The sequence below is a fragment of the Dactylosporangium sp. NPDC006015 genome (assembly GCF_040614215.1).
In the GTDB taxonomy this organism is placed as follows: Bacteria; Actinomycetota; Actinomycetes; order Mycobacteriales; family Micromonosporaceae; genus Dactylosporangium; species Dactylosporangium maewongense.
The window spans coordinates 1-54,752 of record NZ_JBEXUD010000037.1 but is presented as its reverse complement, the minus strand read 5'-3'; the positions used below and the strand labels follow the sequence as shown (position 1 = coordinate 54,752).

General features: G+C 71.8%; 57 protein-coding genes and 2 pseudogenes (1 of these 59 running past the window's edge). 26 read left to right on the top strand and 33 right to left on the bottom strand.

The window, feature by feature from the left end:
* The 8 genes from ABZ321_RS42710 to ABZ321_RS42675 form a co-directional block, all read right to left on the bottom strand.
* Window positions 1-720 carry the 5' portion of a hypothetical protein gene (locus ABZ321_RS42710; protein WP_344512178.1) on the bottom strand. 471 nt of this gene lie to the left of the window's left edge, so 720 of the gene's 1,191 nt are visible here — the first part of the coding sequence; it begins with the start codon at window positions 718-720; its stop codon lies beyond the left edge, outside the window.
* Window positions 721-722: 2 nt separating this feature from the next.
* Entirely contained in the window at window positions 723-1,490 is a 768-nt protein-coding gene (locus ABZ321_RS42705; protein WP_344512176.1) for a SigE family RNA polymerase sigma factor, read from the bottom strand.
* An 80-nt stretch (window positions 1,491-1,570) separates the two neighbouring features.
* Window positions 1,571-2,413: a PH domain-containing protein gene (locus ABZ321_RS42700; protein WP_354901448.1), complete on the bottom strand. Its 843-nt coding sequence runs from the start codon at window positions 2,411-2,413 to the stop codon at window positions 1,571-1,573.
* A gap of 5 nt (window positions 2,414-2,418) precedes the next feature.
* Window positions 2,419-2,616, bottom strand: coding sequence for a hypothetical protein (locus ABZ321_RS42695; RefSeq protein WP_344512265.1), 198 nt, complete (start codon window positions 2,614-2,616; stop codon window positions 2,419-2,421).
* 98 nt (window positions 2,617-2,714) lie between these two features.
* Window positions 2,715-3,395 (bottom strand): DUF6758 family protein, encoded by a 681-nt coding sequence (locus ABZ321_RS42690; RefSeq protein WP_344512172.1) that lies wholly within the window; start codon window positions 3,393-3,395, stop codon window positions 2,715-2,717.
* A 19-nt stretch (window positions 3,396-3,414) separates the two neighbouring features.
* The gene (locus ABZ321_RS42685) at window positions 3,415-4,032 is read right to left on the bottom strand and encodes an RNA methyltransferase (protein WP_344512171.1); all 618 of its coding nucleotides are present in this window, start codon (window positions 4,030-4,032) and stop codon (window positions 3,415-3,417) included.
* Window positions 4,033-4,198: 166 nt separating this feature from the next.
* Complete coding sequence (locus tag ABZ321_RS42680; RefSeq protein WP_344512170.1) at window positions 4,199-5,149, bottom strand: MFS transporter permease; 951 nt, start codon at window positions 5,147-5,149, stop codon at window positions 4,199-4,201.
* On the bottom strand, window positions 5,146-5,553 hold the full coding sequence (locus tag ABZ321_RS42675; RefSeq protein WP_354901445.1) for a hypothetical protein: 408 nt from the start codon (window positions 5,551-5,553) through the stop codon (window positions 5,146-5,148). The genes ABZ321_RS42680 and ABZ321_RS42675 overlap by 4 nt, the downstream gene beginning before the upstream one ends.
* A gap of 319 nt (window positions 5,554-5,872) precedes the next feature.
* Between ABZ321_RS42675 and ABZ321_RS42670 the strand changes: the two genes are divergently transcribed.
* Window positions 5,873-6,367, top strand: coding sequence for a MaoC family dehydratase (locus ABZ321_RS42670; protein ID WP_344512166.1), 495 nt, complete (start codon window positions 5,873-5,875; stop codon window positions 6,365-6,367).
* A gap of 21 nt (window positions 6,368-6,388) precedes the next feature.
* Entirely contained in the window at window positions 6,389-7,147 is a 759-nt protein-coding gene (locus ABZ321_RS42665) for a DUF695 domain-containing protein (RefSeq protein ID WP_344512164.1), read from the top strand.
* A 140-nt stretch (window positions 7,148-7,287) separates the two neighbouring features.
* Here ABZ321_RS42665 and ABZ321_RS42660 read toward each other — a convergent pair whose 3' ends face one another.
* A complete protein-coding gene (locus ABZ321_RS42660; protein WP_344512162.1) occupies window positions 7,288-7,776 on the bottom strand; it encodes a hypothetical protein in 489 nt (162 codons plus the stop codon).
* A 113-nt stretch (window positions 7,777-7,889) separates the two neighbouring features.
* Window positions 7,890-8,297: a DCC1-like thiol-disulfide oxidoreductase family protein gene (locus ABZ321_RS42655; RefSeq protein ID WP_344512160.1), complete on the bottom strand. Its 408-nt coding sequence runs from the start codon at window positions 8,295-8,297 to the stop codon at window positions 7,890-7,892.
* 124 nt (window positions 8,298-8,421) lie between these two features.
* Between ABZ321_RS42655 and trxA the strand changes: the two are divergent.
* The 6 genes and pseudogenes from trxA to ABZ321_RS42625 form a co-directional block, all read left to right on the top strand.
* Window positions 8,422-8,775: pseudogene (gene trxA, locus ABZ321_RS42650) on the top strand (thioredoxin); the annotation flags it as partial.
* Between the two features lie 270 nt (window positions 8,776-9,045).
* The gene (locus tag ABZ321_RS42645; RefSeq protein WP_354901442.1) at window positions 9,046-11,526 is read left to right on the top strand and encodes an intein-containing Rv2578c family radical SAM protein; all 2,481 of its coding nucleotides are present in this window, start codon (window positions 9,046-9,048) and stop codon (window positions 11,524-11,526) included.
* 45 nt (window positions 11,527-11,571) lie between these two features.
* The gene (locus ABZ321_RS42640) at window positions 11,572-12,282 is read left to right on the top strand and encodes a hypothetical protein (protein ID WP_344512156.1); all 711 of its coding nucleotides are present in this window, start codon (window positions 11,572-11,574) and stop codon (window positions 12,280-12,282) included.
* Between the two features lie 31 nt (window positions 12,283-12,313).
* A complete protein-coding gene (locus tag ABZ321_RS42635; protein ID WP_354901440.1) occupies window positions 12,314-12,856 on the top strand; it encodes a potassium channel family protein in 543 nt (180 codons plus the stop codon).
* Window positions 12,857-12,866: 10 nt separating this feature from the next.
* Window positions 12,867-13,601 (top strand): hypothetical protein, encoded by a 735-nt coding sequence (locus ABZ321_RS42630; RefSeq protein WP_354901438.1) that lies wholly within the window; start codon window positions 12,867-12,869, stop codon window positions 13,599-13,601.
* Between the two features lie 115 nt (window positions 13,602-13,716).
* Entirely contained in the window at window positions 13,717-14,130 is a 414-nt protein-coding gene (locus ABZ321_RS42625; RefSeq protein ID WP_344512150.1) for a CoA-binding protein, read from the top strand.
* Here the strand turns inward: ABZ321_RS42625 and ABZ321_RS42620 are convergent.
* A complete protein-coding gene (locus ABZ321_RS42620) occupies window positions 14,108-15,313 on the bottom strand; it encodes an acyl-CoA dehydrogenase family protein (protein ID WP_354901436.1) in 1,206 nt (401 codons plus the stop codon). The two genes, ABZ321_RS42625 and ABZ321_RS42620, sit on opposite strands and share 23 nt — an antisense overlap.
* A gap of 120 nt (window positions 15,314-15,433) precedes the next feature.
* Here ABZ321_RS42620 and ABZ321_RS42615 point away from each other — a divergent pair, with 120 nt between their 5' ends.
* Window positions 15,434-15,637 carry a DUF4190 domain-containing protein gene (locus tag ABZ321_RS42615; protein ID WP_354901434.1) on the top strand — a complete coding sequence of 68 codons (204 nt, stop codon included), beginning with the start codon at window positions 15,434-15,436 and terminating at the stop codon, window positions 15,635-15,637.
* Window positions 15,638-15,665: 28 nt separating this feature from the next.
* Here ABZ321_RS42615 and ABZ321_RS42610 read toward each other — a convergent pair whose 3' ends face one another.
* On the bottom strand, window positions 15,666-16,577 hold the full coding sequence (locus ABZ321_RS42610) for an SDR family NAD(P)-dependent oxidoreductase (RefSeq protein WP_344512145.1): 912 nt from the start codon (window positions 16,575-16,577) through the stop codon (window positions 15,666-15,668).
* Between the two features lie 105 nt (window positions 16,578-16,682).
* Complete coding sequence (locus tag ABZ321_RS42605; RefSeq protein WP_344512143.1) at window positions 16,683-17,624, bottom strand: CoA ester lyase; 942 nt, start codon at window positions 17,622-17,624, stop codon at window positions 16,683-16,685.
* Between the two features lie 75 nt (window positions 17,625-17,699).
* Here ABZ321_RS42605 and ABZ321_RS42600 point away from each other — a divergent pair, with 75 nt between their 5' ends.
* On the top strand, window positions 17,700-18,518 hold the full coding sequence (locus tag ABZ321_RS42600) for an SDR family NAD(P)-dependent oxidoreductase (RefSeq protein ID WP_344512141.1): 819 nt from the start codon (window positions 17,700-17,702) through the stop codon (window positions 18,516-18,518).
* Between the two features lie 14 nt (window positions 18,519-18,532).
* Here the strand turns inward: ABZ321_RS42600 and ABZ321_RS42595 are convergent, their stop codons facing one another.
* The 3 genes from ABZ321_RS42595 to ABZ321_RS42585 are packed head-to-tail and all read right to left on the bottom strand — an operon-like array spanning window position 18,533 to window position 20,366.
* Complete coding sequence (locus tag ABZ321_RS42595) at window positions 18,533-19,021, bottom strand: hypothetical protein (protein WP_344512139.1); 489 nt, start codon at window positions 19,019-19,021, stop codon at window positions 18,533-18,535.
* A 20-nt stretch (window positions 19,022-19,041) separates the two neighbouring features.
* A complete protein-coding gene (amrA, locus tag ABZ321_RS42590; protein WP_354901431.1) occupies window positions 19,042-19,647 on the bottom strand; it encodes an AmmeMemoRadiSam system protein A in 606 nt (201 codons plus the stop codon).
* Complete coding sequence (locus ABZ321_RS42585) at window positions 19,644-20,366, bottom strand: HAD family hydrolase (protein WP_354901429.1); 723 nt, start codon at window positions 20,364-20,366, stop codon at window positions 19,644-19,646. The genes amrA and ABZ321_RS42585 overlap by 4 nt, the downstream gene beginning before the upstream one ends.
* Before the next feature lie 119 nt (window positions 20,367-20,485).
* On the opposite strand from ABZ321_RS42585, the pseudogene ABZ321_RS42580 reads away from it, so the two are divergent.
* Window positions 20,486-21,316 (top strand): annotated as a pseudogene (locus tag ABZ321_RS42580) (DMT family transporter); the annotation flags it as partial.
* Between the two features lie 119 nt (window positions 21,317-21,435).
* Here ABZ321_RS42580 and ABZ321_RS42575 read toward each other — a convergent pair.
* A complete protein-coding gene (locus tag ABZ321_RS42575; RefSeq protein ID WP_344512133.1) occupies window positions 21,436-22,293 on the bottom strand; it encodes a PhzF family phenazine biosynthesis protein in 858 nt (285 codons plus the stop codon).
* Window positions 22,294-22,375: 82 nt separating this feature from the next.
* Between ABZ321_RS42575 and ABZ321_RS42570 the strand changes: the two genes are divergently transcribed.
* Together ABZ321_RS42570 and ABZ321_RS42565 are read left to right on the top strand one after the other, a co-directional pair.
* Entirely contained in the window at window positions 22,376-23,671 is a 1,296-nt protein-coding gene (locus ABZ321_RS42570) for a CBS domain-containing protein (RefSeq protein WP_344512131.1), read from the top strand.
* Entirely contained in the window at window positions 23,664-24,251 is a 588-nt protein-coding gene (locus ABZ321_RS42565; protein WP_344512129.1) for a DUF1003 domain-containing protein, read from the top strand. The genes ABZ321_RS42570 and ABZ321_RS42565 overlap by 8 nt, the downstream gene beginning before the upstream one ends.
* A gap of 43 nt (window positions 24,252-24,294) precedes the next feature.
* On the opposite strand, the gene ABZ321_RS42560 is transcribed toward ABZ321_RS42565, so the two are convergent.
* The gene (locus ABZ321_RS42560) at window positions 24,295-24,885 is read right to left on the bottom strand and encodes a class I SAM-dependent methyltransferase (RefSeq protein ID WP_344512128.1); all 591 of its coding nucleotides are present in this window, start codon (window positions 24,883-24,885) and stop codon (window positions 24,295-24,297) included.
* 163 nt (window positions 24,886-25,048) lie between these two features.
* Between ABZ321_RS42560 and ABZ321_RS42555 the strand changes: the two genes are divergently transcribed.
* Both ABZ321_RS42555 and ABZ321_RS42550 read left to right on the top strand, forming a co-directional pair.
* Entirely contained in the window at window positions 25,049-26,350 is a 1,302-nt protein-coding gene (locus ABZ321_RS42555) for a trypsin-like peptidase domain-containing protein (protein WP_344512127.1), read from the top strand.
* Window positions 26,351-26,416: 66 nt separating this feature from the next.
* Window positions 26,417-26,869, top strand: a complete 453-nt coding sequence (locus tag ABZ321_RS42550) for a twin-arginine translocase TatA/TatE family subunit (RefSeq protein ID WP_354901426.1) — start codon at window positions 26,417-26,419, stop codon at window positions 26,867-26,869.
* A 114-nt stretch (window positions 26,870-26,983) separates the two neighbouring features.
* Here the strand turns inward: ABZ321_RS42550 and ABZ321_RS42545 are convergent, their stop codons facing one another.
* Window positions 26,984-28,126, bottom strand: a complete 1,143-nt coding sequence (locus tag ABZ321_RS42545) for a P-loop NTPase (protein WP_344512125.1) — start codon at window positions 28,124-28,126, stop codon at window positions 26,984-26,986.
* A 200-nt stretch (window positions 28,127-28,326) separates the two neighbouring features.
* Between ABZ321_RS42545 and ABZ321_RS42540 the strand changes: the two genes are divergently transcribed.
* Window positions 28,327-29,430: a hypothetical protein gene (locus ABZ321_RS42540; protein WP_344512124.1), complete on the top strand. Its 1,104-nt coding sequence runs from the start codon at window positions 28,327-28,329 to the stop codon at window positions 29,428-29,430.
* A 1,045-nt stretch (window positions 29,431-30,475) separates the two neighbouring features.
* Here the strand turns inward: ABZ321_RS42540 and ABZ321_RS42535 are convergent.
* The 4 genes from ABZ321_RS42535 to ABZ321_RS42520 form a co-directional block, all read right to left on the bottom strand.
* Window positions 30,476-30,655, bottom strand: a complete 180-nt coding sequence (locus ABZ321_RS42535; protein ID WP_344512123.1) for a hypothetical protein — start codon at window positions 30,653-30,655, stop codon at window positions 30,476-30,478.
* 116 nt (window positions 30,656-30,771) lie between these two features.
* Window positions 30,772-30,927 (bottom strand): hypothetical protein, encoded by a 156-nt coding sequence (locus ABZ321_RS42530; protein ID WP_354901424.1) that lies wholly within the window; start codon window positions 30,925-30,927, stop codon window positions 30,772-30,774.
* Window positions 30,928-31,156: 229 nt separating this feature from the next.
* Complete coding sequence (locus ABZ321_RS42525) at window positions 31,157-32,641, bottom strand: leucyl aminopeptidase family protein (RefSeq protein WP_354901422.1); 1,485 nt, start codon at window positions 32,639-32,641, stop codon at window positions 31,157-31,159.
* 106 nt (window positions 32,642-32,747) lie between these two features.
* Window positions 32,748-32,915: a DUF3117 domain-containing protein gene (locus ABZ321_RS42520; protein WP_081971220.1), complete on the bottom strand. Its 168-nt coding sequence runs from the start codon at window positions 32,913-32,915 to the stop codon at window positions 32,748-32,750.
* A gap of 233 nt (window positions 32,916-33,148) precedes the next feature.
* Here ABZ321_RS42520 and ABZ321_RS42515 point away from each other — a divergent pair, with 233 nt between their 5' ends.
* From ABZ321_RS42515 to ABZ321_RS42500, 4 genes are read left to right on the top strand one after another with little or no spacing between them, the layout of a single operon-like run.
* A complete protein-coding gene (locus ABZ321_RS42515) occupies window positions 33,149-33,934 on the top strand; it encodes a PaaX family transcriptional regulator C-terminal domain-containing protein (RefSeq protein WP_354901420.1) in 786 nt (261 codons plus the stop codon).
* Window positions 33,935-33,948: 14 nt separating this feature from the next.
* A complete protein-coding gene (locus tag ABZ321_RS42510; RefSeq protein ID WP_344512117.1) occupies window positions 33,949-34,734 on the top strand; it encodes an enoyl-CoA hydratase-related protein in 786 nt (261 codons plus the stop codon).
* Between the two features lie 46 nt (window positions 34,735-34,780).
* Window positions 34,781-36,037: a DUF1800 domain-containing protein gene (locus tag ABZ321_RS42505; protein ID WP_354901418.1), complete on the top strand. Its 1,257-nt coding sequence runs from the start codon at window positions 34,781-34,783 to the stop codon at window positions 36,035-36,037.
* Window positions 36,038-36,046: 9 nt separating this feature from the next.
* Window positions 36,047-37,273, top strand: coding sequence for a DUF1501 domain-containing protein (locus ABZ321_RS42500; protein ID WP_354901416.1), 1,227 nt, complete (start codon window positions 36,047-36,049; stop codon window positions 37,271-37,273).
* Here ABZ321_RS42500 and ABZ321_RS42495 read toward each other — a convergent pair.
* The 5 genes from ABZ321_RS42495 to ABZ321_RS42475 form a co-directional block, all read right to left on the bottom strand.
* Complete coding sequence (locus ABZ321_RS42495; protein WP_354901414.1) at window positions 37,270-37,776, bottom strand: hypothetical protein; 507 nt, start codon at window positions 37,774-37,776, stop codon at window positions 37,270-37,272. The two genes, ABZ321_RS42500 and ABZ321_RS42495, sit on opposite strands and share 4 nt — an antisense overlap.
* Window positions 37,777-37,863: 87 nt before the next feature.
* Window positions 37,864-38,427 carry a GrpB family protein gene (locus ABZ321_RS42490; protein ID WP_344512110.1) on the bottom strand — a complete coding sequence of 188 codons (564 nt, stop codon included), beginning with the start codon at window positions 38,425-38,427 and terminating at the stop codon, window positions 37,864-37,866.
* 43 nt (window positions 38,428-38,470) lie between these two features.
* Window positions 38,471-39,049: a DNA-3-methyladenine glycosylase I gene (locus tag ABZ321_RS42485; protein WP_354901412.1), complete on the bottom strand. Its 579-nt coding sequence runs from the start codon at window positions 39,047-39,049 to the stop codon at window positions 38,471-38,473.
* 21 nt (window positions 39,050-39,070) lie between these two features.
* Window positions 39,071-39,559 carry an SRPBCC family protein gene (locus ABZ321_RS42480; protein WP_354901410.1) on the bottom strand — a complete coding sequence of 163 codons (489 nt, stop codon included), beginning with the start codon at window positions 39,557-39,559 and terminating at the stop codon, window positions 39,071-39,073.
* Window positions 39,556-40,086, bottom strand: coding sequence for a DivIVA domain-containing protein (locus ABZ321_RS42475; RefSeq protein ID WP_344512104.1), 531 nt, complete (start codon window positions 40,084-40,086; stop codon window positions 39,556-39,558). The genes ABZ321_RS42480 and ABZ321_RS42475 overlap by 4 nt, the downstream gene beginning before the upstream one ends.
* 73 nt (window positions 40,087-40,159) lie before the next feature.
* On the opposite strand from ABZ321_RS42475, the gene folP reads away from it, so the two are divergent.
* Window positions 40,160-41,023 (top strand): dihydropteroate synthase, encoded by an 864-nt coding sequence (folP, locus tag ABZ321_RS42470; RefSeq protein WP_344512102.1) that lies wholly within the window; start codon window positions 40,160-40,162, stop codon window positions 41,021-41,023.
* Between the two features lie 40 nt (window positions 41,024-41,063).
* Here folP and ABZ321_RS42465 read toward each other — a convergent pair whose 3' ends face one another.
* A complete protein-coding gene (locus ABZ321_RS42465; protein ID WP_344512101.1) occupies window positions 41,064-41,450 on the bottom strand; it encodes an NADH-quinone oxidoreductase subunit A in 387 nt (128 codons plus the stop codon).
* A gap of 130 nt (window positions 41,451-41,580) precedes the next feature.
* Between ABZ321_RS42465 and ABZ321_RS42460 the strand changes: the two genes are divergently transcribed.
* The 3 genes from ABZ321_RS42460 (at window position 41,581) to ABZ321_RS42450 (ending at window position 46,024) form a co-directional block, all read left to right on the top strand.
* Window positions 41,581-42,960, top strand: a complete 1,380-nt coding sequence (locus ABZ321_RS42460; RefSeq protein WP_354901408.1) for a hypothetical protein — start codon at window positions 41,581-41,583, stop codon at window positions 42,958-42,960.
* Window positions 42,961-43,155: 195 nt separating this feature from the next.
* Window positions 43,156-45,003, top strand: coding sequence for a 2-oxoacid:acceptor oxidoreductase subunit alpha (locus ABZ321_RS42455; protein WP_354901406.1), 1,848 nt, complete (start codon window positions 43,156-43,158; stop codon window positions 45,001-45,003).
* Window positions 44,996-46,024: a 2-oxoacid:ferredoxin oxidoreductase subunit beta gene (locus ABZ321_RS42450; protein ID WP_344512097.1), complete on the top strand. Its 1,029-nt coding sequence runs from the start codon at window positions 44,996-44,998 to the stop codon at window positions 46,022-46,024. The genes ABZ321_RS42455 and ABZ321_RS42450 overlap by 8 nt, the downstream gene beginning before the upstream one ends.
* A gap of 159 nt (window positions 46,025-46,183) precedes the next feature.
* On the opposite strand, the gene ABZ321_RS42445 is transcribed toward ABZ321_RS42450, so the two are convergent.
* Both ABZ321_RS42445 and ABZ321_RS42440 read right to left on the bottom strand, forming a co-directional pair.
* Window positions 46,184-48,880 carry an adenylate/guanylate cyclase domain-containing protein gene (locus ABZ321_RS42445; protein WP_354901404.1) on the bottom strand — a complete coding sequence of 899 codons (2,697 nt, stop codon included), beginning with the start codon at window positions 48,878-48,880 and terminating at the stop codon, window positions 46,184-46,186.
* Between the two features lie 269 nt (window positions 48,881-49,149).
* A complete protein-coding gene (locus tag ABZ321_RS42440) occupies window positions 49,150-49,362 on the bottom strand; it encodes a zinc ribbon domain-containing protein (RefSeq protein ID WP_344512094.1) in 213 nt (70 codons plus the stop codon).
* Window positions 49,363-49,609: 247 nt separating this feature from the next.
* On the opposite strand from ABZ321_RS42440, the gene ABZ321_RS42435 reads away from it, so the two are divergent.
* A complete protein-coding gene (locus ABZ321_RS42435; RefSeq protein ID WP_354901402.1) occupies window positions 49,610-50,566 on the top strand; it encodes a lytic murein transglycosylase in 957 nt (318 codons plus the stop codon).
* A 78-nt stretch (window positions 50,567-50,644) separates the two neighbouring features.
* A complete protein-coding gene (locus tag ABZ321_RS42430) occupies window positions 50,645-51,640 on the top strand; it encodes a GNAT family N-acetyltransferase (RefSeq protein ID WP_354901506.1) in 996 nt (331 codons plus the stop codon).
* Window positions 51,641-51,776: 136 nt separating this feature from the next.
* On the opposite strand, the gene ABZ321_RS42425 is transcribed toward ABZ321_RS42430, so the two are convergent.
* Window positions 51,777-53,882, bottom strand: coding sequence for a ThuA domain-containing protein (locus tag ABZ321_RS42425; RefSeq protein ID WP_344512090.1), 2,106 nt, complete (start codon window positions 53,880-53,882; stop codon window positions 51,777-51,779).
* 60 nt (window positions 53,883-53,942) lie between these two features.
* Window positions 53,943-54,752 (bottom strand): carbohydrate-binding protein (locus ABZ321_RS42420; RefSeq protein WP_354901400.1); only part of this gene is annotated, 810 nt, incomplete at its 5' end.

Sequence of the window (54,752 nt, the reverse complement as noted above, 5' to 3'; positions counted from 1 at the left end):
GCGGCCCGAGAACCAGACGTCGTAGCCGGCGCCCTCCTCACGGCCGAGGAGCAGGTCGGAGCCGACGAACCCGACCGCGACCGCGGTCTCCGGCACGTCCGCCGTCACCTGCTCGGTCAGCTGCTGCTTCTTGGTCTTGTCGTCGGTGGTGGTACGCGTGGCGACGGTGACCTTGCCCTCCTGCGCCCACGCGACCTTGTCGCCGCCCTTCGCGACGGCGATGTTCGACGCCTTCTTCACCAGGACCTGCTGCTTGTCGTGGTCGTCCTGGAGCACCAACTGCTTGTCGCCGTCGGCCTCGGTGTTGACGACCAGGTAGCCGTCCTTCGCCTTGTACGCGGCGGCGACGGTGCCGTTGTCGGGCAGCTTGAGCCGCACCGTGGTGGACGGCTGCGCGTCCCCGTCGATCGCGGGGACCTCCTTGCCCACGGCCGGCGGCGCGGTCTGCGTGGTGAGGGTGGCCTGCGGCTGCGAGCTCTGCGGGTCGTGGTCGCCCTGCGCGACCGGCGCCGAGGGCGAGCCCTGGCCGACGATGTGGAACGTGGCGATGGCGGCGACCGCCATGACGACGAACGCGGCGAACCCGGACGCGGCGACGCGCCGGCGCCGGCGGACCCGCCCGGCGTTGCGGATGGCGACGTCGGCGATGCCGTTCAGCGGCGTCGGCGGCGCGGTGCCCGCCTTCGCCTTGAACGCCTCGCGGAGCGCATCTTCGATCATGGTCACGTCACCAGTCCCACTTCCACCGGCCCGGAGGTCTCCACCAGGACGGCCTCGCGTCCGGACATGTCGCACTCGTCTTCGGGTGCGGGCTGCTCCTTCGGCACGTCTTTCTCTGCCTGTGCGGTTTTCGCCACGTTCGCCGTCAGGGCGGACATCTTGGCGTTCGCCGTGGATCTTGCCGTCGCGGACACCGCCGCGTTCGCCGTGGCGGGCGTCGCCGGCCTGAGCCGCACCGTCGGCGGTCTCGCCGGCCTTGCGGCGGGCTCGATGCCCTCCGCGCTGAGCCGCTGGCGCAGCGTGGCGAGCGCCCGGGACGCCTGGCTCTTCACCGTGCCGACCGACACGCCGAGCAGACGGGCCGTCTCGGCCTCCGACTGGTCCTCGTAGAAGCGCAGGACCAGCACGGCGCGCTGCCGGTTCGGCAGCTCCCGGACGTGCCGCCACAGGGCGTCACGCTCGAGGCTCTCCTCGACCCGGTCCGCGGCGACGGACTCCGGCAGGATCTCGGTGGGGCGTTCGCCGTGCCACCGGCGCCGCCACCAGCTCGTGGAGGTGTTGACCAGGACCCGGCGGGCGTAGGGCTCGACGGCCTCGATGTGGCCGAGTCGCTTCCACGCCAGGTAGGTCTTGGTCAATGCGATCTGCAGCAGGTCCTCGGCGGTCGCCCAGTCCCCGGCGAGCAGGTACGCGGTGCGCAGCAGCGCACTGGACCTGGTCTCGACGAAATCACGGAAGTCTTCCTCACGGAACCCCGCCTCGTCCGGCACCGCCGCTCCCTCCCCCGCTCCGCCCACCAGGCAAGACGCGATGGAGGGGCGGCACGGTTGCAACCCCGGAGAAAAAGTTTCTAGGTTCCGTCGTCCTCGACGCCGGCGGCACGGCCCAGGCGGGCCTCGACGGCCTCCGGCTCGTACATCTCCTCGACGATGCGCAGGTAGAGCTCATTCGGGTTGGGCAGGTTGCGGATGTTTCGCAGCGCCTGGTCCTGACCGGCGGACTCCAGCTCGAAGTGCCCGTAGCCGAACATGCGGCCGGTCAGCGACTGCACGTATTTCATGTCGGTGACCCGCAGCAACGGCATCATGGCGACATTGCGGGTGAAGATCCCGGAGACCACCATCACCCGCTTGTTGGTGAGGATGAATCGGTCATACCACCAGTCGGCGACCCGCCAAGCGCAGTAGAGGATCACGACGGCCCAGATGACCAGGACGACGGTGCGCAGCTGCGTCTGGTTGTGCTTGGTCAGCCAGCCCGCGATGTAGCCCATCGCGATAGTGGCGGCCACGGCGATCCCGCCCTCTTTGGCGAGCTGGATCCAGTGCCGTTTCCACTCGCCGCGGAACTTCTCGGTCGGGAAGAGATAGCGGGCCGCGTGCCGGCTGGCCTCCTCGTCGAGGGGCGCCATGCGGCTGCCGGGCGGCACGGAAGGGCCGGCGTCGCCACCGCCGCCGCGCAGGCCGGAGAACTCGTCCTCGGTGAAGGTCGGCGGGTCTTCCTCGACGTAATAGTCGCCGCGGTCGTAACCGCCGAGGGTGGCCGACTGGGCGCCGTCGCTGTAGGGGTCGTGGTCGGCATAGTCGGCGGGGCCGGGATTCGCGGGACGGGCCCGCGGGATCGGCTCGGTGTCGCGATCTTCCCAGCGACGTGCACCCGGTTCTTCGGCGGAAGGCTCAGGCCCGGTGGACATCGCAGTCAGGCAACCAAACTGGAGAAGAAGTCCCCGAAACCGGTGGCGATGTCCATGATGCCGCCGCCGATGGACTTGAAGACCTCGGCCGCGGACTGCGGCCGATATGCCACAAAGAAGATGAGGAAAGCAATGCTTCCCCAGGTGAGGACCTTTTTGACCATTGCCGTCAATCCCCTCCCCACGGCGTCGTGCACGTGCACCGCGGCGAACTCAGCGTATCAGTTGCGCGGCACACGGTGAATGTATGGCGCGCCGACATCGACCCCATCGACTAAGGGTCGATCCTAGTCGTGAACTTCTACGCCTTGCCGTGAAGATACGGCGACGGCGCGCCGTAGACGAGATGGGTTGGCACATCGTCGGCGAGATCGTGCAGGTCGAGCTCCTCCTCCAGGAGGTAGCCCGCGGCGGCCGGCCACGTGACGACGTAGAGCCACACGCCCATCGCCTCACCGACGTAGGCGCAACGGTCCTCGGGTGACTTCGCCATCCACAGCGGCGTCGGCCAGCCGGCGGCGCGGACCTTGGCGTGCGCGGTGGTGGTGGCGATGTCGCCGTCGAAGAAGGTGCCGGGGTCGGTGCCGGGGATGCCGGCGAAGCGGGTGCCCAGGCCGATGCCGGGCTCCTCCGCGATGATCACGCAGTCGGCGGGCCCGTGCTCGACCGGGCCGGGGCCGCTGCACGCGACGGCGGTGGCGCGCACGCCGGAGCGCTCGTCGCCGACCCAGCCGACGCCGGTCACGGTCCAGCCGGTCGGCAGCGGCCACGGGCACCACATCGGGGTGGGCCGCCGCTCACCGGCGCGCTGCGCCGCGGCGATCAGCCTGGCCTTCGCCGCCTCGACGATCTCCGGTCCGATGTGCTGCGCGACGTGCAGCGGCAGCACTTCGCCGTCCTCATCGCACCTCCACTCGGAGTGCATGAGGTCCGGTGACCGCACCGGGCCGCCACAACGGGGACAGCTGACTGCGACGCCCATGTACCCACGGTAATGGGTCCTATGGGCTGTTGTCGCCGTACGCCCGGATCCAGGTGTGCATCGCGATCCCGCTGGCGACTCCGGCGTTGATCGACCGGGTCGAGCCGTACTGCGCGATGGAGTACACGGCGGCACATGCCTTCCGGGCGGGTTCCGAGAGGCCAGGGCCCTCCTGGCCGAACAGCAGCACGCACCGGCGGGGCAGCTCGGCCCGCTCCAGCGGCAGCGCGCCCGGCAGGTTGTCGATCCCGATCACCGGCAGGTCCTGCGCGACCGCCCAGTCGAGGAACTCCTCGACCGTCGGATGGTGCCGGACATGTTGATAGCGGTCAGTGACCATCGCGCCGCGCTTGTTCCACCGGCGGCGGCCCACGATGTGCACCTCGGCGGCGAGGAACGCGTTGGCGTTGCGCACGACCGTGCCGATGTTGAGGTCGTGCTGCCAGTTCTCGATGGCGACGTGGAATGTGTGCCGGCGGCGGTCGAGGTCGGCGACGATCGCGTCGAGCCGCCAGTACCGGTAACGGTCCACGACATTGCGCCGGTCACCGGCCGCGAGCAGCTCAGGGTCGTAGTGGGGACCGGCCGGCCAGTCGCCGTCCCACGGCCCCACGCCGATGTCGTCGTCGTTGTGCATCTACCGTGAATCCCCGGGCCGACACTCATTCACCCTGTGGCGCTCACCCGATACGCTACGTTCCTTGCAATCGCAGACCCGGAGGGGATTGCCGAAAATGGTCAAGAAGGTCCTCACCTGGGGAGGCATTGCCTTCCTCATCTTCTTCGTCGCGTATCGGCCGCAGTCAGCGGCCGAGGTGGTCAAGTCCATCGGCGGCGCCCTGATGGACATCGCCGGCGGCTTCGGTGACTTCTTCGCGAGCCTGTTCGGCTGAGCCGTCCGGCTTCGGCCGCCGCAGCAGCCGGCGGGTCCAGCGCACCGGCGTGACCTTCTCCAGGGGCAGGAAGCACGCCATCGCCACCTGGTGCGGGACGAACGAGATCGTGATCAGGCAGAAGGTCACGAGGTGGAAGGCGTAGAAGCCGGCGACGACCGCGGCGCGCACCTTCGGCTTCACCACGAACACCAGTGGGCTGAGCAGCTCGAAGCCCACGATGCCGATCTGGCTGACCGTGGTGAAGCCGGGGATGCCGAGCAGCCAGTGCGCGAGCACGGTGCCGCGGCGGATGAACGCCCTGGTCAGGGTGGCGCCGGTCAACCATTCCAGCCCGCCGAAGCGCAGCTTGGCGAGCGAGGACAGGAAGTACGTGCACACGACGCCGATCTGGGTGAGCCGCAGCGCCCAGCCGCCGGCCTCGGTGAGCTCCTTGTCGCCGTGCCTGGCGCGGCCCGCGGCCGGCAGCACGGCGAGCGCGACCAGCAGGCCGAACCTGTCGTGGTCGATCTTGCCGTAGCTCATCGCGACGATCATGTACTCGAGGTACAGGACGAACACGCTCCAGCCGAGGAGCCGGTGCGCGCGGCCGGTCGCGGCGGCGAGGCTCAACGGGATCAGCGCCCAGTAGATCGTGCCGACCACCAACGGGGTGGGCGTGGGCAGCGGCAGCACCTCGCCGACGACGAGCGGCTGGTACAGGTTGCCGGGCAGGTCGCCGTGGCTCTTGATCCAGGCGCTGAAGAAGACCACGTCGAGGGCGACGAAGACGTAGACCAGGGTGCGGAAGGCGGCGATGCGCCCCTTCGGCACCGGCTCGAAGAGCCAGTCGCGCAGCTTGGTCACGGCCTTGTGGCTCATGATTTCCACCTGGCGAGCACGACCTCGGTGATCACGCCGGTCGGCTGCGCGTTGCGCAGGTGGTGCTGGACCTCGACGATGTCGACCTCCACGAGGGGCGGCTTGCCCGGGTTGCGGGCGGCGTAGGCGTCCTGGACCGAGCGCAGCAGGCTGGGGTCCGCCTTGAACCGGTCGATCTGCGCCTCGATCTCGGCCCGGCGCACCCCGGCGTTGCGCTCGTCGAGCACGATCCGCTTGCCGGTGGTGTCGACCCCGTCGGTGCGCAGCACCAGGACCGGCTCATTGGGCTTGTCGGCGATCGCGAACATCTGGAACGGCGCGAACGGGAACCAGAAGTCGTTGCCGACGAGCGTGCCGGCGAAGGTCAGCACGACGACCACCAGCGTGACCGCCACCCGTGTCACGCGCCCCCGCGTGCTCAACCGTTCCATCGGCGCCAGACTTTACCGTCCGCCGTCTCGTACCCCAGACGCCCACTACGCTGTGTAGTGAGACCATCGGCACACTCCGTAGTGCTTGCGCTCAATTTTCGTCTCATTTCCATAACTGTGATCTGCGTCTCTATACGGAGCGTGGCCTTCGCGACCAAGATACTGATCACACAGCGTGGGCGGCGGGCGCCAGGGAGGGCCCCGCCGCTCACTGCGTTTTTGTCACACTCGGCTGAATTTCCCGTCCGTACCCGGCATGCTTGCAGACCCCACAACGACGAGGGAGTCGCTGATGCAGTTCGGCCGGTATTTCGAGGAGTTCGAGGTCGGCGCCGTCTACCGGCACTGGCCCGGCAAGACGGTCACCGAGTCGGACGACCACCTGTTCTGCCTGCTGACGATGAACCATCATCCGCTGCACCTCGACGTCCACTACGCGGAGACGTCGACGCATTTCCAGCGCAACGTGGTCGTCGGCAACTACGTCTATTCGATTCTGCTCGGCATGTCGGTGCCCGACGTGTCCGGTAAGGCGATCGCCAATCTCGAGGTCGAGTCCCTGCGGCATACCGCGCCGACCTTCCACGGTGACACCATCTACGGCGAGACCACGGTGCTCGACAAGCGCGAGTCGGAGTCCAAGGACGACCGCGGCGTGGTCACGGTGCAGACCAAGGGCTACAAGCAGGACGGCACGCTGATCTGCGTCTTCCGGCGCAAGGTCATGGTGCCGAAGAAGTCCCACGCGGGGCCGGAGATGCCGAGCTTCCCGGAGCCGCGCGAATGACGCTCGTTTAGGAGGACGGCAGTGGGGTTGCTGCGCAGGCTGCTGGGGCGCGAGCCGGCATGGGTCGAGCGCTGGGCCGTGTATCCCGGCGAGATCGGCGCCGGGCTGGCGATGTACAACATCGACCTCGGCGCCGTCGAGGCGGCTCCCGTGGCGCGGCTGCCGCAGCGCTTCGACGTCGAGTTCACCTACACCGGTGACGGCGCCAGCGGCATGCCCGCCGATTCCGAGCTGGGCGCCATCCACGCGCTCGACGAGGCCGTGCGGCAGGCGCTGCGCGGCGTCCGTGGGGCGATGGTCGGCCGGGTGGTGACCGCCAACACCGGGCGCATCACCGGCTACCTGCCCGAGGGCGCGGCCGCACCGGCGCTGCCGGACATCCCCGAGCTGTCCGCCACCGGCAGGCTCGAGCCGGACCCGGGCTGGAGCAGGGTCCGCGAGGAGCTCACCCCCAACGGCTGGCAGCGCAACATCATGGAGGACAACCAGGTCGTCCAGGAGCTGGAGGGCCACGGCGACCGGCTCAGCCAGCCGCGGCCGGTCGAGTTCCTCGCGTACTTCCCCGACACCGACCGCGCCGAGGCGGCCGCGCAGGAGCTGCGCGACCTCGGGTTCGCGGTGACCGTCGAGCGCGGCGACGAGGCCGATTTCGTGCTGCAGGCGATCCGGCGGGACGCGGTCGAGCCGCCGGCGCTGCACGAGGTCACCTGGGAGGTGCGCGGCGTCGTCGAGCGCCACGACGGCGCCTATGACGGCTGGGGCTGCATGGTGCAGGCCTGACCTGCCGGCGTTTGCGGCTCTTGTACTGATTTGCAGCTCTTCGCGCATTCGCGGCTTTGTACGGCGGCCGGGTGTGTTGGAGGCCAGCCGGATGAGAAGGTTTGCCCAGCCCACCCGACCGGCGACCGCCGGCGCGTCCTCTACTGGCGGTGCAGAGCCAGCGCCAATTCCCTGCCGATCTCGTTGACGAACTCCCGCTCGGCGAGCAGGATCTCCACCCCGCCGAGCCGGATCACGCCGGGCCGCCACGCGGTGCGGCCGACGCTGGCCGCGACGTCCATCAGCCACTCGCCGTAGGCGAGCGCGACGTCCGCGCCCAGCCGGGCGGCCAGCATCCGCACGGCCGCGCCACACTCCGCGAGGACACCCTCGCGGTCCAGCGGCTCGGTGCCCGTGACCTGCTCGTGCTCGGCGAAGATCGCCGCGACGACGCCCCGGACGAGCAGCGCCCGGGAGCGCTGGCCCGCCGCGATGGCCTCGACCCCGGCGACGGCGTCGACATTGGCGTCCCCGGCGCTGGCGACGACGAGGACGTGGCGGGGCAGCCGGACGAGCCGGTCCCACTCGTGCCTGTGCAGCGGCAGATCGACCCCGGCGCTGGGCTGGCTCGGTGTGGGCTGGCTCGACATGGCGTACCTCCCACTCGCGAGCGTATGCCGAAAAGCCCGGCTCAGCCGCAAATCTCCGGGTTTGCCCCCTTACTTGCCGCGCTCCCGGCTCAGCCGTCAGGTGGGCTACCGGGTCAGCGTCCCGCTCGGGCGGGGTGGTTCGGCGGCAGCGCGCAGGCGGCGGTCCCGCCGGGCATGCGGTGCCGGTTGCGGGCGACCCACCGGTACACCGGCCACGCCGACGCCGAAACGAGCCGCAACCCCAACAGTGCGCCCAGCGGGCGCCACAGGAACCGCCCGGCCGCTCCGGGCACCGAGCGCAGCATGTCGGCGATCGCGACCGGGCCCGCGGTGGGCGCGCGGCCGGCGGTCACCCACTGCACGGCGGCGCCCGCCTCGTCCTCGGTGACGCCGAGCTCGTCGAGGTCGGCGAACTGCCACGCCACGACATGCGCGGCTGGCCTGATGCGCCGCTCGATGAACCGGGCGCATGACGAGCAGAACGCGCAATCACCGTCGAAGACGAACGTCGGCCGATCCATGTCCTCCATCATGGATCACGCGCCGGCCCACGCCATCGTGAGCCCTGCCACCGGTTGGGAATGCCCGTAAGGGGTACGTGGTTATGACGGTGCGTACCCGACCGCCCGAAAGGATCGGACAGACATGGCAACCGTTGAACTGACCGCCGAAAACTTCGCCGAGAAGGTCGGCGGCGAGGGCATCACCCTTGTCGACTTCTGGGCCGAGTGGTGCGGGCCGTGTCGTGCCTTCGCCCCCACGTTCGAGAAGGTCTCGGAGAACAACCCGGACCTGATCTTCGGCAAGGTGGACACGGAGGCGCAGCAGGAGCTCGCGATGGAGTTCCAGATCCGCTCCATCCCCACGCTGATGATCGTGCGTGACGGCGTCGCGGTGTTCTCCCAGCCGGGCATGCTGCGCGAGCAGCAGCTCGAGTCGCTGATCCAGCAGGTCCGCGACCTCGACATGGACGAGGTGCGGGCGCAGATCGCCGAGCACGCCACCAAGCACGACGCACCCGCCAAGGCGGCGCCGGCGGCCAAGGCCGAGAGCAGCAAGACCGAGGCGGCCAAGGCGGAGACCAGCGAGCCCGAGACGAGCAAGACCGAGGCGGCGAAGGCCGACACGAGCAAGACCGAGACCGCCGAGGCGGAGACCGCGAAGGACCCTGAGGCCAAGCCTGCGGGCGTCACGGAGCGCGAGAACGCTGTGGGCGAAACCGTCGAGGCGTAGCTTGCGGTTCGTTCGTACACGTGTTCGAATTGGCGTGTGCGATGGGACAACCTGAAGGCGACTGGCGGTCCCGGCACCGGTGACGCCGGGCCAGTGCGAGCGCTTCCGCTCGCACTGCCCGGGGCCGTCGCCCGCACCTTCGACACCCCCGAGTTCCGCGGTGTCACGTTCTATGAGGTGCAGGCAAAGTCCCTGATCAACCGGGTGCCGGGCCAGTCACGTGTGCCGTTCGAGTGGACGATCAACCCCTACCGCGGGTGCTCGCACGCGTGTGTCTACTGCCTCGCCGGCGACACCGCGATCCTCATGGCCGACGGCACCACCCGGCCCCTCGCCGACCTGCGCCCCGGCGACGACATCATCGGCACGGTCCGTGACGGACGGTTGCGACGCTATGTCACGACGAAGGTCCTCGCGCACTGGTCGACCGTCAAGCCCGCGCACCGCGTCACCCTCCACGACGGCACCACCCTCGTCGCGTCCGGCGACCACCGGTTCCTGTCCGACCGCGGCTGGAAGCACGTCACCGGCGCCCGGCACGGCCGCGCCCGCCGGCCGCACCTGACCACCGCCAACCGGCTCACCGGCTTCGGCGCCCTCCCCGAGCGTCCCCGGGTGACCCCGGGTTACCGGCGGGGGTATCTGTGCGGGTTCGTCCACGGCGACGGGCACGTCGGCCCGGTCGCGCCCGCCGCGCTGCGCCGGGCCAGGGCCTATGCCACCGCCTGCGGCGGGCTGCACGCGATGGCCGCCGACGACCGGGAGTTCGCCGGCGCCAGCGTCCGCGACACGAGCGCCGTCATCGACTGGCCCGAGGTCCCCACCCGCGCGTGGCGGCAGGGGTTCGTCGCCGGGCTGTTCGATGCCGCCGGCGACGTGTCCGGCGAGCTGCCCGCCTTCGACCTGGTCGACAAGGTGGTCGTCGACTGGCTCGTCGAGTGCCTGACCGTCCTCGGCTTCGCCACCGTCACCGACGGCACGCTGACCAGGGTCCTCGGCGGGGTGCGGGAGCGGCTGCGCTTCGGGCTGATGTTCGCCCCGGCCACCCCCACCGGCACCGTCGCCGGCGAGCTCGTCCGCGGCGACGAGAGCCTGCGGGTGACCGCGATCGAGCCGCTCGGCGTCGACGTGCCCATGTTCGACATCACGACCGGCACGGGCGACTTCATCGCGGGCGGCGTGGTCAGCCACAACTGCTTCGCCCGCAACACCCACACCTATCTCGACCTCGACGCCGGCCACGACTTCGACTCGCAGATCGTGGTCAAGGTCAACGCCGGCGAGGTGCTGCGCCGCGAGCTCTCCGCCCCCTCGTGGACCCCCAGGCACCTGGCGATGGGCTCCAACGTCGACTGTTACCAGCGCGCCGAGGGCCGCTACCAGCTGATGCGCGACATCCTCGCCGCGCTCCGCGACCACGCCAACCCGTTCTCCATCCTCACCAAGGGCACGCTCATCGCCCGCGACCTCGACCTGCTGACCCAGGCCGCGCAGGTGACGACCGTCGGCGTCTCGATGTCGATCGGCTTCGTCGACGAGCCGCTGTGGCGCTCCGTCGAGCCCGGCACCCCCAGCCCCCGCCGCCGCCTCGACGTGGTGCGCCGCCTCGCCGACGCGGGCTTCGCCGTCGGCGTCCTCATGGCCCCGATCCTGCCCGGCCTCACCGACACCGCCGAGTCGATCGACACCACCGTCGCCGCCCTCGCGGCCGCGGGCGCCGCCAGCGTCGTCCCCCTGGCCCTGCACCTGCGCCCGGGCGCCCGCGAGTGGTACCAGGCCTGGCTCGCCCGCGAGCACCCCCACCTCGCCCCCCGCTACCGCCAGCTCTACGGCGACGGCGCCTACGCCGGCCAGGCCTACCAGCGCGAGGTCGCCGCCCGCGTCCGCCTCGCCTGCCGCCGCCACGGCCTGCCCACCGGCGACACCAGCACCACCCGCCAACTCTCCGCCGCCCCACCCCCACCCGCCGCCGACACCTTGCCGCTGCCCTTCCCCCCGACCACCACCGGCGCCCCGCCCATCGCCGGTGGCTCGGCACCCAGATCCACCAGCGCCCCGCCCGACAACTCCACCAGCGGCCCGGCGACCAGCCCCACCACCGCCCCACCGAACAGTCCCACCGGCAGCCCGGCGACCACCGACACGCCGCCGCGGCCCACCACTCGCACCCCGCCCAACAGGTCCGCCAGCGGGCCGGCGACCGCCACCACGCCCTTACCGCTGCCCATCAGTCCAACCGCTGCCGGGACGCAGGCGAAGAGCACCACGCCACAGTCAGCAGCTTCGGTCGACCCGGCCCCGGCGGACAGAGCCCCCGGCACGCCGGGGACCACCGCCGAGCCCTTGCCGCTGTCCATCAGCCCCGCTTCGGTCGAAACGCCGCAGAAGAGTCTCACGGGACAGCCAACGGCACCGGGGGCGCTCGGCAGAGGCTCTGCCGGGGCGTCGGCGGCACCGGTCGTGGAAGGGGGCCGGGCGGGGGTGGTGGAGGTGGGTGAGCAGCTGTCGTTGCTGTGATCGGCGGTCAGGAAACGGTCAGCTAGCGTGCATAAGCTCGGTTGCATGCGTGCTCGTGCCGGTGACTTCCTGGTGCTCCTCGCGCCGACCCTCGTGGTCGGCGTGTTGGTGCCGGTGGTGACCAGAGACGACCCGGCCGCGTACGTGCCGGTGCTCCTGGTGTTGCTGATCGTCGCGACGATCGGGATCGCGTTCGGGTTGATTCTTCTGGCGCACACGACGCGGGGGCCGTCGACGTTCGCGATCGTGGTGTGGCAGGAGCAGGCGGCGTTCAGGGTGCAGCCGAACTTCCGGCGGCAGTGCGTGTTCTACGGGGTGCTGGGCGCGGCGCTGGTGCTGATGGCGTTCAACGGGTTCCGGGTCGGGCACCTGTCGGTGCTGCGCGCCATGTCGTACGGGATCGTCGTCCTGACCACGCTGTTCCTGCTGGTGTTGTCGGTCAGGATGCTGCGCAGCGGCCCGCTCGTGCTGACCTCGGAGGGGCTGGCGATCGACGGGGGGCGCTCGTTCGTGCCGTGGGACGCCCTGGGCGTCAGGTCGGAGTCCGGCGCGTGGGCGGTCGGCAGCCCTGAGCTGGTGCGGGGGCGGCGGGTGCGGGAGTTCCGGCCCGGCGAGGACGTGCCGCTCGAGGTGTCGCTGTACTTCCTGACCAGGGTCATCGACCTGTACGCCCGGCAGCCTGAGCGGCGCGCGGCGATCGGCACGCCCGAGGAGCTGGAGCGGCTCCGGGGCGCGCTCACCCGGCAGGTCACCTGACCGCAGGGCCGCCGTGGGGCACGGTGGAGCTGTGCGGAGACCGGTCCGGCGCGTCGCGTGCACGCTCGCGGCCGCCGGGTTCCTGTATTACCTGGTCCCGCTGCGCCTGATGCGCACCGCGGGCGACTGGGCGCAGGCCGGCGGTGCCGTGGTCCTGCTCGCGGTGCTGGTCGTGGTGTTCAGGCGGCAGCTGCTCCGGCAGGTCCGCACCGGCGGGCGGACCGCCGCGCACCTGGAGGCGCTGGTCAATCTGCTGGTCGTCACCGTGTTGTCGTTCTCGCTGGTGTACGTGCTGCTCGCCGGCCACGAGGGGCAGTTCACCGGGCTGGCCACGAGGACCGACGCGCTGTACTTCACGCTGTCGACGCTCGCGACGGTCGGCTACGGCGACGTGCACGCGGTGGGGCAGGCGGCCCGGATCGTGGTCATCGCGCAGATCCTGTTCAACCTCGTCTACGTCGGCGCCGCCGTCACCGTCCTCGGCGGTGCGGTCCGCCGCAGGGTCGGCGACGCAGGCGCGGGCACCGGCGGCGAGGCCGATCGGGTGACGCCGGGCGGGGACGGGAGTGGCTAGCGTTCTGGCCATGAGCGCGCCACGTCGCAATCCGTCGAACTGGTTGTGGGTCGCGGTCCCGCCCGGGGTGACGCTGCTCGCGGGCGCGTTGCTGCTGGCGCTCGCGGCGCCGGAGGGCAGCCCGGTGCTGGCGCCGTTCGTGCTGGCCAACGCGGTCGTGCACGGCACCAACTTCGCCGTCAACGAGCTGCGCCGGCGGGACGAGGCGCCGGCGCGGCCGGGGTGGGAGCTCCACCGGCCGTTCCGCGAGGCGTGCGCGCGGGTCGGGCGGGTGTTCGCGGTCGGGTCGGTGGTGCTCGTCTGGGCGCTGCTCGCGGACGCCGGGCCGGTCGTCGCCGTGCTCGCGCTCGGCGGTGCCGCGGCCATGTACATGTCCGGCGCAAGGGGCCTCCTGCGGCTGGTGCGCGGCACGCCCTCGGTGCGGCTCACGGGCGACGGCGTGTGGGTCGGCGGCCGCTCGTACACCTGGAGCAGCATCGAACGGGTCGAGCTCAACGGCGACCGGGCGCATCCCAGGGTCGACCTGCTCGTCGCGGGGCGGTCGCGACCGGTGACGGTGCGGCCGGAGGACGTGGACGGCAGCCTGCTGTTCCTGATGGACCTGATCGGCTACTACGTGGCGTATCCGGAGCGCCGGGCGGCCGTCGGCGAGCCGGGTGAGGCGGTGCGGGTGCACGCGCTGCTGCTCGGCGCGCGACTGTCGGCAGGACTGACCGGCGGACCGACGCCCATCGCCGCGGCGTGAGCCGCCCGGCAGGGGCCGGTGACCGACGCCCGTTGCCGCGGCGGGAGCTGTCAGCGGGGACAGGGCGGCCGACGCCCATCGCCGCGCGTGCATCGCCGCGCGCTACGGTCGAGGCATGCGCAGCGCTGAGCAGATCCTGCGGGAGTCGGCCACGATCGCCGTCGTCGGGGCGTCGCGGGACCCGCGGAAGACCGCCCACTCGGTGCCGCTGGCGATCCAGCGGCGCGGCTGGCGGATCATCCCCGTGAACCCGTTCGCGGACCAGATCTTCGGGGTCCGCGTGTACCGCAGCCTCGCCGACATCCCTGAGCCGGTCGACTTCGTGAACGTCTTCCGGCCGTCCGCCGACGCGACGCAGGTCGTGAAGGACGCGATCGCGATCGGCGCGCCGGCGGTCTGGCTGCAGCAGGACATCGTCTCGCCCGAGGGGCGTGCCCTGGCCGAGGCCGCCGGCGTCGACTACGTCGAGGACACGTGCATCGCCGTGGTGCGCGCCGTGCACGCGATCAGCGGACCCCGTACTCCTTGAGCAGCCCCCGGCTGATGATCGTCTTCTGGATCTCGCTGGTGCCCTCGCCGATGAGCAGGAAGGGCGCCTCGCGCATGAGGCGCTCGATCTCGTACTCCTTGGAGTAGCCGTAGCCGCCGTGGATGCGGAAGGACTCCTGCACGACCTCGGCGCAGTACTCGCTGGCCAGGAGCTTCGCCATGCCGGCCTCGACGTCGTTGCGCTGGCCGGCGTCCTTGAGCCGGGCAGCGTTGACCATCAGCGCGTGCGCCGCCTCGATCTTCGTGGCCATCTCGGCGAGCTTGAACGCGATCGCCTGGTGCTTGACCAGCTGCGCGCCGAACGTCTGGCGCTGCTGCGCGTAGGCGATGGCCAGCTCGAACGCGCGGATCGAGATACCGCACGCGCGGGCCGCGACGTTGACCCGGCCGACCTCGATGCCGTCCATCATCTGGTAGAAGCCGCGGCCTGCCTTGTCGGCGCCGCCGAGCACCGCGCTGCCGGGCACCCGGACGTTGTCGAGGACCATCTCGGTCGTCTCGACGCCCTTGTACCCCATCTTCTCGATCTTGCCGGGGATGGTGAGGCCGGGCAGCGCCTCGTTCTCGCCGAAGCCGGGCGTCTTCTCCAGCAGGAACGTGGTCATGTTCCCGTAGACCGAGTCGGCGCCCAGGTCGGACTTGACCAGGGTGGCGACGACGGAGGAGTACGCGCCGTTGGTCAGCCACATCTTCTGGCCGTTGATGACGTAGTCGTCGCCGTCCGGGACGGCCTTGGTGCGGATGGCGGCGACGTCGGACCCGCAGCCGGGCTCAGACATCGAGAACGCGCCGCGGACCTCGCCGGCGGCCATCCGTGGCAGGAGGCTCGCCTTCTGCTCCGCCGAGCCGTGCTGCGCCACCAGGTAGGCGACGATGAAGTGCGTGTTGACGATGCCCGACACCGACATCCAGCCGCGCGAGAGCTGCTCCACGACCAGTGCGTACGTCAGCAGCGACTCGCCGAGACCGCCGTGCTCCTCGGGGATGGTGAGGCCGAACAGGCCCATCTCGCGCATGCCGTCGACGATGTCCGCCGGGTAGACGTCGTCGTGCTCCAGGTGCTGGGCGTGCGGGATGATCTCCTTGTCGACGAACTCCCGCACCGTCTCCAGAATCGACTGCTGCACATCGGTCAGACCGGGCGTCTGGGCGAGGCGGGCCATTGATCGACCTCCATTGGTCAGCGTCCTGCTTGTTACCGGCAGGTATGGAGGAAGTATTCCGGCTCGGCCTGGCCCAGGCCAACGTGAGCAGCCCACACACCCCTGTGAAATGGTTCTCAGGTGGCCTACAACAAGATGACGATCGCTGCCCTGGTCTGCGCGGTCCTGGTGCCGCCCTTCGGGATCCTGATGGGGCACATCGCGTGGGCGCAGACGGGCCGCACCGGCCAGCGCGGGCACGGGCTCGCGCTGGCGGCGCTGGTGATCGGCTATGTGGAGCTGCTGGTGCTCTGCGGCATCCCGATCGTGGCGCTCGGCTTCTGACGCCGGCGTGACGCCTCCGGCGCCCGGGTCACCGGTACTGGGCCTCGCGGACGCTGTTGCCGCCGTCGATCACGAGCATCTGTCCGGTGATGTACGAGGCGCCGGGCGAGCACAGGAAGGCGATCGTCGCGGCCACCTCCTCGGGGGTCCCGGGGCGGCCCATCGGCGTGCCGAAGCCCTGCTTGAGCTCGACCAGCGTCGACGCGCCGGTGTGGATGATGCCGGGGGCGACCGCGTTGACGGTGATGCCGTCGGCGACGAGCTCCATGGCGAGGGCGCGGGTGAGACCGACGACGCCGGCCTTCGCGGCCGCGTAGCCCGCCTCGGCGGGCAGTGCGTTGACCGGGCCGGCGGTGGCGGCGAGGTTCACGATGCGGCCCCAGCCGTGCTCGGCCATGCCGCCGACGAATGCCCGGCTGACCAGGAACGCGGTGGTGAGATTGCGGTCGATCTCGGCGCGCCACTCCTCGTAGGTGAGCTGCGCGACGGGGCGCAGCACCTCGGGGCTGGCCTTGCTGGCCAGGCCGGCGTTGTTGACGAGGATGTCGACGGTGCCGACCTGGTCGACGATCGCGTCGGCCAGCGCGCCGACCTCGGCCTCGACGGTGAGGTCGGCGACGAAGCCGGTGACGCCGAGCTCGGTGGCCCGGTCGTGGATGCGCCGGGTGGTGGAGACGATGGCGACCGCCGCGCCCATCGCCTTCAGCCGGCGGGCGGTGGCGTAGCCGATGCCGTCCGGGCTGCCGGCGCCGGTGACCAGCGCGACACGGCCGTCGAGGCGGTCGATCGCCGTGCCCTCGTCATCCGCAACCGGCTCCTCGGCGAGCTCAGGCCCGGACGACGGGACGGCCCGCAGGGTGCGGCGGGCCGAGGAAGGGCGGCTCGCGTCGCGCCGGTTGCCTTTGCCCGCGGGGCCGGTGGAACGTAGGTCGGGTGCCATAGGGCAAATCCTGCCTGCCCGAGCCGCTCCCGGGCAATGCGACACGGATTTCTCAGGCCGCCGGGTTGTCCGGGGCACGCCCGACCACCCGGGCGCGCGGGTCGCTCAGGCGGGCGGCGTGAACGACGTCGTGCGGGACATGCCGGCGGCGCGGCCCTTCGCGGAGATGACCAGGGCCATCTTGCGGGACGCCTCGTCGATCATCTCGTCGCCGAGCATGACGGCGCCGAGCTTGCCGCCGGCCTCCGAGGTGTAGTGCTCGTAGGCGTCGAGGATGAGCTCGGCGTGGTCGTAGTCGTCCTGGGCGGGCGAGTAGACCTCGTTGGCCGCGTCGATCTGCCCGGGGTGCAGCACCCACTTGCCGTCGAAGCCGAGCGCCGCGCTGCGGGTCGCCACCTCGCGGAACGCGTCGACGTCCCTGATCTGGAGGAACGGGCCGTCGATCGCCTGGAGGTCGTGCATTCGCGCGGCCATCAGGATGCGCATGAGGATGTAGTGGTACGGGTCGCCCGGGTACCCGGGGATGAGGCCGCCGACGACGAGCGACTTCATGTTGATCGACGCCATGAAGTCGGCCGGGCCGAAGATGATCGTCTCGATCCGCGGGGAGGCGGCCGCGATCGCGTCGACGTTGACGAGGCCGGCCGCGTTCTCGATCTGCGCCTCGATGCCGATCCTGCCGACCTCGAGCCCCATCGTCTTCTCGATCTGGGTGAGCGTCAGGTCCAGCCACTCGACCTGCCCCGCCGACTGGACCTTCGGCAGCATGATGCAGTCCAGGTTTTCGCCGGCGCCCTCGACGACCTCGATGACGTCGCGGTACGTCCACGGCGTGGTCAGGTCGTTGACCCGCACGACCCTGGTCTTGCCACCCCAGTCGCCGTCGTTGAGCGCGGCCACGATGTTCTTGCGCGCGTCGGGCTTCGCCAGCGGCGCGACGGCGTCCTCGAGATCGAGGAACACCTGGTCGGCGGGGAGCCCCTGGGCCTTGTCGAGCATCTTGACGCTCGAGCCGGGGACGGCGAGGCAGGACCGGCGTGGGCGCATGGCGGTGCTCCTTAGGCTTCATTAAGGGGACCTTCGCCACGGTAGCCTCGTCGCGTGATGGCACAGAATGCACCTGTGGGAGATCTCACCGGCCGTACGGTGGTGATCACCGGTGCCAGCTCCGGGATCGGCCTGGCGGCCGCGGTCGACATGGCCCGGCGCGGCGCGCACGTCGTCCTCGTCGGCCGCGACCCGGACCGGCTGAACGCGGCGGTCGCCCAGGTGGCCGCCGCCGGTGGGCGCACTCCCCCGGCGTACCGGGCCGACTTCAGCCGCCTCGACGACGTGCACGTGCTGGTGGATCAGCTGCGCCAGCGGTACCAGCGGATCGACGCCCTCGCGAACAACGCCGGCGGTGTGGTGGCCGGGCACGCCCGCACCGTCGACGGCTTCGAGCCGACCATCCAGTCCAACCACCTGGCCGGGTTCCTGCTGAGCCACCTCCTGCGCGAGCAGCTGCGCAGCGGCCGGATCGTCAACACCGCCTCCGCCGCCCACTCGATGGGCGCGATCGACCCCGCCGACCTGCGGGGGGACCGCAAGGCGGGGATGTGGAAGCGGTACGGCGCGGCGAAGCAGGCCAACATCCTCTTCGCCGCGGAGGCGGCCCGGCGGTGGCCCGACATCATGTCGGCGAGCTACCACCCCGGCTTCGTGCGCAGCCGCTTCGGCGCCGGCGTCGGGGTGAACCTGATGTCGAAGGTGACGCCGTTCGCGAAGACGCCCGAGCAGGGCGCGGACACGCTCGTCTGGCTGGTGGCGACGCCCCGGCCGCAGCTCGTGTCGGGCGGCTACTACGAGAAGCGCAAGCTGATCAGGCCCAACGCGGCCACCGAGGACCCCCGGCTGGCGGCGCAGCTGTGGGACGCGAGCCTGGCCGCGGTCGGCTTCTGACGCCGCTCTTTTCGTTACTTGGCGCCGCGGACCCTGTGCAGGCGGAAGGGGCGCTTCGGCAGGCGGGTCGCCGGGGAGGGCTTCGGCGGTGCGGCCTGTGAGTCGTCGGGCATCGGGACGAGCGGGGCGTCCTCGACCGGGGTGAGACGGCTGACCACGCAGTCCGTGGCCCACCTGGTCGCGAGGTCGGCGCCGCCGTTGAGCCGCTTCCCGGCCAGCTGCGGCACGAGCTCAGCCCAGGCCTCCCCGGCCGGGTCCATGCGCTCCACCGCCGCGGTCCAGGTGACGATCCGGCCGCCGTGGTCGCCGCGGAGGGAGACCTCGACGGTGCCGGCCCCGGCCAGGCCGGGGGCGGACTGCTCGCCGGGGCCGCTCACGACCAGCAGCGACCCACCGAGCCACGCGCACCAGACCAGGTAGGCCGGGCCGGCGCCGGGCACGGCGAGCCAGGCGACGGCGGCCTTCTTGGCGGCCTCTTCGACCAGCGGTTCCACGCCTGCCATCCAATCACAACGGTGGCCCGTCAGGTCGCCGTCGCCGCCCCGTTCAGCGGCGGGCGCGGGGAGCGGTCCTCGAACTCGGCCGAGGTGTAGGCCAGGGCCCGCAGGCCCGGCGGCCAGGAGGCCCAGCCACCCTTGCGGAGCAGGGCGTCGAGGAACTGGGCGGCGGTCGGCAGATTGGCCCAGACCGCCGGCAGGAAGGTGGCGCGGCGGGCGCCGTCGGTCAGGATCAGGCCGTGCACCCCGGGCTCCAGGACCGCCAGCAGGGCCTCCCGGCTGCCGGCGGCGGGCAGGTCGGCGGGCTCGGTGAGGACGGAGACCTTGATGTCGAGCTCGGGCCAGTCGGCGGCGGTGACCGGCGGCACCCGCGGGTCGCGCATGGACCGCACCGCGTTGTCCACGACGTCGTGGTGCAGCGGGCGGGCCGGCTCGAGGCTGCCGACGCAGCCGCGGAGGGCGCCGGCCCGCTCGAGCGTCACGAAGGAGGCGCCGGGGTCGTGCAGGGCGCCCGTCGACGGGACGCGGAACATGAGGCGCTCGCCGGTGAGGCGGGCGCGGACGGCGGCCGCCGCGAGTCCGGCCAGCAGCCGTCCGTCCTTCGGCGACAGAGGCCCAGACGGCGCCGTCACCAGTCCAGCATAGGCGCGCCGATCGTCGCGGGCAGCGGCATACGGTCGGCGACCAGGTCGGGGATCTGGTCGAGGCTGGTGATGCGGGCGCCGTCCCAGTCGAGGTCGGCGTGGAAGGTGAGGTGCCCGCCGAGGTCGGGCGCGTCGAGCTGGACGGCGGTGAGGCCGAAGCGACGGGCGCCGGTGAGCTCGTGGCCGCCGCCGTCGCCCACGTACAGGCAGGCCTCGGGGTGGACGCCGAGGCGTTCGCAGGCCGTGCGGTACATCGCCGGATGTGGCTTGGCGTGGCCGACCTGCGACGAGTAGACGCCGGCGTCGAAGAGGCGGCCGATGGGGGTGCCGGGCAGGACGGTCGGGAGCTCGAACCAGCAGTCGCTGACGACGGCGGTGCGGATGCCCTGGTCGCGCAGCCAGCGCAGGACGGGCTCGGTCTCGGGGCGGGGTGACGCGTCCTGCTGGAGCGAGGCGATGCGCAGCTCGGCGGCCTCGCGCAGCTGGGCCGGCGTGGGCTCGACGCCGAGCTCGACGCACAGCGCGCGGAGACCCGCTAAGACGCTGCCGTAGGCGCCCTTGGCCCGCGCGTCGAAGGTGCGGTCGAGGAGGCTGAGCCACGCTCCGGGGTCGACGCCGAGCACCTCGGCGGTCCTGCGGTGGCCGTCACCGCGGACGACTGCGGTGGTGCACGTATTGAAGTAGTCGAAAAGGACAGCGTTAAACACCGTTCGGCCCTCCTGGCATCGTCCGAAAGTACGAGTGCAGACCCGCTCCGGTCTACTGCCTAAGAGCGCTACCAAGTGTCGGATCGCTGACAATTTTCACCTAGTGACAACATCGGCGCATGCGCCAGATCGGGATAGCCGCAATTGTCGCCCTCACGGTCGCGATCATCGCGGTCTCGGCGTCGGCGCCGTTGATCGCCTACGCGGCCGCGCCCGCACTCGCGATCGCTTTCTGGCGCAACGCGCTCGGGGTCGCCGCGATCGCCCCGGTGGCCCTCACGGCGCGCCGCGAGGAGTTCCGGTCGCGGGCGATGCGCGTCAGCGCCGCGTCCGGCGTGCTGCTCGCGGTGCACTTCGCCACGTGGGTGCCCAGCGCCAAGCTGACGAGCGTCGCCATGTCGGTGGCGCTGGTGAGTACGACACCCATCTGGACATCGCTGATCTCCGTCGTGCGGGGAGTGCGGGTCCCGGCCAGCACGTGGGCCGGGGTGGGCGTCGCCGTCGTGGGCGTGGCCCTGGCGACGGGCGCCGACCCGGACCTGTCGGGCCGTGCGCTGCTCGGTGACGCGCTCGCGCTGGCCGGCGGGATCGCGGCGGCCGGGTACACGATGCTCGGCGCCCACGCGCGGGGGACGATCTCGACCAGCACCTATGCGACCGTCTGTTACTCGGTCTGCGCGGCGCTGCTCGGGCTGGCGTGCCTGCTCGGCGGGCAGGAGCTGGGCGGCTACACCACGCGGACGTGGCTGGCGATCGTGGCGATGACCGCCGGCCCCCAGCTGCTCGGCCACACCCTGATCAACTACGCGCTGCGCCGGGTGCCGCCGACGACGGTCGCCGTGCTGCTCCTGCTGGAGGTGCCGGGCGCGCTGCTGCTGGCGTGGCTGATGCTCGACCAGCTGCCGGCGGCGCAGACGCTGCCCGGCATCGCGCTGCTGCTCGCCGGCGTGACGATCGTGGTGGTCGGCGGCCGGCGCGCCTCGACGCCGGCTGAGGCGCCGGCCGAGGCGCCGGCCGAGGCGCCGGCCGAGGCGCCGGCCGAGGCGCCGGCCGCTTCACCCGGATCGGGTCAGCCCACGAACGGCGGCACGATCATCTCGCCGGAGGCGATCTGCACGACGTGGCCGGAGACGGTCGCCGACACCGCCTCACCGCCGGTGGCGGTGATCGAGCAGCTCAGCAGCGAGGGCCGGCGCATCTCCGAGCCCTGACGGATCTGGTACCGGCTGAGCCCGTCACCCGGCAGCAGCCCCGACGCGACCAGCCACACCCCGAGCCCCATCGCCGCCGAGCCGGTCGCGGGATCCTCGGCGACGCCGGCGTCGGGGACGAGGACCCGTACATGAGCCTCGTGCCGCCCGGCGTCCCAGTGCAGGACGCTCAGGTTGTCGACGAGCCCGGCGGGCCGCAGCCGCCCCACCGCCTCGTCGGTCACGGACAGGAACGTGAACGGAAGCCCGCACCCGGCCTTGCGGGGCGCCGGCCCGACGAAGTCGGCCTCCGTCAGGCCGACGGCGGCGAGCAGCGGCGCCGGGTCGAGGGCCGGCTCGACGGTCGGAGTGCCGCCGGTGACGGTGGCGGTGCCGTGCACGTCGTCGATGGTGATCGGCAGCAGGCCCGCGCCGCACTCCATGATCACGTCGGTGGTCTTGACCAGGCCGTCGCGGTGCAGGGTGACGGCGCAACCGACGCTGGGGTGCCCGGCGAACGGCAGCTCGGTGCCGGGGGTGAAGATCCGCACCCGGTAGGTCGCCTCGGGCGTGGTCGGGCGCAGCACGAAGATCGTCTCGGACAGGTTGAACTCGAGGGCGATCGCCTGCATCTGCTCGCCGGCGAGGTGATCCGCGTCGAACACGATGGCGAGTGGGTTGCCGGTGAACGGCCGGTCGGTGAAGACGTCGACCACCTTGTACCGCAGCATGCTCATGCACAGAAGCCTAGGCGAGCGGGCAGGTGCGGGAGGCGGTCCAACGGCGAGCCGGTGGTCTTCTTCAGTAGTCTTGAACCTCGTGAGCACCGCGCCCAGGGTCTATGTCGCGCGCCTCGCCGGCCTGAGTGTGTTCGACCCGAACGGCGACCAGGTCGGGCGGGTGCGTGACGCGGTCGCGCGGGCCCGCACCGACGACCAGCCGCCGAGGGTCGTGGGGCTCGTCGCGGAGATGCCGATGCGGCGGCGGATCTTCCTGCCGATCGGCCGGATCACGGCGATGGAGCCCGACGCGGTGGTGCTCAACACCGGCACGCTCAACCTGCGCCGGTTCGAGAAGCGGCAGGGTGAGCTGCTGGTCCTGGAGGACTTCATCGACCGGCACGTGAGCATCCCGGCGACCGGCCGCACCGGCACGGTCGTGGACGTCGCGATGGAGGCCGACCGGACGGGGACCTGGGCGTTGAGCCGGGTCGCGGTCCGGGAGTTCAGCGGCCGGCTGACCCGCCGCGGTCACCTGAACCAGCTCGAGTGGGGTGAGGTCGTCGGGCTCGCCGGCACCCCGCACGCGCAGGGCACGGCCGGCATCCTCGCGGTGCTGGACAACATGCGCCCCGCCGACCTCGCGAACGTGCTGCAGGACCTGTCCGAGACCCGCCGCGTCGAGGTCGCGACCGCCCTGGACGACGAGCGGCTCGCCGACGTGCTGGAGGAGCTCCCCGAGCACGACCAGCTGGAGATCATGGCGGCGCTGGAGCCGGAGCGGGCCGCGGACGTGCTGGAGGAGATGGACCCCGACGACGCCGCCGACCTGCTCGCGGAGATGCCGAAGGGCGAGCAGGAGGTCCTGCTGGACCTCATGCAGCCCGACGAGGCGTCGCCGGTGCGGGCGCTGCTGGACTACCTGCCCGGCACCGCCGGGTCGGTGATGACGTCGGAGCCGATCGTCATGGCGCCGCACGAGACCGTCGCGGAGGCCCTCGCCCGCATCCGGGAGCCGCAGCTGTCACCCGCGGTGGCCGCGGGCGTCTTCGTGACCAGGCCGCCGATGGCGACGCCGACCGGGCGGTACCTCGGCGTCGTGCACTTCCAGCGGCTGCTGCGCGAACCGCCGTCGGCGCTGCTCGGCGGCGTCGTGGACAACGACATCAAACCGCTCGCGCCGCAGGCCACGCTCGGCGAGATCACCCGGCGGATGGCGACGTACAACCTGGTGGTCATGCCGGTCATCGACGACAACGACCGGCTCCTCGGCGCCGTCACCGTCGACGACGTGCTGGACCATCTGCTGCCCGAGGACTGGCGCGACCGGGAGCACGCCGCCTCCATGTCGTCGGGCTCCTCCGGCCCCGCCGGACGGGCGCTCGATCATGGCTGACCGGCGGCGGCTCGACCAGCCGCGGGAGCCGGGGCGCCTGAAGCTGCCCCGCTTCGACCCGGAGGCGTTCGGGCAGTGGTCCGAGGGGATCGCGCGGTTCATGGGGACCGCGAAGTTCCTCGTGTACATGACGGTCTTCATCCTCGTGTGGGTCGTGTGGAACACGCTCGCGCCGAGGACGTGGCAGTTCGACCCGTACACGTTCACGTTCCTGACCCTGATCCTGTCGCTGCAGGCGTCCTACGCGGCGCCGCTGATCCTGCTCGCGCAGAACCGGCAGGCGGACCGGGACCGGCTCGCCTCCGAGGAGGACCGCCGGCGGGCCGCGGCGCAGAAGGCGGACACCGAGTACCTGGCGCGGGAGATCGCGTCGCTGCGGATCGCCGTCGGTGAGATCGCCACCCGGGACTTCCTGCGCTCGGAGCTGGCGCGGATGAGCGAGGAGCTGGACGAGGCCGCGGTGCGCCGGGCGAAGCTGGAGCGGAAGAAGGCGAAGAAGACGCTGGACGAGCCGGTGGAGGAGGACACCTTCGACCCCGGCGACGACCCGCCCCGCCGGCGCGCCCGCTCCACCCGCTGACCCTATGTGCCGCTTTTGCCGCTTTTGTCGCTTGTACTGCGTGTCAGTGCGCTCTCGCCGCCACGAGAAGACCCTCTCCGAGGGGCAGGATCGCCGGCACCCACGCGTCGCTGTCCCTGATGGCCTTGACGGCCTCCCTGAGCAGGACGGTCTCCGCGTCGCGGATCGTGGGGTCGCTGACCCGGCCGCCGCCGAGCGCGCCGGCGAGCACCAGGGTCCCTCCAGGGCGCAGGAGCCGCTCCGCCGCCGCGGTCACGGCCGCGTACTCGCTCGGGTCGTGGTCGACGAACACCAGGTCATAGGCGCGGTCGGCGAGCCGGGGCAGGACGTCCAGGGCGCGGCCGCTGATGATCCGGGTCCGCGACGGCGGGTTGCCGGCGGCGGCGAACACCCGCCTCGCGACCCGCTGGTGCTCCGGCTCGAGGTCGATCGTGGTGAGGACCCCGTCGCGGCGCATGCCGCGCAGCAGCCACCCGCCGCTCACCCCCGTGCCGGTGCCCACGTCGACGACGGCCTTCGCGTTGCTGACCGCGGCGACGACCCGCAGCGCCGCGCCCTCACCCCGGCTGACGCTGGAGATGCCCAGCTCGGCGGCCTGCTCGCGGGCCGCGGTGAGCACGGGGTCCTCCAGCACGTAGCCGTCGACGAAGTCGGCGAACTGCTGCGCTGCTCTGACGGACGGGGGGATGTCGCACCTCCATGAGACGTCGATCCCCGCAAGCCTAGGAGACCTCGCCCTCACGTGTGGGATGCCGGCCCGTGTAATGCTGGATGCGAAACGGACGGAGGAGCCGATCGTGACAGACGGTTCGGCCTGGCGTCAGCCTGGCCACGGCGCATCGACCAGCCCCGCTGGCTGGCCGATGCCGCCCGCGCAGCCACGACCGCAGCCCGCCCCGGGCAGCTGGTGGTCCGACGCCCTCGCCGACCCGTGGCGGGACCCTGACGCGCAGGTCGTCGTGGTCAAGACGCCGGCGGACGAGCCGCCGGCGCTGGAGAAGGTCCCGCCGCCCGGCCCCGCACCGCGGGCCGGCCTCGGGCTGGTCCTGATGGTGTCGATCATCACCGCCCTGCTCGCCGGCGCGCTCGGCGGCACCCTCGGCTACGTGTTCGCCGGCGGTGGCGGTGGCGTCCTGGGTGGATCCACGCTCGGCGGCAACCCGCCGCTGAACGGCCGCCCGCCGGACACCGTCGCCGCCCTCGCGAAGAAGGTCCTCCCCAGCGTCGTCACGATCAGCATGCGGGTGGGCGCCGGCACGTCCCTGGGCTCCGGCTTCGTGGTGTCCAACGACGGCTACGTCATCACCAACAACCACGTGGTGCAGGGTGGCAACGGCTCCGCCACGGTCCGCTTCACCGACGCCTCGGTCGCCCCGGCCTCCGTCGTCGGCAGCGACGACGAGTCCGACATCGCCGTGCTGAAGATCGACACCGCCGGCCTGCCCGACGACCAGCTGAAACCCGTCGAGTTCGGCGACTCCGACCGGCTGCAGGTCGGCGACCCGGTCGTCGCGGTCGGCGCCCCGCTCGGCCTGACCAGCACGGTCACGTATGGCGTGGTCAGCTACCTCGACCGTCCCATCCGCACCAGCGAGGGCGGCACCGCCCGCTACTACTCGGCGATCCAGACCGACGCGGCCGTCAACCAGGGCAACTCCGGCGGCCCGCTCTTCGACGGCGCCGGCCGTGTCGTCGGCATCAACTCCGTGATCGGCACCCTCTCCGAGGACCAGGCGACGGCCGGCAACGTGGGCCTCGCGTTCGCCATCCCGATCAACCACGCCCGCCGCGTGGCCCAGGACGTCATCAACACCGGCAAGGCCCGGCGCACTGTGATGGGTGTCTCACCCGACCCGAGCTACCGCAACCCCGCGGGCGGCGCCCGCCTCGCCTCCGTCGAAGCCAACGGCCCGGCCGCCGGCGGCGGTCTGCACGCCGGCGACGTCATCCTCGCCGTCAACGGCAAGCCCGTGGAGGAGTTCTGGGACCTGACGGCCCTCATCCGCAAGTACGCGCCCGGCGCGGTCGTCGAGATCCAGTACCTGCGCGGCACCACCAAGGAGAAGACCTCGGTGACCCTGGTCGCCGACGCGAAGTGACCGGTGGGCCCTCCCCGCGGGGGCCACGGGTGCGTAGGCTGGCGGGCGAGAGCAAGGAGGCCGGCAATGGGCTTGGAAAACCTCGGTGGCTGGGAGTTCATCGTCATCATCCTGGTGGGGCTGTTCATCTTCGGCCCCGACCGGCTGCCGAAGGCGATCAGCGACGGCATGCGCATGCTCCGCAACGTCCGCCAGATGGCCCGCAACGCCACCGGTGACCTGAGCCGCGAGCTCGGCACCGACATCCAGCTCGAGGACCTCCACCCGAAGGCCTTCCTGCGCAAGCACCTGCTGAGCGAGGCCGACGAGGCCGCCCTGCGCCGTCCTCTCCAGGACATCGTCGGCGAGGTCCGCGGCGTCGCCGACTCGGTCAAGCGCGACGCGGAGGCGGCCGCCAAGGGCATCAACGCCACGGCGACCCCTGCGGCGACCCCCACGGCGGCGCCCACGTCGCTCACCAAGTCGGCCGCGACCCCCGCCCCGGCTCCGGCCCGCCCCTCCTGGGACGACGTCACCTGACGCCTGCCGGCCGTTCTTCGCGAGGCTTCGGCCTCACCTGCGGACAGACCGCCTGCGACCAGCTATCTGCGCAGGCGGTCTCTCGTACAGTGGCCGCGGTTGTCGCTCTTGAAATCAGCGACCGGCGGGCTTGAGACCGAGCGGTTTGCCGGCGAGGCTCTCCCGCCGCACGGCGAGGCGGTCGGCGACGGTGATCAGCGCGGCCGCGGCGGGTGCCGACGGGTCGGACAGCACGAGCGGGAGACCGGCGTCGCCGCCCTCGCGCAGGCGCGTGTCGAGCGGGATCTGGCCCAGCACCGGGACCTTCGCGCCGACGGCCCGGCTCAGCGACTCCGCGACCTGCGCGCCGCCGCCGCTGCCGAACACCTCCATGCGCTGGCCGTCGGGCAGCTCCAGCCAGGACATGTTCTCCACGACGCCGACGATGCGCTGGTGCGTCTGCAGGGCGATGGAGCCCGCGCGCTCCGCGACCTCGGCCGCGGCGGCCTGCGGGGTCGTCACGACCAGGATCTCCGCCGACGGCAGCAGCTGCGCCAGGGAGATCGCCACGTCACCGGTGCCCGGCGGGAGGTCCAGCAGGAGGACGTCCAGGTCGCCCCAGTAGACGTCGGCGAGGAACTGCTGCAGCGCCCGGTGCAGCATCGGCCCGCGCCACACCACCGCCGCGTTGCCGGGCGTGAACATCCCGATCGAGATGACCTTCACCCCGTGCGCCGACGGCGGCATGATCATCGACTCGACCTGCGTGGGCCGGCCGTCCGCGCCGAGCATCCGCGGCACCGAGTGGCCGTAGATGTCCGCGTCGACGACGCCGACCTTGAGCCCCTTCGCGGCGAGCGCCGCCGCCAGGTTGACCGTCACGCTCGACTTGCCGACGCCGCCCTTGCCGCTGGCGACCGCGTAGACCCTGGTCCGCGAGCCCGGCTGGGCGAACGGGATGACCGGCTCCTGCACGTCACCGCGCAGGCTGCTCTGCAGCTCCTTGCGCTGCTCGGGCGTCATGACCCCGAAGTCGACCTCGACCCCGGTGACCCCTTCGACCGCGCCGACCGCGGCGGTGATGTCGGTCCGCAGCTTGTCCTTCAGCGGGCAGCCGGCCACCGTGAGCAGCAGCCCGATCACCGCGACGCCGCCAGGGCGCAGCACGACCTCACGCACCATACCGAGCTCGGTGATCGGTCGGCGGATCTCGGGGTCGTCGACGGTCGACAGGGCGGCGGCGATCGCGGCTTCGACGGTGGTGGCCGGGGCTGACATGCCGCCATCGTACGTCGGCCACCGCCGCTGTTCAGGCGCCCAGCCCGTGGGTCGTAACGCATCACACTCACCCGAACGGTGACGGGGTTGTCCCGCGTCCGCGGCGGTGGGAACATCGTTGTTAGCCGCGCGCCTCGCCCCTTGAGGCGCGCGGCTTTTCCGTCCCCGGAATTGTCGTACCCCTGTTCGAAAATGGGGGCATGACAGCACTCGGCACGACCACCAGCACCGTCCTGTCCGCCACGGCACCGTTCGACCTCGCCTGCTCGCTGCGCGCCATGGAGTCCTTCGCCCCCTGCAGCGGCGACCAGCTCGTCACCGCCGGCCGCGCCCGCCGCGCGTTCCTGCACCCGTCCGACCCGACCCGCGCCGTCGTCGCCGAGGTCACCGCCCGCGACGACGGGCTCCCGGGCGTCGCGCTCACCGTGTTCAGCGACGGCGAGCTGAGACCCGGGGAGACCGAGGCGGTCGGCGACCGGGTCAGCGACTGGCTGAGCCTCCGCGACGACCGCGCCACGTTCCTGCGCATGGCCCGCGCCGACCCGGCCATGACCACGATCCTCGCCACCACTGAAGGCCTGCACCAGGTCCGTTTCGCCTCGTTCACCGAGGCCGCCGTCTTCTACACGCTCGTGCACCACTCCGCCCACTGGTTCGCCAAGGCGTACAAGCGCCGCCTCCTCACCGACCACGGCCCCCACGGCATCGTCGACGGCGTCCGCTATGCCGCGTTCCCGCCGATGTCCACGCTGGTGGCGCTCGGCGTCAAGGGCCTCACGCCCTATGCCAGCAACACGCTGAGCGCCCGCCGCGTCCACGCCGTGCTGACCGCCCTGAGCAGCCTCGACGAGCACCGGCTGCGCACCGCCCCGGCCGACGAGGTCTATGACACGCTGCTGTCCGTGCGCGGCATCGGTCCCTTCACCGCCCACGCCCTGCTCCTGCGCGCCCTCGGCCACCCCGACCGCGCTCCCCTCGAGATGCGCCAGCACCTCACCTCCGCCGAGTCGGTCTACGGCACCCCCGCTCCTTCCCCGGCCGAGCTCCGCGAGTGGTATGGCGCCACGATCGGCTGGTGGGCCTACACCGTCCGCACCGCCCTGGACTGGCTCGACCAGGACCGCCGCGCCGCAGCCCGCTCCGCCCGCTCCCCCGGCCGGGCGCCCCGCACGCCGTATCTCCTGCGCCAGACCAAGGGCGAGCTGAGCGCCTCCCTCACCGCGGCTGCGCGACCCGCACCACCGGCGCCCGCCCTGCACGCCGCCGCACCCCACGACGACCACCCAGCCGCCCACGCCTCCTGACCCGCCAGCGCCCGGCACCCTGCCTTTGTCCGGCCGGCCCGGACACTTCCCCCCACCGCTCATGCCGGTGGCCGGCACTCCGGTGCCCGGCCACCGGCGACGGCCGTCTGCGGGTGTTCCGGTCGTCCGCGCTCGCCTGGCTGTTCTCGCCTCACACCCACCATCACGGCGCTGGGTCATCACGCGTCCCGACTCCTAACGCGCCAACCTTCCCGACTTCCCGTCTGACTCCCGACGCCGCGCCTTCCCGCCTTCTTGAAGACGATCCGTCGCCTTGCCCAGCCACTTTGACTGCCGCGGCGCGATCGCGTTGTCGAGCTCTCAGATCGCTGCCCGCCTGCTCGATTTATCGGGTTCTCAGGTCGCCACCCCGCGCCCGCAAGCACCCGGGAGCCGAGCCCCCACCGGCACCATTCAGCCCCCCTCCCGCCGCAACTCCCCGACACACCCAACTCACGACCCGGCACCCGACGTCCACCGACCACCCGACCGGCCCCTCGGCCCTCGGAGCTGCCCCGGTTGCCGAATTCCTGGGGCATGCCCGCTTCGCCGGATTCTCAGATCGCTCCACCACTGCACGCCGACAAGCGGGGCCGAGTCACCCACCAGCACCGTCCAGCCGTCGTCAGTCACAGCCCGGCGGCCACCCAACCCACAGGCTCGCGCCCCGACGCCCCGGCCGTCCTGCCCGCGCTCCAGCCTCACGGGCCTGCCCTGGTTGCCTGACCGCTACGGACGACCGTTTTGCCGGGCTCTCAGCCTGCATCGCCTCGCGGGATCACAGCCACTATCGCGGTACTGCACGGACCTCGCACCTCGGGGTCCGACATGTCCCGACCTGCTGCCGGCGCTCGCCGCCCGGTTGGCGCCACACGATCGACGTCTCGGCCCGGGGTACCAGCCGGCAGGTCGTGCGCAGCGCCTCCGTTCCGCAGTTGGGTCGCAGAAGCAAGATCCGTCTCGGCCTCAGAACCGGCAGGCCCCATGCCGACAACGCGGCCCTCTCCACACCATCCACTTGATCAAAGGACAGCACCGGCCGCCATCACGACCAGAACCAGCCTTCGATCACCACACCGACCATGCCCGCACCACAGCCAGCACGAACAGCAACCGTCAGGCGCCCGGACCAACGCACCACGCGCGCGACGGACGCCGCGCCGACCGGCACCCCCACCCGCAACGCCGACCCCTCCACACCGGCCGCTTGATCGAAGGACAGCACCGGCCGCCCGCACGACCAGCCTCAGCCTTCGATCACCACGCCGGCCACGCCCCCGGCGGGGTGCACCACTCGGCGCCACTGCTGCCCACACCGCAGCCGGCACGACCAGCAAACCGTCAGGCACCGGACCAGAGCACCACGCGCGCGACAGGCGCCGCGCCGACCAGCCACCCCACCCGCAACACCGACCCCTCCACACCATCCACTTGATCCAAGGACAGCAGCGGCCGCCAGCACGACCAGAACCAGCCTTCGATCACCACACCGACCACGGCTACGCCGCAGCCGAGATGACCAGCAAACCGTCGGACCAATGCGCCACGCGCGCGACGGGCGCCGCGCCGACGGGCAGCCCATCCGCACGCCGGCCCATCCGCGTCATCCGCTTGATCGAAGGACGGCGCTGGCCGTCAGCACGGCCAGAACCAGGCTTCGATCACCGCGCTGGCAGGGGCCACGGCTGCGGGGGGCGGTGGGGGTGGTGGATGGAGGGGTGGGGCGTCAGGTTGTTGTCTCTAGCCAGCGCAGCAGGGTGCGGACGCCCCAGCCGGTGGCGCCCTTGGTGAGGTCGGCGTCGGGGGAGTCGGACCAGGCGGAGGAGGACATGTCGATGTGGGCCCACTGGTCGCGGAGGGGGCCGGTGAACTCGCGGAGGTAGAGCGCGGCCATCACGGAGCCGGCGCCAACGTCGGTGGAGTTGACGATGTCGGCGACGTCGCTGTCGAGGGCGTCGGCGTAGTCGTCGTGCAGGGGCATGCGCCAGACCGACTCGCCCGCGGTGTCGGCGGCGGCGGTGAGCTCCTTGGCGAGGGTGTCGTTGTAGCTGTAGAGGGCGGCGGTGCGCTTGCCGAGGGCGACGCCCTGCGCGCCGGTGAGGGTGGCCAGGTCGACGATCGTGTCGGGGCGCAGGCGCCGGACGGCGTAGGCCATGGCGTCGCCGAGGACGAGGCGGCCCTCGGCGTCGGTGTTGTGGATCTCGGAGGTGGTGCCGCCGTAATGGCGGATCACGTCGCCGGGGCGGAAGGAGTCGGCGCCGATCGCGTTCTCCGCGAGGGGGGCGAGGGCGGTGATGCGCACGGGGAGGCGCAGCGCCGCGGCGGCGAGGGTCGCGCCGATCACGGCCGCCGCGCCGCCCATGTCCTTGCGCATGAGCTTCATGCCGGACAGGGGCTTGATGCAGATGCCGCCGGTGTCGAACGTGATGCCCTTGCCGACCAGGACCACGTGCCGCCGGGCGCCGCGCGGGCGCCAGGACAGCTCGACCAGGCGCGGGCCGCGGGTGGAGCCGCCGCCGACGGCGAGGATCGCGTTGAACCCCTGCTCGGCGAGGGCCTTCGGGTCGCGGACGGTCACCGTCAGCCCGGGCACGCCGGCGGCGGCCTTCTCGACCCGCTTCGCGAACCAGGCGGGGGTCTTCTCGTCGCTGGGCATGTTGGTGAGGTCGCGGGCGAGGTGGGTCGACTCGGCGACCACCTTCGCGGCGGCGAGGCCCGCCTCGAGATCGGCCGACGGGGCGGCGGCGAGGTTGACCCGGCGCAGCGATGGGGGCTCGTCGGCGCCGAGGCGGAAGCGGTACGACGCGAGCCACAGCCCCTCCCCGAGGCCTCGCACCGCGGCCGGCGTGACGTCGTCGGGCAGGAGGAGGGTGAGCGTCGGCTCGTCGCCGGCGGACCTGGCGAGCTTCGCGCCCGCGGCCCGCCAGCCAGCCTCGTCGCCGGACCCGACGCCGACGAAGAAGAGCAGGTCGGGGCGGTGCCCGGCGCGCGGCAGCTTGTGCAGGGTGCCGGCCGACCCGGAGTGCTCGACATCCAGCAGGAACGCGGTGATGTCGTCCAGGTCGGCCGGGCCGAGCTTCAATCTCGCCAGCGACGCCCGCACGGCGGCCAGCCGTGTCGCCGCGGGGTCGTCGGAAGAATCGGCGGCCGGCACGACAGCGGCGACCGCACCGGAGACGTTGCGGGCCGTGGCGAACCGGATGTCCAGCAAGAGCTTGCCTCCACTCGAAACTCACATGTTTCCGCGCACGCCTCGGGGAGCGACCGCCTCAGGGCCACTCGGTTGCGCGGGGTCGTGCCGGATGAGCGAGAAGACCTCAGCCGGTGGCGGTCTTCAGTGCCTCGCTGAGCTCGTTGGCCTCATCCTTGGTCATCTCGACGACGAGCCGCCCACCACCTTCCAGCGGGACCCGCATGACGATGCCCCGGCCCTCCTTGGTGACCTCCAGCGGACCGTCGCCTGTCCGCGGCTTCATGGCCGCCATGTTGTCTCCCTTCGCTCCCTGATGTCCCAGACATCAGGTGGCACAGCCGTCCCCGCATGCCCGCGCGGTCACCCACCAGCGTCGGCCGGAACCTGCCTCCCCGGCCTTCGGACTCGTGATGAACGCGCCAACAGATGATTTTCCCTGATGATGGCCCCAAGACCCAAACTGGGACGCGAACCATGTGACAACTCCTGGCGGTGAACGCCGGTCAACTGTCACAATAAGCGGCCATGCAGGCCCGGTCCGCCCTCTTTGATCTCTATGGCGACCATCTCCGTCCCCGCGGTGGACGGGCCGCCATAGCGGCCCTCGTGCGCCTGCTCGCACCCCTCGGCATCGCGCCGCCCGCCGTCCGGACCGCGGTGTCACGGATGGTACGGCAGGGTTGGCTGCACCCTTTACGGTTGCCGACCGGCCCCGGCTACGGCATCACCCCGAAGGCGGCACGGCGGCTCGACGCGGCGGGTGCCCGCATCTACCGCACCCCCACGGGCGACGCCGGCTGGGACGGCCGCTTCGATCTCATCACGCTGGACCCGCCGCAGCACCGAGGCGCGCGGGCGAAACTCGTCGCCAACCTGGGATTTCTCGGTTACGGGGCGATCGACGCGTCCACCTGGATCGCACCGCGGCCCGGCGAGGGGGTCGACGCGCTGCTCGTCGAGGCCGGCGTCCGGTACGACCGGTTCAGCGCGGCGCACGTCGCCGGCGGCGAGCAGCTCGTGACGCGCGCCTGGGACCTGCGGGCGATCGGCGAGGCGTACGAGCAGTTCGTGACCGACCTGACGCCGCTGGTGTCGACGCTCGGCCCCGGCACCGACGACGAGCGCGCGTACGCGGCGAGATTCACGCTGGTGCACGCGTGGCGGGCGTTCCTGTTCCGCGACCCGCAGCTGCCGCCCGAGCTGCTGCCGCAGCAATGGCCGGGGACGGCGGCGGCGGCGTTCTTCGACCGGCACGCGGGTCGCCTGCGCCCCGCCGCCGACCGCTACGTTGACCAGTGTCTGCGAACGTAGAAGGAGTTCATCACATGAGTCTGCAGGTCGAGCGCAATGAAGCGGTCGCCGTCGTCACGTTCAACCGTCCCGAGGCGCTCAACGCGCTGGACACCGCCACCAAGGTGGCCCTGCGCGACACCCTCAAGGAGCTCGCCGAGGACACCGCGGTCAGGGCCGTCGTCCTCGCCGGCACCGGCCGGGCGTTCTGCGTCGGGCAGGATCTCCGCGAGCACGTGGCGCTCCTGGAGTCCGGCAGCGACGCGCCGTTGTCGACGGTCCGGGAGCACTACAACCCGATCGCCGAGCTGGTCCTGACCATGCCGAAGCCGGTCGTCGCGGCCGTCCGGGGCATGGCGGCGGGCGCCGGGGCGTCCCTGGCGCTGCTCGCCGACTTCCGGATCGGCGGGCCGGGCACCGGGTTCCTGATGGCGTTCGCCAACGTGGGCCTCGCCGGCGACACCGGCGTGTCGTGGACGCTGCCCCGGCTCGTCGGGCACGCGAAGGCGACCGAGCTGCTGCTGCTCGCCGAGCCGGTCGACGCCCCGGCCGCGGACCGTCTCGGCCTGCTGACCCGCCTGGTCGACGACGACGAGCAGGTGCTGCCGGTCGCCCTCGAGCTCGCGGCCCGCCTCGCCGCCGGCCCCACCGTCGCGTATGCGCAGATCAAGCGCCAGCTCGCCGCCGGCTCCTCCGGCACGCTGCGGGAGGCCCTGGAGGTCGAGGCGCAGGTCCAGGCGGTCTGCGGGCAGACGGCGGACCATAAGGCATCGACGGCCGCATTCGTGCAGAAGCAGAAGCCGGTCTTCGCCGGAGCCTGACCGCCGATTTACGTGGCTCGAACACGCGGGGCCTACCGTTGGCCGCATGGCCGATCGGAAAGCACTCGCGCACCTGCTGCGCCGCGCGACCTTCGGGCCGACCGCCGAGGAGGTCGACGCGGCGGAGCGGGCCGGCCCGTCCGTGACCCTCGACGCCCTGATCAGCCCCGCCGGGGACGACGCGGGCGCGGCCCGGACACCCGTGCCGAAGCTCCCCCCGGTGGTCAACGAGAAGACCGACCGGGCCGCGCAGATCCGCACCGTCGGGTACTGGTGGCTGGACCGGATGGTCCAGGCCGAGCACCAGCTGCACGAGAAGCTGACGTTCTTCTGGCACGGGCACTGGGCGACGTCGGCCGACAAGGTGAAGTACGGGCCGCTGATGCTCGGCCACCAGCAGACCCTCGCCCGCACCGCGCTCGGCGACTTCGGCACGATGGTCCGCGCGATGGTCCACGACCCGGCGCTGATCATCTGGCTGGACGGGCAGAGGAACACCGTCAAGGCGCCCAACGAGAATCTCGCCCGCGAGCTGATGGAGCTGTTCACGCTCGGCGTGGGTCACTACACCGAGCAGGACGTGCGGGAGGGCGCCAGGGCGCTGACCGGCTGGGTCGTGGACCCGAAGTCCGGCACCGCGAGCCTCAACCCGAAGCGGCACGACGCCAAGCCCAAGACCATCCTCGGCACGACCGCCGACTTCGACGCCGACGGTTTCGCCGCGCTGCTGCTGGGGCAGCCCGCGTGCCCGGAGTTCATCGCGCGGCGGTTGTGGCTGCGGTACTGCGGCGACAACCCGATCCCGGAGGCGGTGCTCGCCGAGGCGAAGCGGCAGTCCACGACGGCGGCGATGCTCCGCGTGCTGCTGCTCGCCGACGGCCACGCCGAGCTGGTCAAGCAGCCGGTGGAGTGGCTCGTCGGCGCGCTGCGCCAGCTCGGGCTGCGCCCCGGTGACATGCCGGAGCAGCAGCGCAAGCAGCTGCAGGGCGGCCTCAACCAGCTCGGCCAGGTCCCGCTGCGCCCGCCGAGCGTCGGCGGCTGGCCCGCCGGCGCCGCCTGGCTCACCACGTCGGCGACCCAGGCCCGGCTGAAGATGGCGCAGCTGCTGGCCGGCAAGGCCCCGCAGCCGGTCCTCGACCGGATCGGCGCGGCGCCGAAGGGCCAGCGGGCGGACGCCCTCGCCCGGCTGCTCGTCGTCGACGCGTTCACCGACCGGACCCGCGCCGCGCTCGACGCCGTCGCCGGCGACCCCCGCAAGCTCCTGGCCCTCGGTCTGGCGAGCCCCGAGTACGCGATTGCCTAGGTGGTTCTCATGGATACCGTCACCCGGCGCAAGTTCCTGATCACCAGCGGTGTCGTCGGCGCCTCCGCGCTCGCCACCGGTGGCGCGTGGACCCTGCGGGACATCTTCGACACCGCGACCTGGGACGACCGGCCCGGCGACGCGAAGACGCTCGTGCTGGTCACCCTGTACGGGGGAAACGACGGCCTCGCGAATGTCATCCCGTTCGCGGAGAAGGGCTACCGGGAGGCGCGCAACGAGCTCGCCTACACCGCCGAGGAGGTCATCCGCCTCAACGACACGGTCGGGCTGAACCCCGCCCTGACCGGGTTCAAGCAGATGTACGACGCGGGGAAGCTCGCCGTCGTCCGCGGGGTCGGCTACCCGAAACCCGACCACAGCCACTTCCGGTCCATGGACATCTGGCAGACCGCGCAGCCGGACCGGCCCGGCAACACCGGCTGGCTCGGCCGCTGGCTGGACACGTTCGGCGGCGACCCGCGGCACGCCGTGTCCTTCGAGCCCGTCCTGCCGCCGCTGCTCGCCGGGGCCAACAGCGCCGGCGCGGCCGTGCCGGTCACCGGTCTCGCCCTGCCCAACGGGGTGCGGGCCGAGACCCTGTCGCAGCTCGGCGCGGCCGCCGAGGGCGAGTCGCCGCTGCAGGCGCGGGCCGCCCGCGCGTTCGCCGACCTGGTCAGCGTCGACGCCCTCGTCCGCACCGCCGCCGACGGCGACCACGACGACACCGGCGAGGAGACCACAGGCACCGGCACCGGCGGCCGCTCCGACCTGAAGGCTCAGCTCGACCTCGTCGCCCGCTGCGTCGAGGCGAACGTCGCCACCCGGGTGTTCTCGGTCTCGCTGGGCGGCTTCGACCTGCACGCCGAGGAGCGGGACTCGCAGGAGAACCTGCTGCGCCGGCTCGACGAGGCGCTGACCGGCTTCGCCGCGCGGATGGCGAAGACCGAGGCGGGCCGCCGGGTCGTGGTGGCCGTCTACTCCGAGTTCGGCCGGCGGGTCGCCGCGAACGGCTCCGACGGTACCGACCATGGCACCGCCTCGAACATGTTCCTGCTCGGCAGCCCCGTGCGCGGCGGCCTGTACGGCGAGCAGCCCAGGCTGTCCGACCTGGACAACGGCGACCTGAAGTTCACGACCGACTTCCGCGCCGTGTACGCCTCGCTGCTGTCGAACGTCCTGGACGCCGATCCGCAGCGGATCCTGGGGTACTCGTCAGCGCTGCCCGGGCTGTTCTAGTCCTCTTCAGGATCCTGGTTGGCCTCGGCGCCGAGCACGAACGCCTGCATGGCGAGCTCGTCGCCGGCCGGCCAGACGAACGCGGGCAGCTCGGCCGGGCCGAGGTCGCGCACGTAGGTCCAGAACTCCCGTACCGCCTCGCCCGGCGACGCAGCCTCGATCGGCAGGTCGACGCTCACCAGCCAGGTCCGCTTCGCCTCGGGCCGCTTCGTCGCGCTCGTGACCTCCTGCGCGACCGCGACGAACGCCGCCTCGTCCAGGCGGTGCTCGCCCTGCTCCAGGCTCCCGCCGAACGGCACCGGCGCCGCGATCAGGTCCACGGTGTAGCGCAGGTGCCCCTCACCGTCGGCCCGGGCGACGCCGAACACCACGGGCGGCTCGACCGCCGCCACCAGCAGCGCCTCGTCCCCGGCGGGAAGCGTGGTCCCCGGCACGACCGGCGAGGCGTAGAGCCGCTCCTGCTCGTACCGCTCCCCGGAGACAACCACCGCCCACTTCGCCATGCCCCCATTCCACCATCCGGCCGTGATCGACAGCAGCCGGGCCGGCGGGGAGCCGGGCGGGACGGGCGCCGGCGGCGCGAATGGCGACTACCGCTCGTCGACGGTCCAGCCGGTCTGGTCGGCCCACTGCTCGGCGCGGTCGAGCATGTCGAAGATGAAGTCGGTCTTGGCGCGGGTGTAGCCCTCGCGGTCGTCGGCGAAGCGGACGGCGAGGCGGCGCTTCACCTGGGCATAGGCGTCGGTGGCCAGGTCGTGGTTGCGCAGGAAGTCGACGAAGAGCAGCTGGACCCGCTCGTGCGAGGAGCCGCGCGACGTGACGTGGACGTGTCGGGTGCGCGGCGGGGTGGCCGGGCGGTAGAACGACCAGGAGGCGGCCGGGTCGCGGTGGGCCAGGGCCATGCCGGTCGACTCGACCGCGGGGCGGTAGCCGTCGCGGTCGTGCTCGTCGGCGACGACGACCAGGATGTCGATGACGTTCTTCGCGGCGAGGCCCGGAACAGCCGTGGAGCCGATGTGCTCGATGCGGAGCGCCACCGGGCCGAGTGCGTCGGCCAGCTCGTCGCGGTAATAGGCGAACTTCGCGGGCCAGTTCGGGTCATATTCGACCAGTTCGAGTGGACCCCCGTAGTCGGCGGCGAACTCGGCGGTCATCAGTCCACACTCCAGTCACTCACCGGGCGGTCGTCAGTCCGGATCATGGTCGGTCGAGCTGCACAAAACAAGAGGCGAGATGATCGTCGACCATGCCGGTGGCCTGCATGAGGGCATAAGCCGTCGTCGGGCCGACGAACCTGAAACCGTGCCGCTTCAGGGCCTTGGCCAGCGCTTTGGACTCGACGGTCGAGGCCGGCACCTCGGCGAAGCTGGCGGGGCGGGCGGCTCGCGGCTCGGGTGCGAAGGACCACAACAGCGCGGCGATCCCGCCGGGGAGGTCGGCGGCGGCGCGGGCATTGGCGACGGCGGCCTCGATCTTCGCCCGGTTGCGCACGATGCCGGCGTCGCCGAGGAGCCGCTCGACGTCGGCCTCGCCGAACTCGGCGACCTTGGCGATGTCGAAGTCCGCGAACGCGGCACGGAACGCGGGCCGCTTGCGCAGGATCGTGATCCACGACAGGCCGGACTGGAAGGCCTCCAGGGTGAGCCGCTCGAAGAGCCCGTTGTCGTCGCGGACGGGCCGGCCCCACTCGGTGTCGTGATAGACCGCGTAGTCGGGCGTCGAGGCGCCCCACGCACACCTGGCGAGCCCGTCGTCGCCCACCACCACATCAACCACGCCCCGCAATGTACTGCAGGCCTACGACAGTTTCCCCGTCTCGACGAGCCGGGCGAAGCGTCGCAGGGCGCCGGTGAGGCTGACCTTGGAGCCGGGCCAGAGGACCGGCCAGGCCGCCTTCCCGGCGGCCCCGGCCGGCAGGTGGAACCACTCGTGCCAGACGACCTGGGTGCGGTTGCTGCCCAGCGGCGTGCAGCGCAGCACCCCGGGGCCGCGCAGCACCTTGCCGTGGTGCACGACGCGGACCTCGTACGGGGGATCGACCTTCACCACCCGCATGAGGTCGCGCAGCGCGGCCGGGCCGACGCGCGTGACGGCCTCGATCGAGCTGCCCTCGCCGCCGTCCCCGGACAGGACGCGGACCGTGGTGAACGGGATCCAGTCGCTCTGCCGGGGCCAGTCGATGAGCGCGGCGAAGACCCGCTCGGCGGGCGCCCGGACGATCACCGTCGCGGTCACCTCGCCGGTGCCGGGCCGGGCGACCTCGTCGTCGAAGGACGAATCGGTCACTTCACCACCGGGGAGGGCGCGCCCCAGGTGTGCGCGGCGCTGTCGTCGTCGGTGGCCCGCTTGTCCAGGTCGACGACGGCGGGCTCGGCCGCGGACTCCGACTCGGACTCGGACTCGGCCGAGGGCGAGCCGGACGGCGAGGACAGCACGACGTTGCCGCCGGCACCGGTGACCGCCGCCTCGCGGGCGTCGCGCAGCGCGTCGGCGTCCTCGGTGCGCCCGTCGCGCAGCGCCTTGACCTCGGCCTCGAGGACCTGGATCAGCTCCTCCTTGTAGCCGATGTCATAGCCGGCGCGGCGCAGCGCCGCGTCGACCTGCGCCATCCGGTACCCACGGAGGGTGGTGTCGAAGCGGACCTGCCCGACGTCGCCCTCGACCAGGGGGCGGGAGGACGGCAGGGGCACCGCGCGCCCGTCGGGCTCGTGACCTTCGATCCCCGGGTCGTCGCCGGTGATCAACAAGGACACGCCGAACCCGATGGCCCCGACGACCACGGCGGCGATCAACACCAGGAGGAACTCAGCCATAGGGGGAATCGTGGCACGCTGACTGAGCGCGGGCGACCCCGGCACACCCATCTGAAGGAAAGACGGAGGATCCATGATGTTTCGGCTGGGCGGCCGGCAGTTCACCGACAGTGACTACGCGGTGATGGCGATCGTGAACCGGACGCCGGACTCGTTCTTCGACAAGGGCGCGACGTTCGCCGAGGACGCGGCGCTGCGGGCGGTCGAGGCGGCGGTCGGCGAGGGCGCGGACATCATCGACATCGGCGGGGTGAAGGCCGGTCCGGGCAGCACCGTGGACGCGGCGGAGGAGCTGCGCCGGACGCTGCCAACGGTCGCGAAGGTCCGGGAGCGCTTCCCTGACGTGGTCATCTCCATCGACACGTGGCGGGCGGAGGTGGCCCGGGAGGTGATCGCGGCCGGCGCGGACCTGATCAACGACACGTGGGCGGGCGCCGACCCGGACCTCGCCGTCGTCGCCGCGGAGACCGGCGCGGGCCTGGTCTGCTCCCACGCCGGCGGGCTCACCCCGAGGACCCGCCCGCATCGGGTGGCGTTCGCGGATCCCGTCGAGGATGTCGTACGGACAGTCACGGCCCTCGCCGAGCGGGCGGTCGCCCTGGGGGTCCGCAGGGACGGCATCCTCATCGATCCGGCGCACGACTTCGGGAAAAACACACGGCACTCGCTCGCGATCACCAACCGGCTCGGCGAGATGACCGCGACCGGCTGGCCCGTGCTGGTGGCGCTGTCGAACAAGGACTTCATCGGCGAGACCCTCGACCTGCCGGTCGGCGAGCGCCTGGAGGGCACCCTGGCGGCCACGGCGGTGTCGGCGTGGCTGGGAGCGCGGGTCTTCCGGGCCCACCAGGTGCGGGCGACCCGCCGGGTCCTGGACACGGTGGCGGCGATCAGGGGCGACCGGCAGCCCGCGGTCGCCCGGCGCGGCCTGGCCTGAACCGGGCCCGGACCGGGCCTGGACCGGGCAAGGACCCGCGTCAGGTCCAGCGCAGGATGCGCTTGCGCCACGCGTAGAGGATCCCCAGGGCGAGGACCGCCACGAAGATCGCCATCTCGACGACCGCGGCGGTCCCGAACCCGGGCCGGTCGAAGATCACGGCCCAGGGGAAGAGGAACACGCTCTCCACCGCGAACAGCGCGTACAGGAACGCGTACACGTAGTACCGGATCTGTGCCTGCGCCCAGTCGCCGCCCACCGGGTCGAGCCCGCATTCGTAGGTGTCGAACTTCGCGGCGGTCGCCCCACTGTCCGCCGATCGGCGCGGTCCCAGCAGCCGAGCGGTCGTAAAGGCGGCCACAAAAACGCCGGCACCGACCAGAAGCAGGAGGCCGAGCGTCGCATAACTACCTAGATAGCCACTCACGCCACGCACCGTACTCGCACAACCACGAACTCCGACATGCCGAAACCAGAACTTGTCTAGATAATGGGCTTCCTTGCCGCACGGCAATCAAGCAGCAAGCGGACCGCCGCCAGGATACGAGGACGCCCCCATGGAAGCACCCGCGCGCCGCCGCGCCCGGCTTCGTGCTGCCTTCGTCGCGCTGAGCACCTCCTGCGCGTTGCTCTTCACGCTCACCCCGGCCGCGTACGCGGAGCCGGACCCGGAGGAGTCGACCACGGCGCCGACGGATCCGCCGGTCACCACGGAGCCGCCGACACCGCCGGCCTCGCCGACCGAGAAGCCGACGACACAGTCCCCGACGCCGCGCCCGACGACCAAGGCGCCGCCGCCACCGGCGCAGAAGGTGCGCAAGTTCACGGTGTCGGTGAGCGACGTGGTCCTCGGCGACGCGTACTGGCAGGGCAACGGCGCCTCGAAGCTGGTCGTCTCGGTCCAGAACCTCGGCGAGACCCCGGAGACCATCACCGGCTTCTACACCTTCCCCAGCGGGACCCGCGCCACCGGCGGCTACGGCATCGACGGCTGCCGGACCAGCAACGGCACCCTGAGCTTCTCCTGCCCGCTCGCGCCGGGGAAGATCGGCCGGGTCGTGGTCGACGTCGACGTCGCGCCGGACGCTTGGCGGCTGTCCGGGTCCGGCAACGTGACGGCCGTGATGGAGAACTTCCCGGAGAAAGTGCGGAACTTCTCAATCACGTTCAGCACGAAGCCCCCAGTGCCCGGCATCGAGTTGACAGCCGACCCCTTGACCCTCCCGTCGCAGGCGACGCCGCGCACCGAAACCGCCACGCTCCAGGTCAAGCTGCGCAATACCGGCTCGGCGAAGGCTGTCGGCGCGGTCGAGGTGGTCACCCCGCCCGGGGTCGACGTGGTGTCGTTCCCGAGCGTCTGCCGGGCACAGCGGAAGCTGTCGCCCGAGCGGTCACGCTGTGAGCTGGGCGACGTCGCCGCGGGCAAGGAGGTGCCGGCCGGTTTCGTGCTGTCGATCAGCGCCTCCGCCCGGGCCGAGGTGCCGCTGACGGGCGCGGTGCACGGCTACCTGGCGCCGATCGGCCTGGATCCGGTCGAGACCCGCACCGACTACAAGATCACCGGTCCGCCGCTCGCCGGCGAGGTGGAGCTCCCCACCGACGCCCCGGCGTCGCCGGTGGCCGTGACCGGCAGCCAGCTGTCCAGCCTGCCGTTCATCGGCGGGATCATCGGGCTGGTCGCGCTGGTGGGGTTCCTGGTCGTGTTCTCGCTGCGGCGACGCCTGCGGGACGAGTCCGCGACCCCCGATGAGCCCGGCATGCGAGACGATTCCGGTCCACGGGACGATGCGTCCCAGAGATTGGTACCAGAGCCGCGAAGAAGTGACGAAGATCTACCGCCGCTGCCCCAGCGCACGCCGATGCCCAGGTCATTGACGCTGCCGAGGCTGCCGAAGGGCCCCGTCGCGGGCTCCAGCTTCCGGCAGCCGGAGGAGTAAGCGCAGAATAGTGGTGTTTGCGCGGTTCGACGTCAGCCGCACAAATCCGGGATCCGACGCACAGCGGCACCTGCGAAGGCGGCAGGCGCGGACCTTCGACGTACCCTCTGAGTGACAGAAGGATCGGGCCGGCTCGACGATGTCGTCGCACCACCGCATCCCCGCTCCGCCGGCTTAAACAGGAGGTCAGCTCACGTGACCAAGCAGGTCCGCCAGCTGGATCGAGTGGTCATCAGGTTCGCTGGCGACTCCGGCGACGGCATGCAGCTCACCGGTGACCGTTTCACGTCGGAAACCGCGCAGCTCGGCAACGACATCTCGACCTTGCCTAACTTCCCCGCGGAGATCCGCGCGCCCGCCGGCACCCTGCCGGGCGTGTCGAGCTTCCAGGTCCACTTCGCCGACTTCGACATCCTGACGCCGGGCGACGCACCCAACGTCCTGGTGGCGATGAACCCGGCGGCGCTGAAGGCCAACCTCGCCGACCTGCCCAAGGGCGCCTCGATCATCGTCAACACCGACGAGTTCACGAAGCGCAACCTGGCGAAGGTCGGCTACGCCAGCAACCCGCTCGAGGACGGCTCGCTCGAGGGCTGGGCCGTCGCGCCGGTCGGCCTCACGTCGATGACCGTGAAGGCGCTGGAGTCGCACGGCGTGTCCAAGAAGGACGCCGAGCGGGCCAAGAACATGTTCGCCCTCGGCCTGCTGTCGTGGATGTACTCCCGCCCGCACGAGTCGACGCTGCGCTTCCTGGAGCGCAAGTTCGCCGCCCGGCCGGAGCTCGTCGCCGCCAACATCGCCGCCTTCAACGCGGGGTGGAACTTCGGCGAGACGACCGAGGCGTTCGCGGTCCGCTACGAGGTCAAGCCCGCCAAGATGACCGCGGGCAACTACCGCAACATCACCGGCAACGCCGCGCTCGCTCTCGGTGTCGTCGCGGCAGGTGTACGGGCGGAGCTGCCCGTCTTCCTGGGCGCGTACCCGATCACGCCCGCGTCGGACATCCTGCACGAGCTGAGCAAGCACAAGAAGTTCGGCGTGACGACGGTGCAGGCCGAGGACGAGATCGCCGCGATCGGCGTGGCCCTCGGCGCGTCCTACGGCGGCGCGCTGGGCGTGACGACCACGTCGGGCCCGGGTGTCGCCCTCAAGGGCGAGACCATCTCCCTCGCGGTGGCCCTGGAGCTGCCGCTGCTCATCATCGACGTGCAGCGGGCCGGCCCGTCCACCGGCCTGCCGACCAAGACCGAGCAGGCTGACCTCAACATGGCGCTGTTCGGCCGGCACGGCGAGGCCCCGGTGGCGGTCATCGCGCCGCGCTCCCCCGCCGACTGCTTCAACGCCGCGATCGAGGCGGCCCGGATCGCACTGACCTACCGCACCCCGGTGATCCTGCTCTCCGACGGGTACATCGCCAACGGCTCCGAGCCGTGGCGGCTGCCGGAGGTCGCGGACCTGCCGGACCTGCGGACCGAGTTCGCGACCGAGCCCAACAGCGAGGACGGCACGACGTTCCTGCCGTACCTGCGCGACCCGGTGACCCTCGCCCGCCCGTGGGCGGTCCCCGGCACGCCCGGCCTGGAGCACCGCATCGGCGGCCTGGAGAAGGCCGACAAGACCGGCGACATCTCCTACGACCCGGCCAACCACGACTTCATGGTGCGCACCCGCGCCGCCCGGATCGAGGGCATCGAGGTGCCCGACGTCGAGGTCGAGGACCCCGACGGCACCGCCCGCGTGCTGGTGCTCGGCTGGGGCTCCACCTACGGCCCGATCGGCGCCGCCGCGCGGGCCCTGCGCCAGCGCGGGCTGCCGATCGCGCAGGCGCACCTGCGGCACCTGTCGCCGATGCCGAAGAACCTCGGCGCGGTGCTCGCGGCCTACGACAAGGTCGTCATCCCCGAGATGAACCTCGGCCAGCTGGCCGGCGTCATCCGTTCGAAGTTCCTGATCGACGCGATCGCGTACAACCAGGTCCGCGGCCTGCCCTTCACCGCCGCGGAGCTGGAGTCCGTGCTGGAGGAAGTGGTCAAGAATGCCTGAGGCACTCAAGCTGACGACGAAGGACTTCAAGTCCGACCAGGAGGTGCGCTGGTGCCCCGGCTGCGGGGACTACGCGATCCTGGCCGCGGTCCAGTCGTTCATGCCGGAGCTCGGCATCCCGCGCGAGCGGATCGTGTTCGTCTCCGGCATCGGCTGCTCGTCGCGCTTCCCGTACTACATGAACACCTACGGCATGCACTCGATCCACGGCCGCGCGCCGGCGATCGCCAGCGGCCTGTCGGTGTCCCGCCCCGACCTGTCGGTGTGGGTGGTGACCGGCGACGGTGACGCGCTGTCGATCGGCGGCAACCACTTGATCCACGCGCTGCGCCGCAACGTCAACCTGAAGATCCTGCTGTTCAACAACAAAATCTACGGCCTGACGAAGGGTCAGTACTCGCCCACGTCGGAGATCGGCAAGATCACGAAGTCGACGCCGGCGGGCTCGGCGGACTCGCCGTTCAACCCGATCTCCCTGGCCCTGGGCGCGGAGGCGAGCTTCGTCGCCCGCACCATCGACTCCGACCGCAAGCACCTGCAGTCGGTGCTGCGGGCCGCGGCCGATCACCGCGGGTCGGCGTTCGTGGAGATCTACCAGAACTGCAACATCTTCAACGACGGCGCGTTCGACGCGTTGAAGGAGCCCGCCACCCGGGACGACTTCACGATCCGCCTGGAGCACGGCCAGCCGATCACGTTCGGCAAGGACGGCGAGTGGGCGGTGACGCACCCGCCGGGCGGCTTCGGCCTGTCCGTGGTGCCGACGGCGTCGGCGGCGCCGGAGGAGATCGTCGTGCACGACGAGTCCGTCGCCGAACCCGCCTACGCGTTCGCGCTGTCCCGGCTGCCGGGCCTCGACCTGCGCAACACCCCGATCGGGGTGTTCCGCAATGTGGAGCGGCCCGCCTACGACGACCTGGTCCGCGACCAGCTCACCACGGCGAAGGCCAAGGCGAAGGGCACCCCCGAGGAGGAGCTCGGCGCCCTGCTCAACAGCGGCGACACGTGGACGATCCTGTAGACGATCCTGTAGACGATCCTGCAGGCAACCTGTACAGCAGCCGATGCGTCTGAAGAGGTAGCGCACCGACACGTCGGTGAGCCCTCCCTGAGGTGGGGTGGCAGTGCAACGGGGTAATCCCCCGGCGGGCTGTCACCCCATCTGGCTGTCCGGCTCCGGCTATTCGGCGGCGGAGAAGCGGATCGAGCCGGCCACCAGGTCCGGGTGCTCGATCGTCAGGGCCAGGGCCACCGACTCCTCCAGGCTCAGCGCGCCACCGGCGGCGTAGGCCTCGTCGAAGTCCGCGTCGCCCATCGCGGTGCGCAGCGCGGCCTGCTGCTCCGTCCAGTACGCGCCGAACCCGCCGGCGGAGCAGCGCAGCCGCACCATGGCCGCCTGGGCGGCGCCGAAGAGCCGCGCCGCGGTGCCGGTCTCGCCGGCGAGGGAGCAGCGCACCGCGATCGCCATCAGCGCCTCGCACACCCGCAGGTGGAAGCCGAAGCTCATCCGCGACCGCAGCGCCACGATCAGGTGGTCGTGCGCCGCGACCAGGTCGCCGCGGGACAGCGCGACCATGCCGAGCAGCATGTCGACGGTGCGCCGGCCGCGCTCCGTCGGGCGGGAGTTCTCCAGCGTGCGGGCGGACGCCAGCAGGTCGGCGGCCTCGTCGAGCGCGCCGCGGCGCCACAGCAGCTGCGCGAGGGCGTAGACGGCGAAGAGCGTCTCACCCGCGACGCCCTGCTCCTCGGCGAGGGCGATCACCTCCCGGCAGCCGCGCTCGGCCTCGTCGAAGCGGCCCATGTCCAGCAGCGGCGCGCCCCGCCCGGCGAGCACCCGCGCGAGCAGCCCGGGGTCGCCGGCCCGGCGCGCCGCGGCCTCGGCCCGCTGCGAGAAGCGCAGCTCCTCGACCGTCTCACCGTCGGCGCCCGCGTGCAGGGAGTGCATGTGGTAGGCCGCCGCGAGCTCCGCGTCGGGGACGGGCTCACCGGTCGCGCTGATCCGCTCGTACAGGCGGAACAGCCACATGCGACCCTCACGGACCAGGCCGCGCTCCCGCCACCACTGGTCGAGCGCACCGGCGACGGCGAGGCCCTGCCGGGCGCTGCCGCGGGTCACGGTCCAGTGCAGGGCCGCCCGCAGCTCGTCGGCGAGCGGGTCGAGGGTGTAGAGCGACAGCGTGACGGGCCGCCCCTCGGCGTCGACGTGGGCGTCGTGCGCGGCCTGGAGGCACCAGGCGACGTGCCGCTCCCGGGCCGGCTCCTCCTCGCCGGCCTCGACGAGGCGCCGGGCGGCGTAGGCGCGGATCGGGTCGAGCATGCGGTAGGTCGCGTTCGTCGCGCCGGCCTCCGCCTGCAGCAGCGACTTGTCGACGAGGGTCGCGAGCGGGTCGAGGGGGTCGCCGTCGTGCAGCCACTCGATCGCGGGCAGGTCGACGGGGCTGGCGAAGACCGACAGCCGGCGCAGCAGCCGGGCGGCGCGGTCGTCGAGCGTCCGGTACGACCAGTCCACGGCGGCCTGCATCGTGCGGTGCCGGTTGCCGGGGACGTCGGTGTCGGACGAGGCGCCGCGGCCGGCGTCCAGGGTGCCGAGGACGTCGTCGATGCGGGCCGCGAGCTGCGCGGCGGACAGCAGCCGCAGCCGCGCCGCGGCGAGCTCCAGCGCGAGCGGCAGCCCTTCCAGGGCCTCGGCGACCCGGGTGAGCTGGGCGATGTCGCCGGGCTCGGCGGGCCGGCCGCCCCGCGCGGCGGAGGCCCGGTCGACCAGCAGCGCGACGGCGTCGCTGAACCCGCCGCCGCTGGCCGCCTCGACCGACAGCGGCGGGATCCGCCAGACGACCTCGCCGGCGAGGCCGAGCGGCTCGCGGCTGGTCGCCAGGACGGTCACCTCCGGTCCGGTGGACAGCAGCCGCGACACGAGCCGGCGGGCCGCGGGCAGCTGCGCGTCGGACGTGTCGAGCAGGAACAGCATCCGCCGGTCGCGGACGTGGTCGGCGAGGGTCTGGATGACGGGCCGGCCCGGCTCGGGGCGCAGCCCGGCGGCGGCCGCGACGGCGACGTCGACGAGGTCGCTGGTCGCGACGGCGCTGAGGTCGGCGAACCAGACCCCGTCGCGGAACTGCTCGACGAGCTCACCGGCGGCCTCGACGGCGAGGCGGGTCTTGCCGGCGCCGCCGGCGCCGACCACGGTGACGAGGCGGTGGGCGCCGACGAGGTCGCGCACGGCGGCGCGTTCGGCGGCGCGGCCGATGAACCGGGTCGTCTGCACCGGCAGGTTGTGGGCGGGCGCGTCGATGGTGCGCGGCCGGGGGAACTGGCGGTCCAGGCCCGGGGCGACCAGCTGGAAGATCCGCTCGCAGCCGTCGAAGCCGCGCAGCCGGTGCAGGCCCAGGTCGAGCAGGTAGGCGTCGTCGCCGAGGGCGCCGTCGAGCCCGCCGACGCGGCCGGCGGTGGCCGCGGAGCACAGGACCTGCCCGCCGTGGGCGGCGGCGGCGACGCGGGCCGCGCGGTGCACCTCCGGCGACGTGTACTCCCCGCCGTAGGGCTCGGCGAACCCGGTGTGCAGGCCCATGCGGACCCTCGGCCGGGCGTCGGACCCGTCGGGCGCGGCCGGCCAGTCGTGGGCGGCGAGCTCGCGCTGCGCCTCGATGCAGGCGGTGAGCGCGGCGGCGGCGTCGGCGAACGCGACGAAGAGCGAGTCACCCTCGGTGAAGAGTTCAACACCGTCCGCTTTTGACAGTGCGCGACGGATCACCTGCCGGTGCTCCTGGAGCACCGGCCGGTATCCCGTGCCGAGCATCTGGGCAAGTCGAGTCGAGCCCTCGATGTCGGTGAACAGGAATGTCACCAGCCCGCTGGGCAGATGCGTCCGCGCCGACACGTGAAACCCCCGCCTCCCTTTTCAGGCGTGACCCATGTTTCCCCACCCCTGGGTCGCACGCATCGTAGAAACGGTCCCCAACCAGTCGTCCTCAAGGTCGGACAGACGTTGGTCTGCACTCTTCCAAGCAGGTCAGCAAGCATACGGGGGTGAAGCTCGAGTGGGTTTCGCGTGACGTAACGACAACCTGACCGGCCGAGTTGTGGCACGCTAGGCCACAACATCAAAGCCGTCCGGCGGTTATTGCGAAACCGGCCCGTAACAATGCATCAACAACCGCACGAGCCGCCGCAACATCCGCCACCGGAAGGACGCTGCGAGATGCCCGCGGCGTTGACACCATTGACGGCGACTGTCGACAGCAGCTTCACCGTGTCGTCGTGGCCCGCCGGACATGCGGCGTTCGCATTGGCTTCAGCCATCGGCCGCTGGACTTCGAACGTGTCGCCGCAGGCCCTGCACCGGTACTCGTAACGAGGCATCCCCACAGGTTAGGCGACGGTGACACGTGCGCGGCAAGTACGGAATACTCGACGGGTGGCACAGAACCGCGGTCCCCGGCCCGACGAGCACAAACCCACCACAGTGGACACACTCTCGGTGACCGCGATCCGCTCACCCGCGCCGGATGAGGACCCCGTCCCGGGGAATCCTCCGTCGAAACACGGTAAAAGAGCGGCGAAAAACGACAAATCCACCACCGACAATGCCTCGGCAGCATCACCGAGCGTGCCGTCGCAGCGCCACGTCCCGAAGCACGCCGCGAAGGAGCCCGGCGACCCGGCGACCACGACACCGGCACCCGCGACCACCGGGAAGCCGGACGCGCCCGCCGACGTCCTGCAGAGCCGGCCGGCCCGCTTCGAGGGGCTGCGGGTGTGGCTGCGCCAGCCCGGCGGCCGGGTGCTCGTCGTCGGCCTCGCGCTCGCCCTGGTGCTCGGCGCCGCCTACGCGTCCGGCAAGTACCTCGTCCCGGCCGTGTCCGAGCAGCGGGCCGGCAGCTCCGCCCCGCCGCCGCCGACCGCGACCCCGGGCGGGATCGAGACCGGCGACGCGCCCGTGCCGCAGACGCCGCCGACGACGTTCAGCCCGCCCGCCGGCACGAAGGAGCGCCCGTCGGACGTCCTGGCCGCGTGGGCCGGCCCGCGCGCGGTGAAGCTCAACATCCCGCCGGTGTCGCTGCAGGCGTACGGGTACGCGGAGCTGATCACCGCCCGCACCACCCCGGGCTGCAAGCTGACCTGGACCACCCTCGCCGGCATCGCGAAGATCGAGTCGGACCACGGCCGGACGGGCGGCGCGCTGGTGCAGGACGACGGCAAGTCCGTGCCGGCGATCATCGGCCCGCCGCTGGACGGGCAGAGCAACCGGCAGGCGATCAAGGACACCGACGGCGGCGCGATCGACACCGACAAGACCTGGGACCGGGCGGTCGGGCCGATGCAGTTCCTGCCGAGCACCTGGAAGCAGTACGGGATCGACGCCGACGCCGACGGGGTGACCGACGTCAACGACATCGACGACGCGGCCCTGACCGCGGCCGCGTACCTGTGCTCCGGCGGCCGCGACCTGTCCACGGTGGAGGGCTGGAACGCCGCCATCCACTCGTACAACATCCCCGAGGAGTACCGCACGGCGGTCTTCAACGCGACGAACGACTACGGCCGCCGGGACCGCACGGCGTAGATTCGCGTACATGAAAGGCCACGCTCTGCGGCGCGGTACTTCCGCTGAGCCACAAAGGTAGGCAAGCTTGACTCCGTGATGGTGCGCGAGTGGGACCCGGGGACCGCGACCGCGGCTGAGATCGAGGCGGTGCTGCGGGCGCTCAACGAGATCGTGGCGTTCGACGTGCCCGAGGATCCGCCGTGGCGTGACGTCAAGTTCCGGGAGTATCTCGCGGTCACGATGCCGGGCGAGCGGCGCACGTCGTGGCTGGCCGTCGACGAGTCCGGTGACGTGCTCGGCCACGCGAGCCTGCTCGCGCTGGAGGAGATCGGCGTGCTGGAGCTGTCGGTGCGCCCCGCGGCCCGCCGCGGGCACGTCGACACGGCGCTGCTCGCCGCGGTGGCCCGCCGGGCCGCCGAGGAGGGCTTCGAGTCCGTCGGCGTCGAGGTGATCGGCGGCACCCCGAGCGTCAAGTTCTTCGAGTCGTTCGGCTTCGAGTGCGCGTTCATCGAGCAGCGCAACCTGCTGGACCTGGGCGGGGTCGACTGGCTGCGGCTGGGCGAGATGGCGGCCGGCATCGGCGCGGGCTACCGGGTCGAGTACCACCCGGGCGGCCCGCCGGAGCAGCACTACGCGGCCTACGCGGCGGCGAAGGAGGCGGCGCGGGCGTCCGTCGTGGCGGACCTGGAGCTGCGGCCCAGCTCCTACGACGCGGAGCGGCTGCGGGCCAGCCTGGCGACGCTGCACGCGCGCGGCCTCAAGCCGTACATCGTCCTCGCGGTGCACGAGGCGTCCGACACGATCGCGGGGCTCACCGAGGTCGTCGTCCCGGCGCAGCGGCCGACCCGTGCCGACCAGTACGACACCATCGAGGTGCCGACGCACCGCGGCTACGGCATCAGCCGGGCGATCAAGGCGCGGATGCTCTTCGAGCTGCGGGCCGCCGAGCCGCACCTGCTGGACGTGCAGACGTGGAACGCGACGGAGAACGAGCCGCTGCTGAAGGTCAACGCCGAGCTGGGCTTCAAGCCGGACCGCGAGTGGCGCGAGTACGACGCCGACGTCATCGACCTGCTCCGCCGGCTGAAGTAGACGAATCGGCCAGGTGCCCAGCCGGCCCGGCCAGTGTGAACCCGCTCGGGTCCCCCGCCCCGGCCACGCTGACCCTCGCCACCAAGCGGAAAGGGCCCCGGGCGCATGCCCGGGGCCCCTTCGTGGAGCGGGTTCGTTACGGCAGGGTCCACTTCTGGTTCGCCGGCACCGGCGAGACGCAGGTCCACAGGTGCACGACGGTGCTGTCCGCGGAGTTGTTGCCGGACACGTCGAGGCACTTGCCGGACTGCGGGTTGCGCAGCGTGCCGTCGGCGTTCGGCGCCCAGTTCTGCGCCGCCGAGCCGTTGCACGTCCACAGCTGGATCTTCGTGCCGTCGGCGCTGCCGCCACCGGACACGTCGAGGCACTTGCCGAGGGCCCGCAGGGTCTGGCCGTTGCGGGTCCAGGTCTGCGCGCCGGAGCCGTTGCAGGTGTACAGCTGGATCTGCGTACCGTCCGCGGTGCCGCTGCTGCGGACGTCGAGGCACTTGCCGGCCAGGCCCTTGATCGGCCCGACCCCGGTCGGCGGCGTCGATCCCTTCACGAACGTGATGTCATCGACGTCGAAGAGGCCGGTGCCCGTGCCGGTGAACGTGAGGAAGATGTTCGCGTTGCCCGACGGGACGCCGGTCAGCGTGGTGGTGACGTTGGCGTAGGTGTCCCAGCTGCCGGTGTTCGGCACGTTGACGGTGCCGAGGACCGTGCCGGTCTGCGAGCCGTTGCGGATCTGGATCTGGCCGCCGGGCCCGCCGGACACGACCCGCGCCCGGAAGGACGTGGCGCCGCCGACGTTCACGTTGTTGTAGCCGGCCCAGTCGCCCGGGTCGATGTAGCCGAGGGTCTGGCCGTTGTTGGCGCCGGCCTTGGTGAAGGCCTGCGCGCCGTTGACCGAGCTGAAGGACTCGGCCTGCACGGTCACGTCCGTCGACGGGTTCCCACCGAGGTCCTTGATCCGGACGTTGCGGAACGAGGCCGTGTCGCCGCTGCCGTGGTTCTGGATGCCGATGTACCCGTCGAGGTTGCGGGCCGGGTCGGTGTTGGTGAAGTCGTTGATCAGGCTGCCGTTGAGGTACACCCGGATCCGCTGACCCTCGACGAGCAGCTCGTAGGTGTTCCACTCACCGGCCGGGTTGAGCGCCGCGTCGCGGGCCGCGATGTCCGCGGACTTGAACGTGTAGATGGCGCCCGTGGTGCGGTCAGCGGCGTCGGTCGCGTCGATCTGGATCTCGTACCCCTGGTTGACGGCGACCCACGGGTCGGTGCCCGGGTTCGGGAAGCCGACGAAGATGCCGGAGTTGCTGTCGCCGGTGAGCCGCCAGTCCGCCTTCAGCGAGTACGACGTGTACTGCTTCGCGCTGTACCAGAACAGGCCCATGCCGCCGGTGGAGGTCAGCGTCGCGTCGCTGTTGGTGAAGCTGCCGGGGCCGGCCTGCGACCAGCCGGTCGTGGCGCCGTTGTAGATCGCGGTGTAGCCGCTCTCGGGACGGCAGTCCGCCTTGGCGCGCTTGGCGGCGTACCGGATGCCACCGAGGAGCTCGTTGCGGAAGTTGCCGTCGGAGTACGACTCCTGCGTGTGCCCGAAGCCGGTGTAGAACGACCGGCCGCTGTCGATCGTCTTGCACCAGGTGATCGGGTGGTCGGCGCCCATCGACCCACCGGAGTAGGACGACTCGTCCAGCGTCGCCAGGACGCGGGCGCTGCTGCGCGGGTTGGTCTGGTAGTTGTACAGCTCGTCGGTGCGGGTCCAGGTCTGCGGCAGGTGCGCCGTGGCCGGGTGGGCCCGGTTCTCGGTCTTCGAGTTGACCTGCTGGATCGCCGGGTGCGAGGCGAACCACGCGCCGACGAGGTTGCCGTAGAACGGCCAGCTGTACTCGGTGTCGGCGGCCGCGTGGACACCGACGTATCCGCCGCCGCCGCGCACGTACGACTCGAACGCCGTCTGCTGGGCGTCGTTGAGCACGTCACCGGTGGTGTTGAGGAAGACGACCGCCTCGTACTGCGCGAGGTTGGCGGTCGTGAAGCGGGTCGCGTCCTCGGTGGCGGTCACGGTGAAGTTGTTGGCCGCGCCCAGCTGCTGGATCGCGGTGATGCCCGCCGGGATCGCGTCGTGGCGGAAGCCGGCGGTCTTGGAGAACACGAGCACGTCGTAGGGCGCGTCGGCGGCGACGGCCGGGCTGGCGGTGTACAGCGAGCATGCGGCGAGGGCGATGGCGGCGCCCGCTCCGGCGAGGATTCTGCGCACTGAATCTCCTTAGCAGGGAGGGAGGCGCCCGTGTGGCGGCACGGGCGCCCGATCACCTCGTTAGGGCAGGGTCCACTTCTGGTTGGCGGGTGCCGGACTGACGCAGGTCCACAGGTGCACGACGGTGCTGTCCGCGGAGTTGTTGCCGGACACGTCGAGGCACTTGCCGGACTGCGGGTTGCGCAGCGTGCCGTCGGCGTTCGGCGCCCAGTTCTGCGCCGCCGAGCCGTTGCACGTCCACAACTGGATCTTCGTGCCGTCGGCGCTGCCGCCACCGGACACGTCCAGGCACTTGCCGAGCGACTGGAGCGTCTGACCGGAGCGGGTCCAGGTCTGCGCGTTGGTGCCGTTGCAGGTGTACAGCTGGATCTGCGTACCGTCGGCCGTGGCTGCGCTGCGCACGTCGAGGCACTTGCCGGCGAGCCCCTTGACCGGGCCGATGCCGCTGCTGCTGGTCGTGAAGGTGAAGCTGTCCACGTCGAACAGTGCGGCGGTGCCGGTGCCGGCGAACGTCACGAACAGCGACGTGGTGCCGGCCGGCGCGCCGGAGATCGGCGCGGTCACCGTCGTGAACGTCTCCCACGAGCCCGTCACCGGGATCGTCGCGGAGCCGATGATCGGGCCCGTCGCCGAGCCCGTGCGGAACTGCACGGTGCCGCCGGTGCCGCCGGACGACGCCCGGACGGCGACACTCGTGGCATTGTTCAGCTTGTACGGGTCGAACTGGATCCAGTCGCCGTTGTTGATGTCGCCGACGGTCTTGCCGCCCTCGGCGGTCGTCTTGGTGAACGTGTTGATGCCCGACGACGTCTTGAAGTGCTCCGCCTGCCGCTTGCGCGGCTGGAGGATGTTCTGCGCGTGGACGGTCAG

What these genes read in the sequence shown, in the direction of transcription:
- ABZ321_RS42700 (WP_354901448.1), bottom strand. Translation starts at nt 2,413, where the DNA reads ATGTCCACCGGGCCTGAGCCTTCCGCCGAAGAACCGGGTGCACGTCGC.
- ABZ321_RS42690 (WP_344512172.1), bottom strand. Translation starts at nt 3,395, where the DNA reads ATGGGCGTCGCAGTCAGCTGTCCCCGTTGTGGCGGCCCGGTGCGGTCA.
- ABZ321_RS42685 (WP_344512171.1), bottom strand. Translation starts at nt 4,032, where the DNA reads ATGCACAACGACGACGACATCGGCGTGGGGCCGTGGGACGGCGACTGG.
- ABZ321_RS42680 (WP_344512170.1), bottom strand. Translation starts at nt 5,149, where the DNA reads ATGAGCCACAAGGCCGTGACCAAGCTGCGCGACTGGCTCTTCGAGCCG.
- ABZ321_RS42670 (WP_344512166.1), top strand. Translation starts at nt 5,873, where the DNA reads ATGCAGTTCGGCCGGTATTTCGAGGAGTTCGAGGTCGGCGCCGTCTAC.
- ABZ321_RS42660 (WP_344512162.1), bottom strand. Translation starts at nt 7,776, where the DNA reads ATGTCGAGCCAGCCCACACCGAGCCAGCCCAGCGCCGGGGTCGATCTG.
- ABZ321_RS42655 (WP_344512160.1), bottom strand. Translation starts at nt 8,297, where the DNA reads ATGGATCGGCCGACGTTCGTCTTCGACGGTGATTGCGCGTTCTGCTCG.
- ABZ321_RS42640 (WP_344512156.1), top strand. Translation starts at nt 11,572, where the DNA reads ATGCGTGCTCGTGCCGGTGACTTCCTGGTGCTCCTCGCGCCGACCCTC.
- ABZ321_RS42630 (WP_354901438.1), top strand. Translation starts at nt 12,867, where the DNA reads ATGAGCGCGCCACGTCGCAATCCGTCGAACTGGTTGTGGGTCGCGGTC.
- ABZ321_RS42625 (WP_344512150.1), top strand. Translation starts at nt 13,717, where the DNA reads ATGCGCAGCGCTGAGCAGATCCTGCGGGAGTCGGCCACGATCGCCGTC.
- ABZ321_RS42620 (WP_354901436.1), bottom strand. Translation starts at nt 15,313, where the DNA reads ATGGCCCGCCTCGCCCAGACGCCCGGTCTGACCGATGTGCAGCAGTCG.
- ABZ321_RS42610 (WP_344512145.1), bottom strand. Translation starts at nt 16,577, where the DNA reads ATGGCACCCGACCTACGTTCCACCGGCCCCGCGGGCAAAGGCAACCGG.
- ABZ321_RS42605 (WP_344512143.1), bottom strand. Translation starts at nt 17,624, where the DNA reads ATGCGCCCACGCCGGTCCTGCCTCGCCGTCCCCGGCTCGAGCGTCAAG.
- ABZ321_RS42595 (WP_344512139.1), bottom strand. Translation starts at nt 19,021, where the DNA reads ATGGCAGGCGTGGAACCGCTGGTCGAAGAGGCCGCCAAGAAGGCCGCC.
- ABZ321_RS42575 (WP_344512133.1), bottom strand. Translation starts at nt 22,293, where the DNA reads ATGAGCATGCTGCGGTACAAGGTGGTCGACGTCTTCACCGACCGGCCG.
- ABZ321_RS42565 (WP_344512129.1), top strand. Translation starts at nt 23,664, where the DNA reads ATGGCTGACCGGCGGCGGCTCGACCAGCCGCGGGAGCCGGGGCGCCTG.
- ABZ321_RS42550 (WP_354901426.1), top strand. Translation starts at nt 26,417, where the DNA reads ATGGGCTTGGAAAACCTCGGTGGCTGGGAGTTCATCGTCATCATCCTG.
- ABZ321_RS42545 (WP_344512125.1), bottom strand. Translation starts at nt 28,126, where the DNA reads ATGTCAGCCCCGGCCACCACCGTCGAAGCCGCGATCGCCGCCGCCCTG.
- ABZ321_RS42540 (WP_344512124.1), top strand. Translation starts at nt 28,327, where the DNA reads ATGACAGCACTCGGCACGACCACCAGCACCGTCCTGTCCGCCACGGCA.
- ABZ321_RS42520 (WP_081971220.1), bottom strand. Translation starts at nt 32,915, where the DNA reads ATGGCGGCCATGAAGCCGCGGACAGGCGACGGTCCGCTGGAGGTCACC.
- ABZ321_RS42515 (WP_354901420.1), top strand. Translation starts at nt 33,149, where the DNA reads ATGCAGGCCCGGTCCGCCCTCTTTGATCTCTATGGCGACCATCTCCGT.
- ABZ321_RS42510 (WP_344512117.1), top strand. Translation starts at nt 33,949, where the DNA reads ATGAGTCTGCAGGTCGAGCGCAATGAAGCGGTCGCCGTCGTCACGTTC.
- ABZ321_RS42505 (WP_354901418.1), top strand. Translation starts at nt 34,781, where the DNA reads ATGGCCGATCGGAAAGCACTCGCGCACCTGCTGCGCCGCGCGACCTTC.
- ABZ321_RS42500 (WP_354901416.1), top strand. Translation starts at nt 36,047, where the DNA reads ATGGATACCGTCACCCGGCGCAAGTTCCTGATCACCAGCGGTGTCGTC.
- ABZ321_RS42495 (WP_354901414.1), bottom strand. Translation starts at nt 37,776, where the DNA reads ATGGCGAAGTGGGCGGTGGTTGTCTCCGGGGAGCGGTACGAGCAGGAG.
- ABZ321_RS42490 (WP_344512110.1), bottom strand. Translation starts at nt 38,427, where the DNA reads ATGACCGCCGAGTTCGCCGCCGACTACGGGGGTCCACTCGAACTGGTC.
- ABZ321_RS42475 (WP_344512104.1), bottom strand. Translation starts at nt 40,086, where the DNA reads ATGGCTGAGTTCCTCCTGGTGTTGATCGCCGCCGTGGTCGTCGGGGCC.
- folP (WP_344512102.1), top strand. Translation starts at nt 40,160, where the DNA reads ATGATGTTTCGGCTGGGCGGCCGGCAGTTCACCGACAGTGACTACGCG.
- ABZ321_RS42460 (WP_354901408.1), top strand. Translation starts at nt 41,581, where the DNA reads ATGGAAGCACCCGCGCGCCGCCGCGCCCGGCTTCGTGCTGCCTTCGTC.
- ABZ321_RS42450 (WP_344512097.1), top strand. Translation starts at nt 44,996, where the DNA reads ATGCCTGAGGCACTCAAGCTGACGACGAAGGACTTCAAGTCCGACCAG.
- ABZ321_RS42440 (WP_344512094.1), bottom strand. Translation starts at nt 49,362, where the DNA reads ATGCCTCGTTACGAGTACCGGTGCAGGGCCTGCGGCGACACGTTCGAA.
- ABZ321_RS42430 (WP_354901506.1), top strand. Translation starts at nt 50,645, where the DNA reads ATGGTGCGCGAGTGGGACCCGGGGACCGCGACCGCGGCTGAGATCGAG.